This is a genomic window from Candidatus Methylomirabilota bacterium, assembly GCA_035764725.1.
Classification (GTDB): domain Bacteria; phylum Methylomirabilota; class Methylomirabilia; order Rokubacteriales; family CSP1-6; genus DASRWT01.
On sequence record DASTYT010000153.1, the window covers coordinates 1 to 56430 of the forward strand.

Genomic DNA, 56430 nt, shown 5'->3' on the forward strand with positions numbered 1-56430 from the left:
CAGCTGAAGGCGGTGTCGGCGTCGTTCCGGATGATCCTGCGCGAGGAGTCGGTGCTGGAGGTGTTCGACCCGACGCTGGTGGTGGCGGTGACCCTGGCCCTCTTCGGCATCCTGTTCGGGGCTCGCAACCTCGACTTCACCAAGCGGCAGACCGGGCTGATGACCGCGGTGGCGGTGGAGTCGGTGGTGAAGCTGGTGGCCTTTCTCGTAGTGGGCGTCTACGTGACCTGGGGCCTCTTCGGCGGGATCGGGGACCTCTTCGGCCGCGCCGCCGCGCACCCCGAGTGGTCGCGCCTCCTCACGCTCGATGGCCCCGGCACGGCTTCCTATTCACGGTGGACGGCCATGCTGGTGATCTCGATGGTTGCGGTGATGCTTCTGCCGCGGCAGTTCCACGTGCTCGTCGTGCAGAACGCGAGGGAGCGCGACGTCCACACCGTGTCCTGGTCCTTCCCCCTCTACCTCATGCTGATCAATCTTTTCGTGCTGCCCATCGCGCTCGCCGGCCTCGCGACCTTCCCGGAGGCGGGCGGGACCGCGGACAGCTTCATCCTGCGGCTACCCCTCTTCTTCGACAGCCAGCTCGCCTCGGTGATCGTCTTCCTCGGCGGTTTCTCCGCCGCCACCGCCATGATCGTGGTGGACTCCCTCGCGCTCTCGAAGATGATCACCAATGACGTGATCCTGCCCGCGCTGCTGCGCCGGCGGTCCATGGAAGATCTCTACTGGATCACCCTCTTCTACACGCGCCTGGCCATGCTGGGCGTGGTGGCGCTGGGCCTCCTGTGGGCGCGCATGGAGCGCGGCCAGCTCCTGCTCGTGGAGATGGGCCTCCTGTCCTTCGTGGCGGTGAGCCAGTGCGCGCCCGCCATCCTCGCCGGCCTCTACTGGAAGCGCGCGAACCGGCAGGGGGCCTTCGCGGGGATCTCCGCAGGGTTCGTCCTGTGGTTCTACACGCTGATCATCCCCGCGCTGGGCAAGGAAGGGGTCCTGCCGCCCTCGTTCCTCGCCGACGGCCCGTTCGGGCTCGGCATCTTCCGGCCCACCGCCTTCCTCGGTCTCGCCGGGATGGACCCGCTCGCCCACGGCGTGTTCTGGTCGCTCTTCCTCAACGCGGGTCTGCTCGTGCTCGTCTCGCTGTTCACCGAGCAGAAGGCGGACGATCGCGCCCAGGCCGCCGCCTTCGTGGGGGCCCGCGGCGAGGACAAGGCGGGCACGGGCGCGCCCGCCCTCCTGTCCCCGACGGAGATCGAGCGTCTCGTCCACCACTTCGTGGGCGAGGAGGAGGCGCGGGCGATCATCCGCGAGCTCTTCGGCGGCAAGGCCTCCGCCGAGCTGTCGGTGCCCGAGCTACTCGAGCTGCGCATTCGCTTCGAGCGGCTGCTCGCCGCGCCCCTGGGCTCCGCCGCCGCCCGCATCATCGTGGAGGACCGCTTCACGATCTCGAAGGACGAGGCGGAGCAGCTCGTGGCCTCCTTCCACCGCATGCAGGAGTCGCTGAAGGAGACGGAAGCGGAGGTGCGCCGGGGCGAGCGGCTGCTCGCCTCGGTGGTGCAGAGCGTGGACGACTGTATCTTCACCGCGGACGTGAACGGGCGCCTCGTCACCATGAACCCCGCGGGGCGCCGGCTCCTCGGTTACCGCGAGCGCGACTTCCCCGGCCGCACCGCCACCGACCTCCTCGACGCCGACGACCGCCGCCGGGTCGGGGCCGCGCTCGCGCGCGCGGTGGAGCAGGGCTCCGGCTGGAGCGGCCAGGTCACCGGCTGGACGCGGCGGGGCCAGGCCTTCCCCGCGCATCTGGCCGTGCGCTGCATCTTCGACGCCCGGGGCCAGCTCATGGGGACGGTGGGCGTGCTGCGCGACCTCAGCGAGCAGGTCGAAACGCAACGGCGGTTGATCCAGAGAGAGAAGCTGGCGTCGCTCGGCGAGATGGCGGCCGGCGTGGCGCACGAGATCCGCAACCCGCTCGGCGGCATCAAGATGGCCACAAACCTCTTGTCCTCGGGCGACCTCGACGGGCGGCCCCTGTCCCAGGAGATGGCGCGAGCCATCCTCGCGGGCATCGCCGAGATCGAAGGCATCATCAACAGCCTGCTCGACTACACGCGCGACACGCGGCTGGAGCGCGCGGAGTACGAGGTGCTGCGCATCCTCGATCCGGTGGTGGAGACCGCGGCGGCGGCCGGCCGCGCCAAGGGCGTCACCGTCGGCTACGGCCACGTCGAGCGCGACGCGGTCGCTCTCGTCGACGGCCAGAAGCTCCGCCAGGTGTTCGCCAACGTGCTCCAGAACGCGCTCGAGGCCATCGGCGCCGGCGCGGCGGGCGGCCGGGTGACGGTGGACCTGCGCGCGGACGGGGGGCGGGTGGTGGTCGAGGTCTCCGACACCGGCAGCGGCATCACGCCCGAGGACCGGGAGAAGATCTTCCTGCCGTTCTTCACCACCAAGCCCTCGGGCACCGGGCTCGGCATGTCCATCGTCAAGAAGATCGTCGATCTCCACGGCGGCGACATCAGCGTCGACAGCGCGCCCGGCCGCGGCACCCGCGTCCGCGTCGCGCTGCCCGCCGCGCCGGCCCCGCAGCCCGTGGTCACCGGAGGAGCGGCATGAAGCGAAAGATCCTGTTGGTCGAAGACGACGACGTTTTCCTGCGACCGCTGCACCGAGCGCTCGAGCTGGCCGGCTACGAGGTACTGCCGGTGTCCAGTGGGGAGGACGCCCTCGAGACCCTCAAGGCCGAGGACGTGGACATGGTGCTGACGGACCGCCGTCTGCCCGGCATGGACGGCGTGGAGCTTGTCCGGCGCATCCACGGCGAGCACACCGACCTCGCGGTGGTGGTGATGACCGCCTACGGCACCATCGAATCGGCGGTGGAGGCGATGCGGATGGGCGCCGAGGACTATCTCGTGAAGCCCTTCGAGATCGCCGAGCTGCTCCTCGTCATCCGGCGGGCCCTCGAGTTCCACGAGCTCAAGTCGGCGAGCCGGCTCACCCTCCGTCGAAACCAGGAGCGCTTCACCTTCAAGAATATCGTGGCGCGGAGCCCCCGGATGAAGGAGGTCTTCGAGCTGGTGCAGCCCCTCGTGGATCTCGAGACCACCGTGCTCATCCACGGCGAGACCGGGGTGGGGAAGGAGCTCCTCGCGCGGTCCATCCACTTCTCGGGAGCGCGGCGCGACCGGCCCTTCGTGGCGGTGAACTGCGCGGCCATTCCCGAGGAGCTGTTCGAATCCGAGCTGTTCGGGGCGCGGCGGGGCGCGTTCACGGGCGCCCACGAGCACCGCCGCGGCCACTTTCAGATGGCGCACGGGGGCACCCTGCTGCTGGACGAGATCGGGGAGATGCCGCTGCATCTGCAGTCCAAGCTCCTGCGAGCCATCGAGGAGAAGAAGGTGACGTCCGTCGGCTCGGACCGCCCGGTCGAGGTGGACGTTCGCTTCATCGCCACCACCAACAAGGATCTCCAGGCCGAAGCGGAGCGCGGCACGTTCCGGCGCGACCTCTACTATCGGCTCTCCGTGATGCCGGTGCTGATTCCGCCCCTGCGCGAGCGCCCCGAGGACGTGCCCGTGCTCGTCCAGCAATTTCTGGAAGCGGCGAGTCGCCGCTCGCGCAAGGGCGTGCGCGGCATCGCCCCCGAGAGCCTGCAGGCGCTCATGCGCTACCCCTGGCCGGGCAATGTGCGCGAGCTCGAGAACGTGATCGAGCGCGCGGTGATCGTGTCCAAGGACGAGGTGCTCACCGGCGTGGAGCGCTTCCTCTCGCCGAGCGGGGCCCATGCGCCCGTCGATCTGTCGCTGCCGTTCCGGGACGCCAAGGCCCGCGTGGTCGAGGAGTTCGAGCGCGCCTACGTGGCCGGGCTGCTGGACGCCCACGGGGGCAAGCTGACCGCGGCGGCGAAGCATGCGGACATGGATCCCAAGAACTTCTCGGACAAGATGGCGCGCTACGGCCTCCGGCGCGTGCCACCCACGGAGGGCGGCGAGTCGAGCCCGCGCCCGGCCTGAACGCGCTCCGGCCGAGGCGGGCCTTGCGGTGGCCCTTGCAGTCATCTGAGGTATGGTTTAGAAGATAGCCGCGCGACGACGCGACCACGTCCCACCCCACACGCGAGGTCTTCTCATGGCGAGCAAGAGCGCTGACACGGCCACCCCCATCACGGCCCTTCTGCGGGAGCGGCGGAAGTTTCCGCCCCCCAAGGCGTTCGCGAAGCAGGCCAATGCGCGGAGCGCCAGCGTCTATGCGCAGGCGGCGAAGAATCCCGTCCGGTTCTGGGAGGGCTGGGCGAAGCGGCTCGACTGGTTCACGCCGTGGAAGAAGACGCTCGAGTGGAAGGCGCCCAACGCCAAGTGGTTCATCGGCGGCAAGCTGAACGTCTCGTACAACTGCCTCGACCGACACATCACCACCGCGCGGCGCACCAAGGCCGCGCTGATCTGGGAAGGCGAGCCCGGCGACACGCGGACCCTGACCTACTGGGATCTCTATCGCGAGGTCAACCGCTTCGCCGCCGCCCTCAAGCAGCATGGGGTCAAGCGGGGCGATCGCGTGACGATCTACATGCCCATGGTGCCGGAGGCGGCGATCGCGATGCTCGCTTGCACCCGGATCGGCGCGCCCCACAGCGTGATCTTCGGCGGCTTTGCTCCCGATGCCGTGCGCGACCGCATCCACGACGCCGACTCCACCATCGTCATCACCGCCGACGGTGGCTATCGCCGCGGCTCGGTGGTGCCGCTCAAGCAGAACGTGGACACTGCCCTCAAAGAATGCCCGGATGTGCGCACGGTGGTCGTGCTCAAGCGCACCGGAGCGACGATCAACATGGAGACCGGCCGCGACATCTGGTGGTCGGACTTCGTCAAGGATGCGTCCGCTCACTGCCCGCCGGAGAAGATGGACGCGGAGGACATGCTCTACCTCCTCTACACCTCGGGCTCCACCGGCAAGCCCAAGGGCATCCAGCACACCACCGGCGGCTACCTCACCGGCGTTCTCGCGACCACCAACTGGGTGTTCGACCTCAAGGACACGGACGTCTACTGGTGCACCGCCGACATCGGTTGGGTCACCGGGCATTCCTACGTGGTGTACGGCCCTCTCGCCAACGGTGCCACCACCGTGATGTACGAGGGCACACCCGACTTTCCCGACAAGGACCGCTTCTGGCGCATCATAGAGCGCCACGGCATCACGATCTGCTACACCGCACCCACCGCGATCCGCACCTTCATGCGCTGGGGCGAGGAGTATCCGAACCGCTGCGATCTCTCATCGCTGCGCCTCCTCGGCTCGGTGGGCGAGCCGATCAATCCCGAGGCGTGGGTCTGGTACTGGAAGGTGATCGGTGGTGGCCGCTGCCCCGTGGTCGACACCTGGTGGCAGACCGAGACCGGGCACATCTTGATCACGCCACTGCCGGGCCTCACCACGCTCAAGCCGGGCTCGGCGACGAAGCCCTTCCCCGGCATCGAGGCCAAGGTGGTCAACGACAAGGGCGAGCCCGCCAAGGCGGGCTACCTGGTGCTCACCAAGCCGTGGCCGGGCATGCTGCGCGGCATCTACCGTGACCCGCAGCGCTTCGTGGCCCAGTACTGGAGCCGCTACCCAAACATCTACTTCACCGGCGATGGCGCCAAGATGGACGAGGACGGGTTCTTCTGGCTGCTGGGCCGGGTCGACGACGTCATGAACGTCTCCGGCCACCGCGTCTCCACCATGGAGGTGGAGTCCGCGCTGGTCGACCACGCCAAGGTCGCCGAGGCGGCGGTGATCGGCCGCCCGCATGAGATCAAAGGCCAGGCCATCGCGGCATTCGTCACGATCAAGGACGGCACCCAGGGCACGAAGGAGCTGATGGAGGAGATCAAGGCCCACGTGGTGAAGAAGATCGGCGCCCTCGCGCGACCGGACGATCTCATCTTCGCCTCCGATCTGCCCAAGACGCGATCGGGGAAGATCATGCGGCGGCTCCTGCGGGACATCGCCGAGGGCAAGGCGCTGGGTGACACCACCACGCTGGCCGACCCCAGCGTGGTGGCGCGGCTGAAGGATCAGTACGGCGAGGAGGAGTAGCGCGCGGCCGGCGCCGCCTCAGAAGAAGACGAGGGTCACGAGCACGAAGAGCGGAATCAGCACGGCTCCGCTGTAGAGCAGGTAGCCGAGGAAGCTCGGCATCTTGACGCCGGCTTCCTCGGCGATCGCCTTCACCATGAAGTTGGGCGCATTGCCGATGTAGGTGTTGGCCCCCATGGCCACTGCCCCCACGCTGATCGCGGCGAGCAGCGATGCGGGCACGCCGACCACCTCGCGGGCCAGCCCCAGCCCCTGCGCGAGGGCCAGGAACGTCACGTAGGTGGGCGCGTTGTCGAGGAACGACGACAGCAGACCCGTCGCCCAGAAGAACTGCCACGGCTCGCGCACCCCCAGCTCGCCGCCCCGTGTCCGCAGCAGCTCGATCGCCGGCAGCATCGTGAGGAAGATCCCGGCGAACAGGACGGCCACCTCCACCATGGGGTCGATGGTGAAGCGGTTGGCTCGGCGCACCGCGCCCGGCGTCTCCCAGAGGGAGAGTGCGGCCAGTGCCACGATCGCGACCTCGCGCAGCGGCGCATGCAGGAGCACGACCGCGGCCACGACGCCGAGCAGCCAGACGGCATTGAGCGTCCCCCGCACCCGCAGCGGCTCGATCTGCACGCGGTCCCGACGTAGCGCCTCGACGGACTCCCGGGCGTAGGCCATCGAATCCCAGAGGACGTAGACGACGAGGAGCGCCCCGACCATGAGCAGCCAGTGCGGCCAGAGGCGCAACGTCCACGTGAAGGGCACGCCGACGAGATAGCCGAGGAAGAGTGGGGGATCGCCCAGCGGCGTGAGCATGCCGCCCACGTTGGACACCAGAAAGATGAAGAAGACCACCGTGTGCACGGTGTGGCGGCGCTCCCGGTTTGTCTGGAGCAGTGGACGGATCAGCAGCATGGACGCGCCGGTGGTGCCCACGAGTGAGGCCAGCAGGGCGCCGCCCGCGAGGAAGGTCGCGTTCACGGCGGGGGTCGCCACAAGGTCGCCGCGCAACAGCACCCCGCCGGAGATCACGTAGAGCCCGGCAAGCAGGACGATGAAGGACACATAGTCCTCCGCCACATGGAGGAGGGCCGACGGTTGGCGGACCAGATAGAGGGCCAGTACCGGCAGCCCGAGCATCGCCGAGAGCAGGAGCTTGTTCCGGTTGTGCTCCCACCAGCCCGGAACCCAGAGGGGCAGCACCGCGATCGCCAGGAGCATGGCGACGAAGGGTAGCACCGTGTAGACGGGCAGGCCGATCGCGGGGTCGGTCACCGAGCCGTCATTCTAGCCGGAGGGGGTGCCGGTACCAAGACGGCAGGGTATCGACACCGGACTCGCGGACCCCATCGACTTATCGGGGCCAGCAAATCCGATGAGTTACCAGTTTGCCTCTGCTGGCATCGACCGTGCTGTGGGCCGTGGATCCGCCTGCGCGGATCGAGTCCCACAACTCAACGGGGAGGTTCGCATGGCCATAGCGGGCAAGGCGGCCTACGTCGCACCCGGCGAGCGGCTGGTGACCGTAGCAGAGGAACGCCGGGTCATCGTCGCATCGTCGGTGGGCACGGTCTTCGAGTGGTACGACTTCTACCTCTACGCGATCCTGGCCCCCTTCTTCGCCGCGCTGTTCTTCCCGCCCGGCAACGCCACCGCGGCGCTGCTGGGCGCGTTCGGCGCCTACGCGGCGGGCTTCCTGGTGCGCCCCTTCGGCGCACTGATCTTCGGCCGCATCGGCGACTTGGTCGGCCGCAAATACACCTTCCTCGTGACCATCGTCGTCATGGGAGTCTCGACCGTCCTCACGGGCTTCCTGCCGACCTACGCCACCATCGGCTTCGCCGCCCCCCTCATCCTCGTCCTCCTGCGCCTCGCCCAGGGCCTGGCGCTCGGCGGCGAGTACGGCGGGGCCGCCACCTACGTGGCCGAGCACGCGCCGGACACCAAGCGCGGCTATGCCACCGCGTGGATCCAGACCACGGCCACGCTCGGTATGTTCATGGCGCTCATCGTCATCGGCCTCTGCCGCGCCAGCATGGAAGGGACCTCGTTCCTTTCCTGGGGCTGGCGGATTCCCTTCTGGTTCTCCATCCCGCTGCTCCTGATCTCGATTTATATCCGACTCAAGCTGAACGAGTCGCCGATCTTCCAGCGCATGAAGTCGCAGGGCAAGGGCTCGAAGGCTCCGCTGGTCGACAGCTTCCTCAAGTACCCCAATAACAAGTACGTGTTCCTGGCCCTCTTCGGCGCCACCGCGGGGCAGGGCGTGGTGTGGTACACGGGCCAGTTCTACGCGCTGTTCTTCCTGTTGATCTATCTCAAGCTCGACTACATCCCGACCTACACCCTGATCGGGCTGTCGCTGGCCATCGGCACGCCGTTCTTCCTGGTCTTCGGCGCCCTGTCCGACCGGATCGGGCGGAAGAAGATCATCCTCGCCGGCTGCATCATCGCCGCCGTGACGTACTTCCCGCTGTTCAAGGGCTTGACCCATTACATCAACCCGGCGCTGGAGAAGTATCAGCAGACGGTGCCGATCAAGGTGGCGGCCAGCGACTGCAACTTCCACATCTTCATTGGCCCCTGGTCGAACCAGACCCCGTGTGACAAGGCCAAGGACTTCCTGGGCAAGCAGGGGCTGTCCTTCCAGTCCGTGCCCGCCGTGCCCGGCGAGGCCGTGGTCACGACCATCGGGACCACGGAGATCAAGGGCTGGGATCAGGCCAAGTTCGCGGCCGCGCTCAAGGAGACGGGGTTTCCGCCCAAAGCCGACCCGGCCCAGGTCAACTGGGTGATGGCCGAGCTGCTGCTGGTGATCATGGTCATCTACGTGACCATGGTCTATGGGCCCATCGCTGCCTTCCTGGTCGAACTGTTCCCTACCCGGATCCGCTACACGTCCATGTCGCTGCCCTATCACATTGGCAATGGCTGGTTCGGCGGCATGCTCCCGCTCCTGGCCACCGCCATGGTCGCCGCGGCGGGCGACATCTACTACGGGCTCTGGTACCCGATCGTCGTGGCACTCATGACCTTCGTCATCGGGCTCATCTTCGTGCGCGAGACCAAGGACAACCGGATCCACGACGAGCACTAGCGCGATGATTCTGACCAGGGACCGGCGTCAAGGAGCCCTGGCGCCGGTCCCCAGACCGTCATTTTGGACCCGGTGCCACGCATGAGTGCGTGGCATACTCCCCCCGTGCCACGCTCCCGTATGCCCGCGCGCCGACTTGCCACGGTTGTGCTGTTGCTGGTGTCTCTCGACTTCGGCAATCCCTTCGTCGGCGGCGCGTTCACCTTCGAGTCCTCGGCGGACGGGCTACAGTGCCGCCGGGAATCCGGCGACCGGCAGATCCCCTCGGCGCAGGCCCCTCAGCCGGTGCGGCTGGAGACCTCCGCCTCCCCTGCGTGGGTGTCGGAATCCCGATCGCGGACCCGGCATGCGCCGGCGCGCCTGACTGTGACCTCGGGATCCGTTCGCGCGCGCTCGGACCTCCCCGCCGCCTCCGAAGAACACTAGTCCCCGCTCCCGCGGTTCCTGGCGACCGCTGCCCCCGGACTCTGTCCGTCTGGCGGCGACTGCGCGCACACATCAACCCAAGGGAGGGCGCATGGCGGACCTTACTGATCGGCAGAAGGAGGCATACTGGCGGTACAACGTCCGGCTGACCACGATCCTGCTCGTGATCTGGTTCGTGGTGACGTACATCATCTCGGGCCTCATGGCGGGCTGGTTCAACCAGTTCACCATCCTCGGCTTTCCCCTGGGCTACTACATGGCGGCGCAGGGCTCGCTGGCGATCTTCGTCATCGAGATCGCCGTCTACGCCAAGCTCATGAATGCCAAGGATGAGCAGTACGGCATCCAGGAGGAGGCCTAGCCCATGAGCCTGGACAAGCTCTTCGGCATCTACACGATCTCCTTCCTCGCCGTGACGATTCTCATCGGCATCGGTGAGATCTTCTTCGGGCTGCCAAATCGGTGGATCGGCTGGATCTTCATGGCCCTGTCGCTCGCCATCTACGTGTTCATCGGTATCGTCACCCGCACGTCCAACCCCGATCAGTACTACGTGGCCGGCCGCGGCGTGCCCGCCTTCTACAACGGCATGGCCACCGGCTCGGACTGGATGTCGGCCGCGTCGTTCATCTCCATGGGCGGGGCGCTCTCCGCGCAGGGCTTCGCCGGGCTCGCTTACGTGATGGGCTGGACCGGCGGATATCTCCTCCTCGCCGTCTTCCTCGGCCCCTACCTCCGGCAGTTCGGCGCCTACACCATTCCCGACTTCCTCGGCGCCCGCTACGGCGGCAACGCCGCGCGCGTCATCGGTGTGATCGCGGCCATCGCCTGCTCGTTCACCTACCTCATTGCCCAGGTGACCGGGGTCGGCCTGATCGTCTCTCGCTTCATCGGCCTGGACTTCAACGTGGGCGTGTTCGTCGGGCTGCTGGGCGTGCTCTTCTGCTCGGTGCTGGGCGGGATGCGCTCCGTCACCTGGACGCAGGTCGCGCAGTACATCATCCTGATCATCTCGTACCTGGTGCCGGTGGTGTACCTCTCGTGGCAGGTATTCTCGATCCCCATCCCGGAGCTCACCTACGGCCAGCTCCTGCAGCGCAACAACTCCAGCGCGATCCAGATCACGCGGGACGCCAAGGAGAAGGAGACGCGGGCACTCTGGAAGAAGGACGCGGACGAGGCCTCCGAGAAGCTGAAGGACCCCGCGCTGTCCGAGGCCGACCGGGCCAAGCTCACCGCGGCGCGCACGACCGCGCTCGCCCAGGCGAGGCCGCCGGCGCCCGGCGAGGACGCGAAGTTCGGCTACTACCTGACCGTGCCCAGCGGAGTGGGCATGTGGAACTTCCTGGCTCTCACGTTCTGCCTCATGGTGGGGACGGCGGGCCTGCCCCACATCCTCACGCGGTACTACACCACGCCCTCGGTGCGGCAGGCGCGCACCTCGGTGGCGTGGTCATTGTTCTTCATCTTCCTCCTCTACTTCACCGCACCCGCCTACGCGGCGTTCGCCCGGTTCGCCATCTATGCCAAGCTGGTGGGCAGTAAGGTGGCTGAGCTGCCGCGCTGGGTCACGCTCTGGAAGCCTGCCGGCCTCTTCGACGTGATCGACAAGAACGGGGACGGCGTCATCCAGTGGGCGGACTTCGTGGTCAAGAGCACCGACTTCGTGGTGCTCGCCACCCCCGAGATTGCGGGGCTGCCCTTCGTCATCACCGGCCTAGTCATGGCAGGCGGGCTCGCTGCGGCACTCAGCACGGCGGACGGCCTCCTGCTCACCATCGCCAACGCCATCTCGCACGACCTCTACTACAACGTGATCGATCCCAGCGCCTCCCTGGCCAAGCGCCTCACCATTACCAAGGTGCTCCTCATCGTGACCGCGCTGGTCTCCGCCTGGGTGGCCACGTTCCGGCTCTCCCTCATCGTGGAGTTGGTGGCGTGGGCCTTCAGCCTCGCGGGCGCCTCGTTCTTCCCCGCGCTCGTCATGGGTATCTGGTGGAAGCGGGCCAACAAGGCGGGCGCCGTGGTGGGAATGATCGTGGGTCTCGGGGTCACGACCTTCTACATGATCGGGAGCCGATTCTACGGCCTCCAGTGGTTCGGCACCCTCACCATCGCCTCGGCGATCTTCGGGCTGCCGGCCGGCTTCCTCACCATCTGGATCGTCTCGCTCCTCACCGCGCCGCCGCCCAAGACCGTTCAGGACCTCGTGGTGTCGGTGCGGTACCCCAAGTCCGGACAGGCCACCGCGCGCTCCGCGCAGGGCATCGGACTCGGGCAGCATTGACCAACGCGTGATAGGCGGGGGCGGGGTGGAATCGCACCTCGTCCCCGCCGGGGCTGTCTCATGAACGAGCTGCTGTACCGTTTGGGCGTGCTCGTCTGGTTCGTCGCCTACATGGCGACGATCTACCTCGTGCTCCACATCCTCGTGGCGCGGTGGAGCCGCGCTCCAGACAGCCGCCTCTTATGGTTCTTCGGGGTGGTCACCGGGCCCCTGGTCGCGCCGATCCGGCGCGTCCTGCCGCCGGGGACCTCCCCGGCGCGCGTCCGCTGGGTGGCGATGGCGGCGTACGCGGGGCTCTGGGTGGGCATGCGGCTGCTGCTCGGGCAAATGAGCTTCTAGCGGGCTAGTCTAGGCGTATGCTCGCGCTGGCCGGCATCAACGCGCTCGGGCTGGCTCTCTTCTTGGCCCTCTACGTCGCCGCGGCCCTCCGGTGGCTCTCGCAGGGCGCCTTTCTCGCCGGAGTGGTCGTGTTACTGGGCGGCGTCACCGCTCTCTGGGTGCACGTGGAGGACCGTGGCGCTCGCGCCCGCAGCGTCCTGGAGCGGATCGGGCGTGCGGCTGTCGCCCTCGTCGTCGTCGTCGCCCTCGGGCCTATCGCGGTACTCACGCCGCTCTTCGCGCTCGACGCCCAGCTGCCGGCGGAGGCGGCCGTGGACCACGTCATCAGCCGGACCATGGTGCTTCTCCTCGTGTCGCTCGGCCTCGTGGTCGCCTGCAATCTCGGCGGTGCAATCGCGCAGACGGTGCGCGCGATCCGCGTGCGTATCATGCGGCGCCGCTCCGGCGTCCCATGACGGCCGCGCCGACGGGGGGCGGCGATTCGGCGCTGCTCGGCCGTCGAGCCCGCGACCTGGCGCGGCGCCCGGTGGTCTCCTGCGGGCCCGATGTGCCGGTATCCGAGGCTTCGCGTCTCATGTCTCGTCAGGGGGTCGGCTCGGTCGTGGTTACCGATGCCGGTGCGCCCGTGGGCATCGTCACCGATCGGGATCTCCGGAATCGCGTGCTCGCGGCTGGACTCCCCGAGACGACCACCGTGCGCACGATCATGTCGGCTCCCCTTCGCGTCGTCGCGGCGAGCAGCCTCGGGCTCGAGGCGCTGCTCGAGATGACCCGGCACGGCATCCATCACCTGGGCGTGGTCGAGGACGGACGCCTGCTCGGCATGATTTCGAGCCACGATTTCCTGAGCCTCCAGTCGGTGCATCCGGTAGGCCTCGCCCGCGACATCGAGCGCGTCACCAGGCTCGACGAGCTGACGCAGTCGGCGTCGCGCATGGTCGACGTCATCCGGGGGCTGGCCGACTCCGGCGCCGGCGCCGTCGAGATCGGCCGGGTCGTGGCGGAGCTGAACGACCGCATCGTGCGCCGGCTCCTTGCCCTCGTCGAGGAGTCGCTCGCCGTAGGATCGGGGCAGCGCCCGCCCGCGCCCTATTCTTGGCTGGCGGCGGGCAGCGAGGGCCGCCGTGAGCAGACGCTCAAGACGGATCAGGACAACGGGCTCGTCTACGCGGATCCGGACCCCGGGGATGCGGCCCCCTGCGAGGCGTACTTCGGGCGGCTGGGAGCCGCTGCGGCTGAGGGGCTCAGCCGGCTAGGTTATCCCCCGTGTCCCGGCGGGTTCATGGCCTCCAACCCGCGCTGGTGCCGGCCCCTGTCCGCGTGGCGGGCCGAGGTCGACTCGTGGCTCGAGGCCGCGGACCCGCAGCGGCTCCTCTTCGCGTCGGTGTTCTGCGACATGCGGCCGGTGGCTGGGGACGAGCGTCCCGGCCTGACCCTCTGGCAGTCGATCTGCGAGCGGGCGCCGCACTCCCCGCTGTTCCTCCGCTTCATGGCGCTCAGCGCCCTCGAGCGCGCGCCGGCGCTCGACCTGCTCGGTCGCCTCGCCGTACCCCGCCGGGGGCCGCATCGCGGCACGCTCGACCTCAAAGCTTCGGCATTGCTCCCTGTCAGCCAAGCCATGCGGGTGTACGCGCTCTCGCTCGGCATCCCCGAGACCAACACGATGGACCGGCTCCGGGCGAGCGAGGAGCGCGGCGCGCTGCCCGCCGTCGAGAGCCGTGATGTCCGGGAGGCCTACGCGGTGGTGGCGCGCCTTCGGCTGCGGCATCAGCTCGACAGTCTGGCCGCGGGACGAGCACCCGACAACCGCATCGACCCGGGGACCCTGGCTCGGACCGACCGAGCCCTGCTCAAGGAAGCGTTCAAGGCCATCGCTTGGCTTCAGCGGTTGCTCGAGGACCGCTTCCAGACAAACCTCGTGAGCTAGGCGTCGATGCCGCGCCGACGGTTCGAGCGGAGGCTAGTCACCGGGGTGCTGGCGCTCTTCGTCCCGCCCGCAGGGCTGGCCGTCGCCGCCGTGCTGGCCCTCCGCCAACACGGGGCGCTCGCCGACCCGGCGACCTTGGCCACCGTGCTGGTGATCGGCTCGCTCGCGTTGACGGCCTATCTGGCGCTCGCGGCGATGGCTCTCGGCCGCGTGCTCGGCCGTTCACTCCGCACGGTCGCGCACAGCGTCGAACTCATGGCCACCGTGAACCCCGATCACCGGATCGAGCTTCACACCGGCGACGAGATCGAGGACCTTGCGGAAGACGTCAATCGGCTCGCCGACCGTTGGGGCGCGGCGCGGCGAGCCCTCGGGGAAGAAGCGGCCCGGGCGAGCCGCTCGCTGGCGGCTGAGCGCGCCCGGCTGGCCGCGATGCTGGAACATCTCGACGAGGGCGTACTCGTGGTGACAGGCCAGGGGACGATCGCCCTTGCCAACCGCCCGGCCGTTGAGCTCCTCGGCGGCGCCGGGCCGCTGCTGGGGCGCAGCGTGCTGGAGCTCATGCCCGGGGAGCCTCTCACCACCTGCCTGGCCCGGGTGCGTGAGGGCCAGCCCGTGCGCGTATGGACATCGCTTCGGGGCCCGGAGGGCCCCTTCGAGGCCCGCATCAGCTCGCTGGCGCCGGACGCTCGCGGAGTCGACGGACTCATCCTGGCGCTGCGCGGGGCTGACGGGGCTCGTTCCCGCCGGCGCCTCCTCAAGGGCATGGGACTGGTATCTGGCGAGGCGATCGCCGAGCCGCGCCCCGAACGGTCGCTGCTCTACGACTTCTCCTATTTCGAGGCCGTATCCCGGACGCTCGACGCCGCTCTCCATGGTCGCCGGCTCGCCGAGACCACGTTCGGGGTGCTCGACACCGAGACCACGGGACTCGACCCGCGCGCCGGCCACCGCGTGGTGTCGGTGGCGGTGGTGCTCCTCGACCGAGGCCGCGTACGCGCCCAGGAATCCTTCGACGCTCTGGTGAATCCGGGCCGGCCCATTCCTGCCGCGAGCCAGCGCTTCCACGGCATCACGGACGCGATGGTCGCGAACGCACCGCCCATCGGGGAAGTGCTGAGCGCCGTCGGTCGCTTCCTCGCCGATGCCCCCCTCGCGGGCCACGAGATAGCCTTCGATCTGGAGTTCCTGGACGCGGAGGCGGGCCGCGCTGGGCTCCCTCGGCTTGGCGAGGGTCGGCCGATCCTGGACACCCGGCTGATCTCCTGTCTCATTCACGGTCCCGACATCCCGCACACGCTGGAAGCCGTCGCCGAGCGACTCGGCGTCACGATTCAGGCTCGCCACTCCGCGTTGGGCGATGCGCTAGCGACGGCTGAGATTCTTGCCCGCTTCATTGAGCTCGCCGGCCGCCGGGGCATCGTGACCCTCGGCGACCTTCTCGACGCGGTCAGAAGGGGCCGACCACTTCAGTAGGCAGCGCACGGCCCGTCCCAAGAACCCGGAAATTGGCAGTTTCAAGGGCTTTCTCCCCCAGGTGGGGAGGAATTTCGCCCGCCTGAATCCTTTTCGCCCCGACGTGAATCTTGAATATCAAGAGTTTGCGCGGTGCCGGGCCCCCGGGGGGGCGGGCACAGGGTTTGCAATCTGTTCTCCCCAACGCGGGAGCGGGTTAGCAACCCGGCGCCCTAGGAGGATAGAGCGATGGAAGAGATCAGAAAGAAGCTCGAACACGAGCTGTCGCATACGGTGCACCGCATCCGCCAGATGGGCGGCGCGGTGGTCATGGAGGAGTTTGCGGGGGCGCTTGGCGACAACTCGCCCTTCGCCGACGAAGTCGATCTGATCCAGGTGAACGAGAACCGCGAGATGAGCTTCGCCACGCGCAGCATGCTGGTGGAACGCGCGAACAAGCTGGCCGAGGCCCTCGAGCGCCTGCGCGGGGGTGAGTACGGGATCTGCCAGGAGTGCGAGGAGACCATCGCGCCCGCCCGGCTCCGGGCCATGCCGGAGGTCACCACCTGCGTGCGCTGCCAGGACCGCCTGGAGCGGATGAAGCGGCTTCAGCCGGTCGGCGCGTCCAAGGGCAACGAGGCCGAAGAGGAGTAGCTCGGCCCGAACGACTCCCGCATCAGCCGGCCCGACCAGAGCGCGCGAGGCAGGCGCGGAGCAGGTCGGGCCGGCCGGTGATGATGCCGTCCACGGTCCACCCGACGAGCCGCTCCATGAGGGCCGGCTCGTTCACTGTCCAGACATGGCAGGCGCGGCCCGCCGTCCGAATGGCCGCCGCGTCGTCCTCGCCCAGGATCGCCACCGAGGCGCAGACCGCGTCCAGTCCCGGGGTCAGGTCCGCCGCGCGATCGAGCGGCCGGTGACCGACCCGCAGGCCCAGCCGGACTTCTCGTGACAGGGCGCGCATGATCCCCAGCGCCGCCCGATCGAAGCACTGCACGAGGGCGGCGTCGAGGACGTCGTACACCTCCAGGAGCCCGACCACGCGCTCCTCGATGCCCGGATAGAGGGCGGAGCCGCCGCGCAGCTCGATCCAGAAGCGCGTCCGGCCGCGGAACCGCTCGAGCACCTCCTGGAGCGTCTGCAGGCGCTGGCCCGCGAACGTGGCGCCGAACCATCCTCCGGCGTCGAGCCGCTTGAGCTCGCGAACGGTATGCGCGCGCACCGGACCGGCGCCGCTGGTGCTGCGCTCGAGCGTGAAGTCATGGATCACCACGGGCTGGTCGTCCGCCGAGAGGTGCACGCTGATCGCGAGGGCGTCGGCGCCCAGCACGAGCGCCCGCTCCAGGGCGGCGATCGTGTGTTCCGGCGCTTCCGCGGACGCGCCGCGGTCGGCGATGACGAGGGGCGGGGGAGGGAGCGGCATTGGCGGCCTCAGGGCCTCCGTGGCACTATCGTGGCGTGCACACGCCCCTTCTCGACGTATTCCGCCCGGCGGTGTGGCTCAGCGCGCGGCTTTACTTCCGCATCCGCTTCGAAGGTGTCGCCAACATTCCCAAGCACGGCCCGCTCCTCATCACACCCAATCACGTGACGTTCGCCGATCCGCCGCTCGTGAGCATTCCCATCCGGCGGCCCGTCCACTACATGGCCTGGGACCGGCTCTTCGAGATCCGCGGCCTTGCCTGGCTCATCCGCCGGCTCCGCGCCTTCCCCGTCGACATCGAGTCGTCCGATCCCAAGGCCACGCGGGCGGCGGTGCGGCTGCTGGATGCGGGGCAGGTGGTGATGATCTTCCCCGAGGCGGGCCGCAGTCTCGACGGCCGGCTCCAGCGATTCAAGCTCGGCGCCTTCCGCCTGGCCTGCGCGCGAGGTGTGCCGGTGCTGCCCGTCACCATCCTCGGCGGGCACGAGTCCTGGCCGCCGGGCCGCGCCCTGCCGCGTCCCGGCCGGCTCACCATCGTCTACCATCCTGTCGCCGCGCCGCCTGCAAACGGCGGCGACTTGCGCCACGCGGCGCGACAACTCGCCGACCGCGTGCGCGAGGCGGTCGCCTCGCGGCTCCCGTCGAGCCTGATCCCGCCCGCTGCCGCCGACGGACGGGGCTGAGCGGGCGTGAGCGGCGGTGCCACCCGGCGCTGGCACTACCGTCGGGTCGTCGTGATGGAGCGCATGCTGACGGGCGACCTGCCGCTGCCGCCGGCCCGGCTCCCGGTGCGCGTGGCGCCTCTTGCGACCGACGAGCTCTCGAGCTTGGCGCTTCTGCGCCCCGAGCTCACGAACGACACATTTCGCCAGCGCCTTGCTCGGGGGCATCGATGCTTCGCCGCCTGGCACGAGGGCCGCATCGTGCACGCCGGCTGGGCCGCCCCGCGCGCGGCCTGGATCGAGTTCCTGGACTACGCCCTTCCGTTGGCCGAGGGGGAGGTGTATCAGTACGATTCCTACACGGCGCCGGCGGCGCGCGGGATGGGCGTGGCCGCGCTCCGGGTGGCCTGGATGGCCCGCCACTACCAAGGGGAAGGGGCGAAGCGCCTCATCGCGGTCGTCTGGCCGGGAAGCCCTGGCGCGTTCCGGCCGCTCGAGAAGGCCGGGTACCGGCGGCGGGGCAGCATCCACGTCCTGCGCCTGGGTCCCTGGCGCCGAGTCCTTCACACCCGCAGCCGCTCGCGCCAGTAGCCCGTCGCGGTCGCGAGCTGCGTCAGGGCGAGCAAGGCGGTGAGGGTGAGGCGGCGACTTCCCCGGGCGCGCGTGAGCGGAAACGTGATCAGGTTCGTGTAGAAGGTTGCCGGCTTGCCCGCGCCCCGGCTGCCAACCCGCCGGCGATGGAAGCGCTGCGCGCCGCGGCCGTAGTTGACGTGCTGTCGCCAGAAGGTCCGCAGCGTGAGGTGATGCGCGTGGCGCACGACCGCGCGCGCCGCATAGACCAGGCGTCCGCCCGATCGGACCCAGCGGTAGCAGAGCTCACGGTCCTCGCCGGCGGCGAGGGGGAAGCTCGTGTCGAAGCCCCCGCGCGCGCGGAAGAGCGCTGCCGGGGCGGCGAGATTGTTGGAGGCGAAGAAGCCCTCGTCGCTGTCGCGGCCGGCCTGCCACTCGTAGAGATAGTCGATCAGGAGCTGGGTGGCGGAGGAGTACGGGTTGTCCGCGAGCGCGTTCACCGTGTACCCCCCGATGAGCTGGTCCGCGCCCGCCGCTGCGTGCTCGGCGAGCCCGCGCAGCCAGTCCGCGTCGGGCGCGCAGTCGTCGTCGGTGAAGGCGAGGTACTCGCCGCGCGCCCGCGCCGCACCGGCATTGCGCGCGACGGCGGGTCCCGCGTGCGGCTGGGCGTGCAGCGTCACATCGAGCCCCGCCGGCCTCCCGTCGAGGCTCGCGCCGCCGCCGTCGTCCACCACGATGACCTCGAAGCGATCGCGCGGATAGTCGAGCGCCGCCAGCGCGCGGAGGCACGCCGCGAGGCGGTGGGGCCGCCGATACGTCGGCACGATCACGGAGAAGGCGGGGGCTGCGGTCACGGCTTCACCGCGCGCGCGGCCACGAAGGCGCCGGTCACGTAGCGGGTCGGCGCCGCCTCGAGGCGCTCGACCGCGGTGAGCAGAGCGCCGATGGCCGCGGGCAAGCGCGGGCCGCCGACGCGCGCGGCCAGCCGCATCGCCGCGGACGAGTGGTTCTCCAGCCCGTGCAGGATCGCCGTGGTGTCGGTGACGCGAAAGCCGACCCGCGTCAGGGTCGCCACCAGCGCATCCCGGGACAGGGTGTGGCCCAGGACATAGGGATCGGGACGGAGGCGACGCTTGAGCAGTCCGGCCAGGTAGGACAGGCTGCGTGGGTTGTCGAGCGTGATCAGGAGGACCCCGCCCGGCGTGAGCACGCGATGCAGCTCGGCGAGCGCCGCGGGGATTCCCGCCGCCTCGGCGAAGTGGTCGAGCGTGGAGTTCGAGACGATCACGTCGAAGGCCGCCGCCCGAAACGGGAGGGCGAGCACGTCGGCCGCGAGCGGGGCCGCCGGCGCGCCCGCCTCGGCGGCGCGGATCCGGGCCCGGCGCGCGATGAGCGGGGAGATGTCGATCCCGGCGCGGAGGCCGCCCCGCGGGAGGTCGAACAGAAACTGGTCCGGCCCGTGCGCTTCCTCGAAGAGGTCGGTCTTGAGCAGACGCCGGCCCGCGAGATCCGGACACCAGCGGGCGATCAGGCGCAGATGCGCGTCACGCTTGATGCGGCCGATCGTCGCGTCGTGGTAGTAGTGACCGGTCAGCCGATCGGAGATCCCGTCCCAGTATGCGGGGCCCGAGCCGTCGGCGCTCACGGGCTCAGGATGCGGGTCGCCGGCCCCACAGGTCAACCGTTCCGTGGCGCGCGCCTTGCCCGTGGCCGCGCGGACCGCTAGAGTACCGCCGTGATGGAGTCCACGCTCACGGGATGGCGCCGCCACGCGGCGGTCGCCTTCATCGTGGTCTGGCTCGCGGTGCAGATCGCCGTGCCGCTCGCCCAGAAGCTCGATCTGGGCGCCCCGAGCTCCCCCTATCGCTACGCACGGTACAGCTGGGCGATGTTCTCCCGGCTGGTGCCGCGCTACGAAGTGCGCCTGTACCGGACGCGGGCCGGCGGCGCTCCCGAGGCGATCCCGGACATCGACCGCTGGATGCACGGGTATCGCTCGCCCGAGCCGATGCCGATGTCCGCGATCTACACCTCGGAGGGCGAGGTGCTCGAGCGCTTCTCCGGGCTCGTCACGGCCATCGCGCACGAGCACCGCGACGGCTACACGTACGTCGCCGCGATCCGGTGGACGGCGAATCGTCCGTCGGGCGCGGCCACCGTGGAGGTCCGGGCCGATGCCACGCGGTGAGGGCGGCTGGCTCGATCCCGTCCCCGCGTACCGCCTGGCGACCCTGCGCGCATGCCTGGCCGTGGTCACCCTCGTGTTCCACGTGCCCAAGTTCAACGGCTTGCTCGACGCGTACACGCGCTCCGCGTTCCACGTCGCGCCCGCATTCGCGTGGATCCCGACGCCATCGCGCGGGGCCGGCATCGCCCTCATGGTGCTCCAGCACGCGGCGGCATGGTGCCTGCTCCTCGGGTGGGCGCCGCGCGTGGCGGGGTGGCTCCTGGCCGGAGCGGGCGCGTACATCATGGCGCTCGATCCCGAGTACTATTCGCACAACGCGCACTTCCACCTCACGCTCCTGGCGCTGATCGGGTGCGCCTCGGACCGGATCTCGCTCCGCCGCCTCATCCTGGACGGGGACGACGACGCGCGCACCCCTGGCTGGCCGGAGCGGCTGATTCGCGCGCAGCTCGCCATCGTGTTCTTCTACGCGGCGCTGGACAAGGTGCTGAGCCCGGGCTGGGGTCTCACCGGCGCCGTGCTCACCGGGCCCGGCTTCGCGCCGCACGCGCCGGGCCTGGCCGCACTCCAACAGCTCAACCAGACGGTACTGGGCGCGATTCCCGCCGTGCTCAGCGTCGCCACGATCGCCACGGAGCTCGCCCTCGCGATCGCCTTCGTCGTGCCGGGCCTCTCGGCTCTGGCCATCGCGCTGTCGGTGGGCTTCATGACGTATCTCGAGTTCATGGTGCGCCCCGGCGTGTTCACCTGGGACGTCCTGATCGCCCTGCTCGTGCTGTCGCCCGCGGCGGATCGCGGCTGGTCCATCGTCCACTCGTCGATCGGCGCCGCATCTCGCGTCTACGGGGCCGTCCTGCCGCGGCTGGACTGGCTGAGAAGGCTACGATGGGTGACACCCATCGGGCCTTCGCCGGGCGCCTCCTCCGCGTTCGTGGCACCCGGCGCGCTGCACCTCATGAGCCCGCGACATCGGGTGTTTTGCGGGCTGGGCGCCCTGTATGCCTTGTCTGCGGTCCTGCCCGGGCCCCTGCTCGTGACCCTCGTACTCGCCCGATTTGGCGGCGGGTTTCTGGCGGCCCGTGGCTTCGGCCGCTGGGACGATCTGCCGTTCTTGCTGCTCGGCGCGTATCTTGCGTGCGTGTGCATCGAGACGGTGCGCGCCGCCTTCCGGCAGCGCGATTCGTCGCTGGCGAACGGCTGCGCACATGCGGAAGCGGCTCAGATTCTTGACCGCTCTCGGGGGCAACGCTAGGATGGCACTGCCGTCGTTGCGCATCGCCTGGATGGCGACGTAGTCCGGTCCGATGCAGTGTTCCCGCTGCCAGACTGACAACAAGGACGACCGACGCTTCTGCGCTTCCTGCGGAGCGGCGTTGCTCTCCGTGTGCGCGGCGTGCGGCTTCTCCAATGAGGCGGGCGCGGCGTTCTGCGGGGGATGCGGGGTGGCGCTCTCGCGCGGCGCCGCCCCGTCGACGGGGCCCACGGCCCCCGCGCCGACGCCCGCCCCCCCGGCACCCCGGCCGCTGCCCAGCCGGCCCGCCTACCAGTCCCCCCGGGCCTACACGCCGGCGCATCTCGCGGAGCGCATCCTCGGCGGCCGGAGCGCCCTGGAGGGTGAGCGCAAGCAGGTGACGGTGATGTTCGCGGACCTCAAGGGCTCCATGGAGGTCCTCGCCGAACGCGATCCCGAGGAAGCGCGCCAGATCCTCGATCCCGTGCTCGAGGCCATGATGGACGCTGTCCACCGCTATCAAGGGACGGTCAACCAGGTGATGGGCGATGGGATCATGGCCCTCTTCGGCGCGCCGGTGGCCCACGAGGACCATGCGGTGCGCGCGGGCTACGCGGCGCTGCGCATGGCCGAGTCCATCGCCGCCCTCGCCGCCGAGCACGAGCGGCGCTTCGGCTTCCGCGCGCAGATCCGGGTGGGGATGAACTCCGGCGAGGTGGTGGTCCGGACCATCGGCAGCGATCTGCGCATGGACTACAGCGCCGTCGGGCAGACCACCCACCTCGCCGCGCGCATGGAGCAGCTCGCCGGGCCCGGATCCATCTTCGTCACCGAAGCATTCACACGCCTGACCGAGTCCTCGCTGCACTTCAAGCCACTCGGCCTCGTCACCGTCAAGGGGCTCGCGGAGCCCGTGGACGTGTTCGAGCTCGTCGGCGCCGAGCCGACGCGCACCCGCTTCCAGGCCGCGGCCTCCCGCGGCCTGACCCGGTTCGTCGGCCGCGCCGACGAGCTCAAGATGCTGCAGGACGCCCTCGAGCGCGCGGAGGCGCGCGCCGGTCAGGTCGTGGCCGTCATCGGCGAGCCCGGGGTGGGGAAGTCGCGCCTCTTCCACGAGCTGGTGCGCTCCTCGCAGACCCAGGGCTGGCTGGTGCTCGAGACGGGCTCGGTCTCGTACGGGCAGAAGACGGCGTGGATGCCGGTGGCCGAGCTGCTGCGGACGTATTTCCAGCTCGACGAGCGGGCGGATCCCGCCGACATGCGGGAGCAGGTGACGGCGCGACTCGTCGCCCTCGACCCCTCGCTCGCCGATACGCTCCCCGCCCTTCTGTGGCTGCTCGACCTTCCCGTGGACGATGCGGTGTGGGCCGGGCTCGATCCCGAGCAGCGCCGGCAGGTAACCATGGATGCCGTGCGGCGCGTCCTCGTGTGGCAGAGCCGCGTCCGCCCGCTCCTGCTCATCTTCGAGAACCTTCACTGGATCGACGCCGAGACCCAGACGTTCCTCAACCGGCTCGTCGACGGTCTCCGGGGCACGCGCATCCTTCTGCTCGTGAGCTATCGGCCGGAGTATCGGCACGGCTGGGCGAGCCGGACCTACTACAACCAGGTCCGCCTGGATCCTCTGACCCCGCAATCGGCGGAAGAGCTGCTGGAGACGCTGCTCGGGCCGGGCTCCGACCTGGTGCCGCTCAAGGCCCTCCTCATCGAGCGCACCCAGGGCAATCCGTTCTTCCTCGAAGAGAGCGTGCGGACGCTGGTCGAGACGAAGATCGTGGTCGGCCAGCGGGGCGCGTTCCACCTGGCCCGGCCGCTGTCGAGCATCCGGGTGCCCGCCACGGTGCAGACGATGCTGGCCGCCCGCATCGATCGCCTCAGCGCGGAAGAGAAGAAGCTGCTCCAGACCGCGGCGGTGATCGGACGCGAGTTCTCCCTGCCGCTCCTCGAGGCCAGCATGCGCCCCGAGGGCGGCGATCTCGGCACGGGGATCGCCCGGCTGCAGTCGGCGGAGTTCCTGTACGAGAGCAGCCTGTTCCCGGAGATCGAGTACACCTTCAAGCACGTCCTCACGCAGGAGGTCGCGTACGACAGCCTGCTCATCGATCGGCGGCGCGCCCTCCACGCGCGCATCCTCGAGACCATCGAGGGCTTCTCCGCCGACCGGCTCGCCAGCGAGACCGAGCACCTGGCCCATCATGCGTTCCGGGGCGAGGTGTGGGACAAGGCGGCGCGGTATATGCGCCAGGCTGGGACGCGTTCCCTCGCCCGTTCGGCGAGCCGCGAAGCCGCCGCCTTTTTCGAGCAGGCGCTGGTCGCGCTCGAGCACCTGCCCGCCGATCACCCACGCATGGAAGAGGCCATCGACGTGCGGCTCGACCTTCGGCAGGCGCTGGTGCCCCTGGCGGAGCGCAGCCGCATCCTCGACCAGATGCAGAAGGCCGAGGCGATGGCCCGGACACTGGGCGATCAGCGTCGCCTCAGCTGGATCGCCTACGCCCTCGCGCACTACCACTATCTCTCGAACGACCAGGAGGAGACGGTGAAGGCCGGTCACCGTGCCCTCGAGCTGAGCGGTGGTACCGACGTGGCCCACGGCGTCGCCGTCAACCTCCTGCTCGGCTACTCGTTCCACATGACGGGTGACTACCGGCAGGCCGTCGCGGTGCTGCGGCGCAATGTGGACGTCCTCAGCGGTGATCGGGTCCGCGAGCGCTTCGGGCTGCCCATCTTTCCCACGTACCCCTCGGTCACCAGCCGGGAGCGCCTCGTGCGCTGCCTGGGCGAGCTCGGCGAGTTCGACGAGGCCATGCGCCTCGGCGAGGAAGCGCTGCGCCTGGCCGAGGAGCTCGACCACGCGCCGAGCTTCACCGCGATCTGCCTCGGGCTGGGCATGCTGCTGATGCGCCGGGAGGCCCTGGACCGCGCGATGCCGATCCTCGAGCGCGGGATGGACGTGGGCCGCCGCGGGAGCATCTACCTCTATGTCTTCTCCCTGATCGGCGCGGTCGGGCGGGTGCGGGCGTTGACCGGGCGGCTCGAAGAGGGCATCGGCATGATGACCGAGGTCGTGGAGGAAGCCGCGTCCAAGAACTCGCCGCTCGGTCAGGCGGTGCGGCTGGGATGGCTCGCCGAGGGGCACCTCGTGGCGGGCGATCTCGCGCGTGCCTGGCAGCGGGCGCAAGAGTCGCTGGAGTTCGCCCGGCGCTTTCACGAGAAGGGACAGGAGGTCTGGGCGCTGCACCTCCTGGGCGATGTGGCCGCGCGGCGCGAGCCCGCCGACCTCGACACGCCCGCCCGCCTCTACGAGGAGGCGATGGCCCTCGGGGCGAAGCTCGAGATGCGTCCCGCCCTCGCCCACTGTCGGCTCGGGCTGGGCGAGCTCCACGGGCGGGCCGGACGACACGACCTCGCCGAGCCGCACCTCGCCGCCGCGGCGGCGCTGTTCGGCGAGATGGGGATACCGAGCCTCCGGGACCGGGCGGCGCGCCAGCGACTCCGACTCCGCCCGGAATGAGGACCGAGCCGCTCTACCGGTGGCTCGTGCCCCGGGTGATCGAGCCTCTGGGCGCGCGACTCGGACATCCTCGCTGGACCACCGCGCGCCGGCTCGACGCCCTGCAGTGGGAAGCGGCCGACGCGCTCGACCGGCGAGCCGCGGCCGGCCTTCGGCCGCTCCTCGAGCATGCCGGGCGGCACGTGCCCTACTACCGCGACCTCTTCGCGCGCGTCGGCTTCGGGGCCGGCGACGTCCGGGGGATCGCCGACCTGTCCCGGCTCCCCGTCACGGGCAAGGCCGATCTTCGCGACGCGTTTCCGGCGAGGGCCACCGCCGAGAACATCCCCGAGAGCCGCCGGCAGCCGATGATGACGTCGGGCTCCACGGGGCTGCCCTTCCAGTTCTTCTGGGATCGCGCGGCGGTGCCCGCCATGGGCGGCACGGACTGGTTCTGGCTCGGCTGGGCGGGCACGGCGCCCTGGCACACGCGTCTCGTCCTCGCCAGCCCCGCGTACTTCTACGAGCGTCTGACGCCGCGCGGGCGGTGGTCGGCGCTTCGCACCCGGCTGATGCTCGGTGAGCGCATCGAGCGTCTCGCCGCCGATCGGACGTCGGCCGACGGCCTGCGCGCTGTCGTCGCACGTATCCGCCGGCGTGGTCCGTACTACCTTCGGGCCTACGCGGGCGCGCTGGCGGGGCTCGCCGTGCGGATCGAAGCCGAGGCCCGGCCTCTCGAGGCAGCGCCACGGGCGATCATCAGCTTCGCCGAAACCTTGACGCCCGCCGCGGCGGCGGTGATCGGGCGGGCGTTCCGCGCGCCCATCGCCAATTACTACTCCTGCTGGGAGGTGCCGCAGATCGCGCAGAGCTGCCCGGACGTGCCCCACGTGCTGCACGTGAACGCCGAGCGCGTGATCGTCCGAGTGGTCCGCGCCGATGGGAAGGACGCGGCGCCCGGGGAATCCGGCCGCGTCGTCGTCACGGACCTCGCCAACCTCGTCATGCCCTTCATCAACTACGCCACCGGCGACCAGGCGGTGGCGGGAGACCCTTGCTCATGCGGACGAGGATTGCCGACGCTGGCCCGCATCGAGGGCCGTGCCAGCGAGGTGATCCGCACGCCGGACGGCCGCGAGATCAGTGGCGTCGCGCTGGGCCAGTTCCTCGCGTTCGTGGCGGGAATCATCCCGTACGTGCGCGAGTATCAGGCCGTTCAGGGCGCGCCGGACGCCGTCTCGCTTCGAGTAGTCCCCACCCCGCGCTTCGACGACGTCTTCCGCGTCACCCTCGAGCGGGAGCTTGGGCGCTTCCTCGGCCCCGACATGACGGTGACGGTGGAGCCGGTGACGGAGATCCCCCTCGAGCCGTCGGGCAAACGGCTCATCATCAAGCCGCTCGCGGCGCCCACGGCCGCTCTCGCCGGCCGGTGAGCACGGCCGCGGAGGTGGGGCGGCGCCGCCCCGCTCCCTCGCTGTCCATCATCGTCCCCGCCTACAACGCCGAGCGCGAGATCGCCGAGTGCCTGGGCGCGCTGCGGGCGGCCGCGCCGCCCGACGCGGAGCTGATCGTGGTGGACGATGCGTCCATCGACGAGACGCCGGACGTCGCCAAGGCGGCGGGCGCCACCGTGCTCCGCCTCGTCCGGAACAGCGGTCCGGGCGCCGCGCGGAATCATGGGGTCGCCCACGCCGACGGCGACGTGATCCTCTTCGTGGACGCCGACGTCGTCGTGGCCCCGGACGCGCTGGGACGCGTCGGGCGGACCTTCGCGGACGATCCGGGCCTCGCCGCTCTCTTCGGCTCCTACGACGACCGGCCCCGCGCACCCGGCCTCGTCTCGCGCTACCGGAACCTGCTGCACCACTTCGTCCACCACGCGGGACGCGCGGAGGCGTCGACGTTCTGGGCGGGCCTGGGCGCCGTGCGCCGCGCCGCGTTCCTCGCCGTGGGCGGCTTCGATGCCGTGCGGTTCCCGCGTCCGAGCATCGAGGACATCGAGCTCGGCGTACGGCTGCGTCGGGCCGGCCACCGCATCCGCCTCGACCCCATGGTGCAGGGGACGCATCTCAAGCGCTGGACGCTCGCGTCCATGGTCCGCGTGGACGTCACGCGCCGCGCGCTGCCGTGGGCTCGACTCATCCTCGAGACGGCGCAGACGCCCACGGACCTGAACCTCAGCCCCTCCCAGCGGGTGACAGCGGCGCTGGCCGGGGTTGCGGTCCTCGGCCTCGTGCTCGCACCACTCCGGCCCGCCCCCGCGCTGGCGGTCGCGCTGGGCGCGCTCGCCGGCGTGGCCGTCCTGAACCGGCGGTTCTACGTGCTCTTGTGGCATCGGGGCGGTTTCCCGCTCCTTGCCGCGGGCTTCCCCCTGCACGTGCTGTACTTCCTCTACAGCGCGGCCACCTTTGTCTATGCCGCCCTCGAGGCGCGCTTCGCCGGGCGCGGACGGCGGCCGTGAGCGCGGGGGCCGGCTCGCGGCACGTGGTGATCGGCGCCGGGCCCGCCGGCCTCACTGCGGCACGCGAGCTCGCCCGTCAGGGCCGGCCGGTCGTGGTGCTGGAGCAGGCGCCCATCGTGGGGGGGCTCGCTCGCACCGAGTCCTACAAGGGCTTTCACTTCGACATGGGTGGCCATCGCTTCTTCACCAAGGTCGACGAGGTGCAGAAGATCTGGCAGGAGGTGCTCGGCCCCGACTTCCGGCGTCGCCCGCGTCTATCGCGGATCTACTACGACGGACGGTTCTTCCACTATCCGCTCAGACCGCTCAATGCGCTGGCCGGCCTGGGCCTATGGCGGGCCCTGCTGGTCGTGCTGAGCTACCTCCGCTGGCAGCTCTTCCCGTACGAGGAGGAGCGGACCTTCGAGCAGTGGGTGACGAACCGTTTCGGCCGCCGTCTCTTCCTCACGTTCTTCAAGACCTACACCGAGAAGGTGTGGGGCATCCCGTGCTCGGAGCTGCGGGCGGAGTGGGCGGCCCAGCGGATCAAGGATCTCTCGCTACGCTCGGCGGTGGTGGCGATGTTCATCAAGCCCGGCAAGACGATCAAGACCCTCATCGAGGAGTTCGAGTATCCTCGCCTGGGCCCGGGCATGATGTGGCGGGCCGCGGCGGACGAGGTTCGGCGCCTGGGCGGTGCGGTGCGGCTGGAGGCCGAGGTGACGGCTGTCCGCCGCAACGGGCGGCGCGTGGACAGCGTGGTGCTCACGGGCCCGCAGGGTGAGGAGGTCGTGCCGGGCGATCAGTTCCTCTCCAGCATGCCGGTGACCCAGCTCGTGCTGCGCCTCGACCCGCCGGCCCCCGATGCGGTGCGCGAGGCGGCGCGCCGGCTCACCTACCGCGATTTCCTCACCGTGTGCCTGATCGTCGATCGGCCGGATCCGTTTCCCGACAACTGGATCTACGTGCACTCGCCCGAGGTGAAGGTCGGCCGCATCCAGAACTTCCGGAGCTGGAGCCCCGACATGGTGCCCGATCCCGCCAAAGCGAGCCTCGGGCTCGAGTACTTCTGCTCGGAGGGCGACGCGCTCTGGACCCTCCCCGACGAGGCGCTGATCCGCCTGGGCAAGGAGGAGCTCGAGCGCATCGGCCTCGCGCGGGCGTCGGAGATCTCCGACGGCTGCGTGTTTCGCGTGCCCAAGGCGTATCCCGTATACGACGCCGACTACCGGGAGCACCTGGATACCGTGCGCGCCTTCGTGGACGGCCTCGAGAACCTCCAGACCATCGGGCGCAATGGCCTCCACCGGTACAACAACCAGGATCACGCCATGCTCACCGGGCTCCTCGCCGTGCGAAATCTGGAGAGCGGAGTCCGCCACGATCTCTGGAGCGTGAATACCGAGCCCGAGTACCACGAGGAGGTCGGGGTCAGCGACGCGGAGGCGGCGGTGCTGGAGGGGCGCATCACCGAGATCTTCCCGCGGGTGGACGGCGTGGCCCTCGGCGCGGCGACGGGCGTGGTCGCCGGCGCGCTCCTGGGCCTCGCGACGCTCGTGCTCGTGTGGAAGGGCGGGCCCGTGGTGGGGCCGACACTCGGCCTGCTCGCGCAGTTCCTGCCCGGCTACTCCGTGACGGCCGCCGGCAGCCTCATCGGCCTCGCCTACGGGGCCCTCGGGGGGTTCGTGGCGGGCTGGGGTTTCGCGGTGATCCGGAACCTCACCCTGTTCCTCTCACTGTCCTTCCTGCGGCGCCGCGCCCAGCGGCACCTCTTGAAGCGGTTCCTCGAGTTCGTCTAGGAGTCAACGCATGGCGACCGACTCGAAGGATCTCGAGACCCTGGTGCTGGTCCGCGTGGTGCGTCTGAATGCGGCGATCGCCGGTGTGGTGACCGGGCTCCTCGCCGGACTCGCGCTGTTCGTGGCCACCAACTGGCTCGTGCTCAAGGGGGGGCCGGTGGTCGGCCCGCACCTGGCGCTGCTCGGGCAGTACTTCATCGGCTATCGCGTCTCGTTCGTGGGGAGCCTCATCGGCTTCGCCTGGGCGTTCGTCCTGGGCTTCCTCGTCGGCGCCGCGGTGGTCGCGATCTACAATCGCCTCGCCGATCTTCGCGATCCCCGCACGCGAGGCCGATGACCGACCGGGTCGCGCGGGGCCTCGCCCTCCTGGTGCTGGTGGGCGGCGTCGTCCTCCGCTTCGCGCGGCTCGGCGCGGATCCCTACTACTACGAGTGGAACGGCTACATCACCGACGAGGGCCGATGGATCGCGCATGCGCGCGCGCTGCGTCTCTTCGGCGAGATCGGCTCGGTGGGCTCTGCGCTGCATCTGCTCCTCGCCCCCCTGTTCCAGGCGGCCGCGTTCGTGGTCTTCTCGATCGCCGACGTGAGCCTCTGGTCGGCGCGCCTCGTGAGCGCCCTGGCCGGCAGCGCGCTGCTCGTGGGGTTCTGGGCCGCGTTCCGGCGGCTCGCCACCCCGCCGGCGCTGCTGCTGGCTCTGACCATGCTCGCCGTCGAGATGGACCTGGTGGTGCTGAGCCGCCTCGCGATCCCTGAGATGGCCGCGATGGCGCTGTCGTTCGCGGCGTTCCTCGTGCTCGTGCGGGTGCGGACAGGGTGGGGGATAGTCGCGGGCGGCCTCCTCTCCGCCGCCGCCATCGGCGCCAAGGCCACCGTGCTTCCCGTGGCCTTCATCTTCGGCGCGCTGGTGCTGGCGCGGACGCCGGTGGCGGCGCTGTCCCGGGGGCGCGCGCTCGCCGCCTACGCCGCTGGCGTGCTCGTGCCCGCCGTGCTGGCGGCCGGTGCCGTCGTGGTGGCGGGGGCCTCCGGCGCCATCTCGCTTCGCATCCTCCTGCGCGTGCTGAGGGGTTTCGTCGGCGTCAGCGATCTCTACAAGGTGGTAGGCTTTCCCTTCGAGGACTCTCTGGCTCCCACGCTCGCGCTCTGGTCACTCGCCGCCTGGCTGGGGTGCCTGGGCGGGCTCGCGGGGCGCGGAGTGTCGGAGCGCGGCGACGAGGCCGCGCACCTTCGCGCGGCATGCATCTGGGCGGGCGCCTTTGCGCCCCTCATGTTCGCCCTCGAGTACTTTCCCTCCCGGTACAAGGTCCACATTCTGGTGCCGATGGGCGTGATCATCGCCGTGGGACTCTCGTGGCTACAGCGCGAGGGCCTCACGGGCTTGGCCGCCGCGCTCGGGAGATGCACCGGGATACGTCGCATGGGTGCGGCGTTCCTGCTGTCCGCCCCCACCTCGCTCATCGTCACGACGGCGCTCTTGTCGCTGGGCGGATCGATCGGCCTGGATCCCGCGCGCCTGCGCCTGCGCTACGCCGTCTTCCTCCTGGCGCTCGTCGGGGCGGCCGCGCTCGTGTCACGCGCGCTCGCTCGCGTGCCCGCGGTGCGGTGCCTCGTGTGGCTCCCACCGCTGTGGGCCTCGGCATGGCTCGTCGTGGAGCGCCTCACGCTCGCCGGCGCGCCCTTCTGGCCCGACGCGGCGGGGATCGGGCAGGCGCCGCGCTGGGCGCTCCTCGTTCTTGCGATAGCGGGTGCCTTGCTGTTGGCCGCGACGTCCACCTGGCCGCGCGGCGCCGGCGGGCTCGCGGTGGTCACGGCGGCCCTGCTCGTCGGGGTGCTCGGCCTCGTGCGCCTCGCGCCCGGATATCTGGATCCGCACTACTCGATGCGGGACAGCTCCCGCGATCTCGGGACGCTCCTGAGCGGCGTGAACGGACCGATCCGCACCCTCGGCGCCGAAGCGCTCTTCAGCGACAACCGGCTCCGCTACCGCAGCGTGCTCGGGGGGCAGTGGCCGAGCGCGCCCCCCGACGTGCTGGTGCTCGCCGGCCGTATCGCGGATCCCCAGGACCGCCTGCACCACGAGTACCGGCTGGTCCGTCAGTACGCGATCTACGTGTCGCCGGAGTTCATCCTGGGCGAGCCCACGTGGTCGGCCGCGGTGGGACAGTTCCGGCGGACGACGGTCAGCGTCTACCGGCGGGCGAGCGAGGGCGGCTAGGAGCCTGGGGGCGAGGGCGCGGCGCGGCGCACGATCTCGTGGACGGCGTAGCCCGCCTCGGCGAGATGTCGCTTCACCGCGTCGATCTGGTCGCGTCCCGACGTCTCGAGCGTCACCTCCACCTCGGTCTGCCCGAGCCGCGCCCGTGAGAACGCGCGGTCGTGGAGGATGTGCAGCACGTTGGCGCGCATCTCCGCCACCAGCGCGGTGAGCCGCGCGAGCTCGCCGGGCCGGTCGCGCAGCATGACGGCCAGGCGCACGAGCCGGCCGTCCTTGACGAGGCCGCGCTCGATGATCCGCGAGATCAGGTTGACGTCGATGTTACCACCGGAGAGGACGAGCGCCACCGTCTTCCCCGTCAACGCGACTTTCTTGTTGACGAGGGCGGCCAGGGGCACCGCGCCCGCGCCCTCGACCACCGTCTTCTCGATCTCGAGCAGCAGCAGGATGGCGTTGGCGATCTCCTCCTCGCTCACCGTCACCACCTGGTCGAGCCACCGCCGGGCCAGCGACAGGGTCAGCTCCCCCACGCGCCGCACCGCGATGCCGTCGGCGATGGTGGCGGCGGCGGCGACGGTGACGCGGTCGTTCGAGGTCAGCGCCGCCTTCATCGCGGCGATCTCCTCGGCCTCCACGCCGATCACCTCGACGCCCGCGCGTCGGGACTTCAGCGCGATGGCCACCCCGGTGGAGAGCCCGCCGCCGCCGACGGGCACCAGGACGGCGTCCAGCTCCGGCACCTGGGCGGCCAGCTCGAGCCCGATCGTGCCCTGGCCGGCGATCACCCGCGCGTCGTCGAAGGGGTGCACGAACACGAGCCGCCGCGCCGCCTCGATCTCCCGCGCGCGGGCGTAGGCTGCGTCGTAGTTGTCGCCGTGGAGCACGACTTCCGCGCCCTGGCGCCGCGCCGACAGCACCTTGGTCAGCGGCGCCCACTCCGGCATCACGATGACGGCGGCGATGCCCAGGCGCGCCGCGTGGAAGGCCACCGCGAGGCCGTGATTGCCCGCGCTCGCCGTCACCACGCCGCGCTCGCGCTCCTCCGGGGTGAGCTGCAGCAGCACGTTGGCGGCTCCGCGCTCCTTGAAGGAGCCCGTCATCTGGAGGTTCTCCAGCTTGACGAAGACCCGCGCGCCCGTGAGCTCGCTCAGGCTCTGGGAGTACGCGCACGGCGTCACGTGGATCACTCCGGCCAGGCGGGCCTGCGCGGCCTCGATCTCGGCGGGCCCCACCGCCTCCGCGGGCAGGGCGCTCACGCGGCGTCCGCGCTCAAAACCCCACCACGATGCCCTGGGAGGGATTGGCCCAGCCCACCGGCATCAGCGGGGTGGAATGCGCCCAGCCGATGCGCCCCTTCCAGTCCACCGCGATCAGGCCGCCCCCGCCGCGCCCCTCTTCCACGAGCACGTCCAGCGCGACCTGGCAGGCGTGCTTGGGATCGCCCACCGACTTCATGATCTCGAGCGTGCGCCGGGCCAGCACCACGCGGATGATGGCCTCGCCGTCGCCGGTGCAGGACACGCCGCCCAGCGTGCTTTCCGCGTAGGTGCCGCACCCGATGAGGGGCGAATCGCCCACGCGTCCGGGGAGCTTGCCGCTCGTGCCGCCGGTGGAGGTCGCGGCGGCGATCACGCCCGCGCGATCGAGGGCAACCGCGCCCACCGTGCCCGCCTGGGTCTCCTGCAGCCGGCGCCGTTGATGCTCGAGGACGAGCTCGGCGGGATCGCAGAGCGGCACGCCCAGCGCCCGCGCCTGCGCGAGCGCGCCCTCGGCGACGAAGAGACAGTGGCGGCCGGCCTCGAGGACGCGGCGGGCGAGCGTGATGGGATGGCGGACGCCGCTCACGCAGGCCACCGCGCCGTTGGTGAGCCCGTCCCCCTCCATGATCGAGGCGTCCATCTCCACCGTGCCCGCGCTGGTGAGGACGGAGCCGCGTCCCGCGTTGAAGCGCGGATGGTCCTCCATCGCGCACACCGCCGCTTCCACCGCGTCGAGCGACGAGCCGCCGGCAGCCAGGCGCTCCCATCCCGCGTGCACCGCCTGCTCGATGCCCGCGCGCAGCTCCTCGCGGCCGCCCTTGGGATCGGCGCCCGCGCCGCCGTGCACGATCAGCGCGGGCACGCGGCTTGTCACCGCTCGCTCCCGTTCGGTATCATCGCTCCGTGATTGTCCCCGAAGTTGGCGGCGAGAACAACGTGTCGCTCGCCGATCTCGCCGCGAGCATCATCGCGTGCCGCCGCTGTCCCCGACTCGTCCGCCACCGCGAAGCGGTCGCCGCCGCGCCCCCACGCCGCTACCGCGGCGAGACCTACTGGGCGCGCCCGCTCCCCGGCTTCGGCGATCCTCGCGCGCGCGTGCTCGTGATGGGACTGGCGCCCGCCGCCCACGGCGGGAACCGCACCGGGCGCATGTTCACCGGCGACCGCAGCGGCGACTGGCTCTACCGCGCGCTGCACGCCGCGGGCTTCGCCAATCAGCCCACGTCGCGCCATGCCGGCGATGGCCTCCGTCTGCACGGCGCCTACATCACCGCGGCGGCGCGCTGCGCGCCGCCGGCCAACAAGCCCACGCCGGGGGAGCTGGCGCGGTGTCAGCCCTTCCTGCTGGAGGAGCTCCGGCGCCTCACGGAGGTGCGCGTGATCGTGGCCCTCGGCAAGATCGGCTGGGACACCTATCTCCGGGCGCGCCGCGCTCTTGCCGCTCCGCTGCCGCGGCCTCTGCCGCGGTTCGGCCACGGCGCCGAGGCGGCGATGCCCGACGGCGTGATCCTCCTCGGCTGCTTTCACCCGAGCCAGCAGAACACATTCACCGGCCGGCTCACGCGTCCCATGCTGCACGGCGTGTTCCGGCGCGCCCGCACGCTCGCCCGCCGCCGCTCGTGACCGGCGTCGCGCCGTACGGGCTCGTCTGGGCCATTCTCGTCTACGCGTGGATCGCCAACTATCTCATCCGCATGGCGCTGTCCGCGCTGCTCCCGCCCATCATGGCGGAGTTCGGCCTCACCTACGCCCAGGCCGGCCTCCTCTCGGCGGCGGTGTTCTACGCCTACACGAGCATGCAGCTCCCGGCGGGCGCCCTGGGGGACCGGCTGGGACGCCGGCGCATGGTCATCGCCGGCGTGTTGCTCAGCGCCGGCGCCTCGGTGTTCACGGGCCTGGCCGGCACGCTCACACTGCTCTTCGTCGCCCGCCTCGCCACCGGGCTCAGCCAGGGCTTCCTCTTCTCGAACGATCGCGTGATCATCGCCGCCACCACGCCGCCCGGCCGCATCGCGCTCGGGCAGGGGATCTCCTTCTCGGGGCCCGGGCTCGGCACCACGCTGGGGCTGGTGCTCGCCGGCTACCTCGGCACGCTCCTGCCGTGGCGGCATGTGTTCCTGCTCTTCGCGTTCCCCCCTCTCCTCGCCGCATTGATGATCTGGCGGTGGATCCCCGAGCCGCCCCGCGCGACGGCGGCCGCCGACCCCGCCTGGCCCTTCCAGCGCGTGCTGCGCACGCGCGACTTCTGGCTGCTCGCGATCAGCGGCATGGTGCCCATCTACGTGCAGTTCCTCCTCGCGACGTGGGGCCCCGCGCTCTTCGTGGAGGCGGGCGTCCGCGATCTCGCCCGCTCCGCCTCGCTGGCGAGCCTGCAGGGTCTCACCGCGCCGGCGGGGCTCCTCGTGTCCGGGCTCGCGACGGACCGGCTGCGCGCGCGGGGCTACCACGGTAAGCTCGTGATCGCGGCCGCGCTCTCGGGCAGCGTGCTCACCGTGCTCGCGATGGGCCTGATCATCCGCCAACACGGTCACGCGTGGCTGCTCACGCTGGCGCTCCTCGGCACGTCGTTCTTCATCTGGTGCTGCTGGGGCCCCGCGTACGCGATCCTCGGCGATCTCTTCCCGTCGTCGGTGCTGGGGCGCGCATTCGGCGCGTTCAACACCATCTGCTTCCTCGGCGCGGTGGCGAGCCCGTTCGTCACGGGCTGGCTGCGCGATCTCACCGGCTCGTTCGTGGCGGGGCTCCACGGCGCGGCGGCGCTGAGCGCGCTCGCGGTGGCGGGGATGATGTCGCTCGACCGGCCGTTTCGCGCCGCGGCGGGACCGGCGTCGGTTGCCGGTCGCGCCCGCTCGTAGGATAATTCCGCGCATGCGCTGGCGGTGTCCGGTCGCTCTCGTGCTGGTCGCCGCCCTCGTCGCCTCCGCGCCCGCCGCGCGCGCCGCCACCCCGGTGCTCGAGACGACGCTCGACAACGGCCTCCGCGTGCTCATCCTCGAGGACCGGCGCAATCCCATCGTGTCCGTGCAGGTGTCGTACCGAGTGGGCTCGCGCGACGAGAGGCCGGGCGCCACCGGGCTCGCCCACTTCCTCGAGCACATGATGTTCAAGGGCACGCCCACGCATCCCAAGGGCGAGTACTCCCGGGTCGTGGAGGGCAATGGCGGCCACGACAACGCCTTCACCACCCAGGACACAACGTCCTATTTCGTCAACATCGCCGCCGACAAGGTGGACGAGGTCCTCCAGCTCGAGGCCGACCGCATGCGCAACCTGCTGCTCGATCCCGCCGAGATCGATGCCGAGCGCCAGGTGGTGATGGAAGAGCGGCGCATGCGCACCGAGGACAGCCCCGACGGCCTCCTCGCCGAGGAAGTGATGGCCACGGCCTTCGCGGCTCATCCCTACCGGTGGCCGGTGATCGGGTGGATGGAGGACATCGGCCGCATCAACGCGGCCGAGCTGCGGGCGTTCTACGACCTCTACTACCGGCCAAACAACGCCGTGCTGGTGGTGGTCGGGGACGTGCACGCGCCCGAGCTGCTCGCGCGCATCCGCACGCTGTTCGGGCCCATCGCGCGGGGGCCGGCGCCGCCGCCGGTGACCGCGGTGGAGCCGCCGCCGCGCTCTGAGCGGCGGGTCACCCTGCGGAGCGCGGCCGCGCGTTTGCCTGCGCTGACGCTGACCTGGCTCGTGCCCAACTTCCGCTCCCCGGACGCGCCCGCGCTGGAGGTGCTCGAGAGCGTTCTCTCGGGCGGTCGCGCGTCGCGCCTCCATCGCCGGCTGGTCGTGGAGGCGGGCCTCGCGCTGGACGCCGACGCGGACTATAGCTACAGCTCGGTGGATCCGAACCTCTTCTGGCTCTCCGCGCGCCCCGCCGAAGGCGTCGGTCTCGATGTGCTCGAGGGCGGCCTCCTCGAGGAGCTCGAGCGGCTCAAGCGCGAGCCCATCGACCCCGAGGAGCTCGCGCGCGCGCAGAACCAGATCGAGGCGTCGTTCGTGTGGGGCCAGGACTCGATCTACTCGCGTGCGGCCACGCTCGCGCGGTTCGAGCGCATCGGCTCGTGGCGCCGCACCGACGAGTACGTGGCCGCGATCCGCGCCGTCACCGCCGCCGATGTCCAGCGGGCGGCCCGCACCTACTTCCCGGTCGACGTGAGGACGGTGGGCGTGCTCCTGCCGGAGGCGGCCGTGAACGCTCCGGGCGGCCCCGAGAAGATGGAGAAGGAGAAGTAGATGCGCGTGGGGGGCTGGCTGCTGCTGCTCTGCGTCGGGCTCACGGTCGTGAGTCCCATCCTGGTCACGATCGGGATCGTGCGCGGTTACCTGGGCGACTCGCCGCATTTCGACCAGTTCCCGCGCCTGCGCGTGGTGCTCCTCGTCGACACGGCGCTCCGGATCGCGCTCACCGCGTACGGGGTGTGGGTGGGGCTCCGTCTCATCAATGTGCGCCCGGGCGCCGTGCGGACTGCGAAGCGCTACTTCCAGGTCTCGCTGGCCTATCTGGTCGTCGCCGCGCTCCTGCCTTTCGTCGCGGGCTTACCGCCGGAGGCCAATCCCACCCTTGCGATCGCCGTCGTGCAGCAGACCGTCCCCGCGCTGATCGGCGTCGCCCTCTGGTACGCGTACCTCGTCCGCTCGAAGCGGGTGAGGGCCACCTATCCGGACGCGGCGTGATCGTGGCCGCCCTCGACATCCGCGACGCGCGCCCCAGCGAGGGCGACGCGATCCGCGCGCTCACGCTCGCCGCGTACGAGCAGTACGCCGCGGCGCTGGGGCCGCTCTGGCCCATGTACCGCGCCAACATCGTGGAGACCCTGGCGCGCGTGGCGCCTGCCGAGCAATCGTCGCCGACCGCGGAGGCGTCCTCGTGGGCGCGGTGCTGCTCTATCCCGCCGGCGCGCCCATGCCGGGCACCGCCCGCCGGACCAGCGGGTCGGAGGTGCGGCTGCTCGCCGTGCCGCCGGCGGAGCGCGGCCAGGGCGTCGCGGAGGGGCTCATGCGCGAGTGCGTGCGGCGTGCGCGGGCGGCTGGCGCGACCGCACTCCTCTTGCACACCACCGACATGATGCAGACCGCCATGCGCCTTTACGAACGATTGGGCTTCACGCGCGATCCCGCGCTCGATTTCCGCCCCGCGCCGGCCGTCCTCGTGAAGGGATTCCGTCTCGAGCTCGGAGCGGCCGCATGAGGCGGGCCGCCGCCGCGCTGCTGCTGATCGCCGCGCTGGCCGCGGGGGCGTCCGCCGCCCCGCTCGCCGACCGGGTGGTGCTTCCCAACGGCGTGGTGCTGCTCGTCAGCGAGCGGCGCGCGCTGCCCATCGTGGCAGTGAGCGTGTACGTGCGCGCGGGGTCCGTCCTCGATCCGCCCGCCGCCGGCGGTCTTGCCAATCTCACCGCGTCGCTGCTCACCCGGGGCACCGCGCACCGCAGCGCTGCCGAGATCGACCGCGCCATCGAGTCCGTGGGCGGGAGCCTGGCCAGCGGCGGCGGCCGCGACGGCGCCGCGCTCTCGCTGGGCGTGCTCTCGAAGGACCTTCCGCTCGGATTCGATCTCCTCGCGGAGGCGCTGACCCAGCCCTCGTTCCCCGACGACGAGCTGCGCCGGAAGGTCGGCGAAATCCAGGCCGCGCTCCGGAACGCGGAGAGCGAGCCCGAGACGGTGGCCGGGCGCGCGCTCGCGGAGCTGATCTATCCCGGACATCCCTACGCCCGGCCGGCCCTGGGGACGCCGACATCCGTGGCGACCCTCGACCGCGCCAAGGTGAGCGCCTTCCACCGCACGTACTACCGTCCTGATGCGACCACCGTGGTCGTGGTGGGCGACGTGTCGGCGCCGGAGGTTCGCGCTCGACTGCTGGCGCGGCTCGGCGGCTGGCGGGCGCCCGCCACGCCGCTCCCCCCCGTCCCGAGCGCGCCGGAGTCGGTGCCGCCGGCCGCGCGCACCATCGCGCGCGAGCTGACGCAGACGACCGTGTTCATGGGGCGTCCGGCGATACGCCAGAAAGATCCCGACTATCCAGCCCTGGCCGTCGCCACGTACATCCTGGGCGGGGGCTCCACCTCGCGCCTCTACACGCGCGTGCGCGAGGAGCGCGGACTCGCCTATGGGGTGGGCGCGAGCGTGGGGGTCGCCCGCCACGGCTCCTCGCTCACCGTGTCGCTCCAGACGCGGAACGAGAGCACCGAGGAGGCCATACGCTTGGTGCGGGAGGAGATGCGGGGCATCGGCGCCGCCGACGTCGCGCCCGCGGAGCTGGCGCTCGCCAAGGCCTATCTCATCGGCAGCTACGCGCTGCGCACCGACACCTCGTCCAAGGTCGCGGTGCTGATCGCCTCCCTGGAGGAGCTGGGTCTCGGGCTGGACTATCCCGAGCGCTATCGCGAGCGCATCGCCGCCGTCACCGCCGCCGACGTGCGACGGGTGGCCGCGCGCTTCCTCGACCCCGACACCTATTCCACCGTGATCGTGACGGGCCGTCGCGCGCCCTAGCGCCGACGCGTCGCGGCTACCAGTAGTAGGGCGAGTAGGGTCCTCCGATGTACGGGTATGGGTATCCCGCATAGGGATAGGGGTAGGGGGAGCCGTATGCCGCGGGGAGCGGCCAGAGGTAGATCTGGTCGGGCCGCGTGAGGACATACCGGTAGGGCTGCTCGCCCAGGGCGCGCTCCTCGCCGCCCAGGACCGTGCCCACCATGCTGACGCGCCGGCCGCGCGCGTACACCGCGGGATCGAGGAAGTCCGGCGCGACCATGACGAAGCGACCGTCGGTCTCGTCGGTGCGCCGGGGCGCGTCGCCGTCGCCGAGCGGCCGCGAGAGCACCTCGATCTCGGTGCTGCCCGCGCGGGGCCGCGTCTCGATGATCTCACCGGCGAGGACCACCCGCGCGTTCCGGTAGCGGTCCGGGTCGCTGCGCAGCACGCCCAGGGTGAGCGAACGATCCACGCCCTGGAGCAGCTGGCCCGGGAACACCGATGCGCAGCCCGACACGGCCGCGCAGACGAGGGCGAGCAGGAGCAGGCGGCGCATGCGTGTAGCCTAGCCCCCACCTCGAACGGGGGCAACCGGCGCCGACCCCCGGGGCAAGCGGGCGCGACCGCGCGTGCTACAATGACCGACGCCTGAGCGGTCCATGCGGCGCAACGGAATCTTCTCCCTCATCGTGATCGGTCTTGCCGCCCTCGCATGCTGGCCGGCCCCCGGCCAGTCGGCAGCGGCGGCCGCGTTCGTACTGTCCGAGCGCGAGCGCGACGACGCCATGCTCGTGGGCAAGCGCAGCGTGGTCAGCGAGGAGTTCGGCGGGGAGTGGCGGCAGAAGAACGCCGCCGGCGAGGTGGTCGAGGTAATGACGCCGTTCCATCGGCTCGCCCTTGCCGCCCGCAACGCCGCGTTCAAGAGCGACACGCTCAAGCCCAAGGACATCGACACCGTCCTCAAGGAAACCAGCAACAAGCTCACGCTGTGGGTGACGCTGCGGGGGGACCGGAGCGACTTCGCGCGCTTCTACGCGCCCCTGCTCCTCGACGGCAAGACCGAGATCAAGCCCTCGTTCGTGCAGAACGAGCGGACCGCGCTGCGCGCGGAGGGCGGCGGCTATGCCGCGCGCTGCCTCTACGTCTTTCCCGTCGAGGGCCTCACCGCCCGGGGCCGCTATACCCTGGTCGTTCGCAACTCCGACGAGAAGGACGTCTCGACGTTCACCGTGGACCTGTCGGCCATGCGCTGAGAGGGAAAGGAGCCGTAACGATGGTGACCAAGGAGCAGTTCAAGCAGGGGATGACGCTGGACCAGTACCTCGCGCAGATGGGGACGAACAAGGACAAGTTCGTCGAGTTCCTGCAGAGCATCAAGATCTCGCCCGAGGACAAGCAGGCCCTCGACAAATACGGCAAGAAGCTCAACGTGCTCGTGATCACCGAGGACTGGTGCGGCGACGCCCTCTACAACGTCCCCGTGCTCGCCAAGATGGTCGAGGGCAATCCCAACATCGACATGCGCATCTTCCTCCGTGACAAGAACAAGGAGCTGATGGACCAGTATCTCAACCAGGGCATGTACCGCTCCATCCCGGTGTTCGCGTTCTTCGACGAGAACATGAAGGAGGTCGCCCGCTTCATCGAGCGGCCCCCCGCCCAGACGGAGGAGATCGAGAAGAAGATGCTCGAGACCCGGCGGGCCCTGCGCGCCGAGCGCTACATGGACTGGCGGGGCGGCGTCGTGAAGGAGATCCGCTCGCTGCTGAAGGTGTAGCATCGCCACGCGCCCACGGGCGCCGGTCCGTCGCCGGGCCGGCGCCCATTGACCTGGCCACCCCTGACCGAGGAGAGAAGACGATGAAGGCGATTCGCGTCCACACGCCGGGCGGTCCCGAGGTGATGAAGCTCGAGGAGGTCCCGGAGCCCAAGGCGGGTCCCGGGCAGGCGGTGGTGAAGCTGGAGGCCGCCGGGCTCAACTATATCGACGTCTACTTCCGCACCGGCACGTACAAGGCCCCGCTCCCCCTCACCCCCGGCCTCGAGGGCGCGGGCACCGTCACCCAGGTGGGGGACGGGGTCAAGGACCTGAAGGTCGGCGATCGCGTGGCCTACACCGGCATTCCGGGCTCCTACGCCCAGATGAACGTGTGCCCGGCCGATCGGCTGGTGAAGCTGCCGGACAAGCTCTCGTTCCGCGACGGGGCCGCCTCCATGCTGCAGGGCATGACCGCGCACTACCTCACGCGCTCCACCTATCCGCTCAAGTCGGGCGACACCTGCCTCGTGCACGCGGCCGCCGGCGGCATGGGGCTCCTCCTCACCCAGATGGGCAAGATGTTGGGCGCCACCGTGATCGGCACGGTGTCCACCGACGAGAAGGCCGCGCTGGCCAAGCAGGCGGGCGCCGATCACGTGATCCTCTACAGCAAGCAGGACTTCGTCGCCGAGGTGAAGCGGATCACGGGGAATCGCGGCGTGGACGTGATCTACGACGGCGTGGGCGCCACCACGTTCGAGAAGGGGCTCACGTGCATCCGGCCCCGCGGCGTCATGGCTCTCTATGGCGCGGCGAGCGGGCCGGTGGCCCCGCTCGACCTTCAGCTCCTGAACGCCAACGGCTCGCTGTTCGTCACGCGCCCGAGCCTCAACCACCACATCGCCTCGCGCGAGGAGCTCGTGCAGCGCTCGGGCGACGTGCTCGGCTGGATCCGCGACGGCAAGCTCAAGCTGCGCGTGGAGACCACGTTCCCGCTCGACAAGGCCGGCGAAGCCCATCGCGCCCTCGAGGGCCGCAAGACCACGGGGAAGGTGCTCCTGATCCCGTGAGCGCGCGGCCGCCGTACCTCCGCCCTTGAAGTGGATCCTGATCGCGGCGGGCGCGCTCGTCCTGCTCCTGGCGGGCGCGCTCGTCGCGCTGCCCTGGCTCGTCGACGTCCCGCGCGTCCAGGCCTACATCGCCGCCGCGGCCTCGCAGGCGCTGGGACGCGCGGTGCGCTTCACGTCGCTGTCCGTGACCGCGCTCCCGACGCCCTCGGTGCGGCTCAAGGGCCTGCAGGTGGCCGAGGATCCGAAGTTCGGGGCCCGGCCCTTCCTGGTCGTCGAGGAGGGGCGCTTCCGCATCCGGATCCGCCCGCTCTTCTCTGGCCGCGTGGAGCTGACCGAGCTCATCCTCGAGAAGCCGCGGGTCGAGATCATCGATGACGGCACCGGCCGCCTGAACGTGGCGAGCCTGGGCCCTACGGCGGGCCCCGGACGCCCCGTGCCGCGTTCGCCTGCCGCGTCCGCCCCGGCCGGCACCACCGCGGCGACCATCAGCCGGGTGCGGCTCAAGGACGGCGTCGCGCATCTGGTGCGGCGCGGCGCGAAGCCGCTGAACCTCCGGCTCGAGGCCATCGACCTCGTGGTGCGGCCCGCGGGCGACACCTTCGCCCTCGAGGGCGCGGCCCGGCTCGAGCCCGGCGGGCTCACGCTCACCCTGTCCCAGACCACGCTGCAGCTCCCGCCAGGCCATGCCCTCGGCGACGCGCCCCTGCGCGCCACCGTGGCGGTCAAGGGCGCGGACGTGGCGGGGCTCGTGACGCCCTTCCTGGCCACCCCCGCGCTGCGCGGGCCGGTGCAGGGCACGCTGCGCGTTGCGGGCACCATCTCGCACCCCACCGCGCAGGGCGAGCTCGCCTTTTCCGGCCTCGCCGTGTCCGAGCGCCGCCCGTCCTGCCCGCCGCCACCCGACCGCCAGCTCAAGCTGGGCGACGTGCGCGTGCCCCTGGACTTCACGCTGGCCCGCCTGGAGGCGGCGCCACTGTCGGCGCGCGTGGCCGGCGGGACAGTGTCGGCTCGCGCGTCGGTCAATCTCACGGCCGGGGCGGTGAGCCTGAAGGACGTGGCCCTCAAGGGCGTGGAGCTGGGCCCGCTGCTCGTGGACTATCTCTGCCAGCCCTACGCGGTCACGGGACCGCTCGAGCATCAGGGCAATGTGGCATTCAGCTCGAGCACGCCGCTGACGACGGCCGAGGGCGCGGGGCGGCTGCGCATCGGTCGCGGCAAGGTGGTGGGGACGGCGGCGCTGGCCCTGCTCCGCGACGTGGTGACGGTGGCAGGGGTGGTCGCGCCGCTGGTCGAGGGACGGTCGATCACCGCGCCCACGAAGCCTCTCGACTTCGAGTCCATCACCGCGACGTACCGGGTGAGCCGCGGCGTCATCGCCACCGACGACCTGCTCTACCAGGGTGAGGGCCTCACGGGGAACGTGGCCGGCACCTACGCGCTGGCCGACGGGCGCGTGGACGCCGCGGTCACACTCACGCAGGGGCGCACCCAGGTGAAGGCGCGCGTCACCGGCGTTGGTCAATCGCTTCGAGTCATCCCGACGGGGGTCACCCAGGGCGGGCGCGACGCGGTCAAGCAGCTCCTCGAGCAGCTCCTGCGCTGAAGCGGGCGCCGCCCAGCTTGCCCTGCTCGACCAGCTCCACGAAGAACGCGTAGAGCTGGCGATACTCCTCGTAGCGGGCCTCACCCAGCCGCGCCACCGTGTCCTCGCGGAGACCCCGATACATGGCGAAGCGCCGCTGCAGGATGTCGATCCACTCGGCGGACAGGTCCTCGGCTTCGATCCCGCCGAAGCCCGCGCGCGCGAGCAGGGCTGCGTAGCCGGCGATACTCTGGAGGCTCACCGCCGCCATCCAAGTGGTGAGGCGGGCGCGCTCGTTGTCGGCGAGGCGCGGCGTGGCGATCCAGTCCGTGAAGGCGATGCGCCCGCCGGGCTCGAGCACCCGCGCGCACTCCGCGAGCACGCGGCCCTTGTCCGGCACGTGGAGCAGCCCCTCCTGGCTGATCACCGCGGAGAACACGCCCGGGCGCAGTGGCAGGACCTGGGCGTCGGCGCGCACCGGGCGCACCAGGGCCTCGAGCCCCGTCAGCCGCGTGAGGCGCGCGCCGCCCGCGCAGCGCCCCGCGTTCAGATCGAGGGCGAGCACGCGGACGCCGAAGCGGCCGGCGAGGAAGCGCGCGGGACCGGCCAGGCCCGCGCACACGTCGAGCACGCGCGCGCCGGGGCGGATGGCGGCGCGGCGCGCGAGCGCTTCGACGGCGGCGCGGCCGCCATAGTGATCGTGGTCCAGCTCGCCGAGATCGTCCAGGTCGAGGCGCGGGCCGGCCTTGCCCTGACGGCGTAGCGCTTCGAGGATCTGGGGCGCCGAGATCGGATGCCGGTCGTAGAAATCGACGACGTCGGCCAGCGGGGCGTGCGGCGGCATGCCGGCGATGCTAGCCTCGACGCGGCGCCGGGCCAAGCCTTGAAAGTGCCCGATCCATATGGTACAAGGAGGCGTTTTCGATCCGCCCCATCGACCCCCGAAAAGGAGTACCGAGGAAGCCATGACGAACGGAGCCAGCGCGGCGGTAGCCCCCATGAAAGCCGGCCTCGAGGACGTCGTCGTCTCGACCACGGAGATCTGCTTCATCGATGGTCACAAGGGACGGCTGGTCTACCGCGGCTACGACGTGGACGATCTCGTCGCGCACGCGAGCTTCGAGGAGGTCGTGTTCCTCCTCTTCCACGGGCGGCTCCCCAACCGGAAGGAGGCCGAGGCCAACCAGAAGGCGCTGTCCTCGACCGCGAATCGCAAGCTCCTCCCGAAGCTCATCGCGATGCTCCGCCAGCTCCCGAAGAAGACCACGCCGATGGAGGCTCTGCGCACGGGCGTCTCCGCGCTGTCCGCCTTCGATCCCGACGCCGCGGACAACTCCCATGACGCCACCCTCAGGAAATCCATCCGGTTGACCGCCCAGCTCCCGACCCTCGTGGCGGCCTGGGAGCGCATCCGGCGCGGCAAGGCTCCGGTGGCGCCGAACCCAAAGCTCTCCCTCGCGGCCAATTTCCTCTACATGATGAGCGGCAAGAAGCCCACCGAGCTCGCCGCCAAGACCTTCGACGTCGCCCTGATCCTTCACGCCGACCACGAGTTCAATGCGTCCACCTTCGCCGCGCGCGTCACCGCGGCGACGTTGTCCGACGTGCACTCGGCGGTGGTGTCGGGCATTGGCGCGCTCAAGGGGCCGCTCCACGGCGGGGCCAACGAGCAGGTCATGCTCATGGTCCAGAAGGTCAAGGACCCCGCCAAGGCCGAGGGCTGGATCCGCAAGGCCATTGCCGACAAGATGCGCATCATGGGCTTCGGCCACCGCGTCTACCGCGTGGAGGATCCGCGGGCCAAACACCTGCGCCGGCTCGCGCTCGAGCTGGGCAAGCAGGCCGGCAGCACCGCCAACGTCGAGATCCTGGAGACGGTCGCGCGCGTGGTCTCCAGCGAGAAGCACATCTTCCCCAACGTGGACCTCTTCTCCGGCGCCGCCTACGCCTCGATGGGCATCCCCACCGATCAGTTCACGCCGATCTTCGCGATGAGCCGCGTCGCCGGCTGGGCGGCCCATGTCCTCGAGCAGCACGGCAACAACCGGCTCATCCGGCCGCGCGGCGAATACACGGGCGCGATCGACCTGAAGTACGTGCCCCTCGCCAACCGGTAGGCGCGGCCGGCTCGGCGAGCGGCCCGGCACGGAGCAGCTGCCGTGCTCGTGAGCGTGGTGCTCGTCGTGTACAACCAGCTCGCGCTCACCCGCGCCTGCCTCGAGAGCCTGCGCCAGACCACGCTCCCGTTCGAGCTCTGCGTCGTGGACAATGGCTCCGCCGATGGCACCGAGCCCTACTTCCGCCGCCTCCCCACATTCGCCATGCCGCTCCGCTACGAGCGTAACGCGGAGAACGTGGGCTTGATCCGCGCGCTGAACGCGGGAGCCCGCCTGGCCACCGGCGAGTACCTGTGCTTCCTGCACAACGACACCGAGATGCGTGAGCCGGAGTGGCTCGCGCGCCTGCGGGCCGCGGTGGACGGCGACGGCGGCTTCGGCCTGGCCGGCCTCTACGGGGTGCGGCGGCTGCGCGCCGACGGGCGCTACGTGGGCCGCACGATCGTCTCGAGCCTGGAGGGCGCGCCGCCCCTGCCCACGCCCGTCACCGAGGTAGCGGCGGTGGATGGGGTCTGCCTCTTCCTGCGCCGCGCGCTCCTGGAGCAGGTGGGTGGCTTCGACGAGGGCTATGGCTTCTTTCACGGCTACGACCGCGACCTGTCCTTCGCGGTGCGCGAGGCCGGGCTGCGCTGCGCCGTCGTGGACGCCCGCTGCGTGCATCACGGCGGCGGCACGCGCACCGGCGCGGGCGCGCCGCGCCGGACCGCTCAGGATCTGGCCGATCGTCGTGCCGCCCTCGCGCGCTTCACCGCGAAGTGGCGCCACCGGCTGCCCAGCGACGTGCGCACGCTCGGCGAGCGCTTCGCCGACCGCGTGCGACGCGGGGCCCGGCGGTCCGATCCATGAGCATCCGCGCGGGCTCCGGCCTCTCCGTCAGCTGGGATCCGGTGGAGGCGACGCTCGAGGCGTCGCTCACCGCCATGGAGCGTCTGGGCGCTCATCGCGCCGATCTGGCCGTCGTGTTCACGTCGCCGTCGGCCTTCCCCTCCGCCCACGAGCTGCTGCACGCGGTGCGGCGGGTGACGGGCGCCCCCGCGGTGGTGGGCGCCAGTGGCGTGGGCGTGCTCACGGACCGGATGGAGGTGGAGTCCATCGAGGCGCCGGGGTCGCCCGATCCCCGCCAGGCCGCGGTCGCGGTGCTCGCAGTGCAGAGCGACGGGCACCACTTCGCCCCCTTCCTCGTGGACGAGACCGAGGGCCTGGGCACGGCGGCGGGACGCGTCGCCGCTGCCCGCCTCGCCGAGGCCGAGGCGAGCGTGCTCATCGCGCTGCCCGACCCCATGGGCCTCGATCCGGGACGGCTGCTCGCGGCGCTCACCGAGGGCGGCCGCAGCGTCCCCGTGCTGGGAGGTGTGGCCTCGGGCCTGCCGCTCTTCGAGCTGTGCAACGCCGACGTGGTGTCGGGCGCGCTCGTCGGGCTCGCGGTGGCGGGCGGGACGCCGGTGGTGGGCGTGGCGCAGGGCTGCGAGCCCATCGGCGAGCCTTTCGTCATCACGCGTGCCGAGGGCTCGACGGTGCAGGAGATCGCGGGCCGCCCCGCGCTGGCGGTGCTGGGCGAGGCGGTCGCCTCGGTGGAGGGCGGCACCGCTCGGGTGCGTGGGGCCGGGCTCTTCGCGGGGCTCGCCATGGATCCCGCCAAGAGCCCCCTGGTGCGCGGCGACTTCCTCGTGCGCAACCTCATCGGCGTGGATCGCGGCACGGGCAGCGTCGGCGTGGCGGAGCCCGTCCGCGTGGGCCAGACGATCCAGTTCCAGCTCCGCGACGCGCGCGCGGCCGCCGATGACCTGCGGGCGACCCTGGCGACGATGGCGGAGGCCCTCGGCGGCCGCTCGCCGGGCTTCGGGCTCTACTTCGACTGCGCGGGCCGGGGGCAGGGCCTCTTCGGCGTCGGCGATCACGACATCGGTCTCATCCGCGAGGCCCTCGGCGAATTTCCGCTCGCGGGCTTCTTCGGCAACGGCGAGCTCGCGCCGGTGGGCGGGCGCAATCACTTCCACACTTACACGGGGGTACTCGTGGTGTTTCCTCGATGATCCCGTTCGCAAAGGGCCACGGTCTCGGCAACGACTACATCGTGATCAACGGGACGGATCTCCCGGCGCCCCTCACACCGCGCCAGATCGAGAAGATCTGCGACCGCAACTGGGGCGTGGGGTCGGACGGCATCCTCTTGCGCGTGCCCGCGTGGGCCGGCGCGGACGTCGGCCTCCGGATCTTCAATCCCGACGGGAGCGAGGCGGAGAAGTCCGGCAACGGGCTGCGCATCTTCGCCAAGTACCTCCACGACCACGGGCACGCGCGGCGCCCGACCTTCACGGTGGACACGATGGGCGGCCGGGTGGAATGCCAGTGCCACGTCGTCAACGGACGCGTCAACGAGGTCACGGTGGAGATGGGGCGCTGCACCTTCGTCGCGCCCGAGATCCCGATGAACGGCCCCGAGCGCGAGGTGGTGAAGGTGCCGCTGCAGGTGGGCCCGGAGACCCTCCTCGTGACCGCGGTGTCGGTGGGGAACCCGCACTGCGTCGTCTTCACCGACGCGCTCGACGAGAAGGAGGTCCGGCGGCTCGGCCCCCTCATCGAGCATCACCCCGCGTTCCCGAACCGGACCAACGTGCAGTTCGCCAAGGTGGCGTCGCGCACCGCGGTCGACATCATGATCTGGGAGCGCGGTGCGGGCTGGACCCTCGCCTCCGGGTCCTCGTCGAGCGCGGTGGCCTGCGCGGCGGTCAAGAACGGGCTCTGCGATCACGGGCGGGTGACCGTCCGGATGCCGGGCGGCACGCTGCACATCGACGTGCGGCCCGACTGGTCGATTCGCCTCCAGGGCCCGGTCGAGGAGGTCTACACCGGCACGTTCTCCCGCGATCTCATGGACGCGCTGGCGCGCTAGCTCCTCGATGCCCTCGTCCGCGCCCGCGTGGCTCACTGCGGCGTTCACGCTGCTGGTGCTCGTGATGGCGGGGTTGGTGGTCGCGGCGGTAGGCGCTCTCCGCGGGCGCGGCGCGGCGGCGGGCATCGCCGCCGCCCTCGGCGCGTGGCTCGCGCTCACGGGCGCCCTCGCCGGCGCCGGCGTCTTTGCCGATTTCTCCCGCATGCCCCCGCGGCTCCTCCTCGCCATCGTGGCGCCGCTGATCACCCTGGTGATCCTGGGCCGCTCCGCCGCGGTGGGACGCTGGCTCGACGCCGCACCGCCAGCCTGGCTCGTGCACCCGCAGGCGTTCCGCGGGGTGATGGAGCTGATCCTCTGGCAGCTCTTCATGGCGGGCGTGCTGCCCGTGATCATGACGTTCGAGGGGCGGAACGTGGACATCGTGGTGGGGCTCAGCGCGCCGCTGATCGGCTGGCTCTGCTTCGGCCGTCGCCTCTGGTCGCCGCGGGTCGCCGTCTGGTGGAACGTCGCCGGCATCCTGATCCTGCTGAACGTGGTGCTGCACGCGCAGCTCTCGGCGCCCACGCCCTATCGGCGGATCATTGCGGACCCGCCGCCGACCTTGATCGCGCACCTGCCGTGGATCTGGCTGCCCGCGTTTCTCGTGCCGCTGGCATGGGGCCTGCACCTCCTGAGCATCCGGCAGCTGCGCCGCCGCGCTCGGTGAGACCCGCCGGGCTGCGGCTCGCGGCGTGGCTGTCGCTCGTCAACGCGTTCGCGTCCGTCCCTCTCGTGGCGCTGCTCGGCAGCCTGGCCGCCGGCGACAGCCTCACGCTCCGCGCGCTCCACGCGGCGGTCCTCGTGGCGGCGCTGATCATCTACGCGGTAACCCTGCTCACCCTGCGTGCCCTGCTCCACGGGCGGGGGATCTACGAGGCTGACGCCCTCATCAAGGGGCTGCTGCTGATCTCCGGGCTGGAAAGCGTGCTCGAGCTCCCCTGGCTCCCCGGTCTGACCGAGGTGGCCCGCGAGGGCGCGGCGCTCGCGCTATCCGCCGTGTACTGGCTCGGGCTCATTGCGCTCGCCCGGCGCCTGCGGGCGCTCGGCGACACGCTCCACGGTCTGCGTGACCGCCTGGCCGGCGCGCTGACGGTGGCCGGGGTGGGAGGGCTTGCCCTGACCGCCGCGACCATCCCTCTGATCGGCGCGTCCGAGCCCGTGGTGGCCGACAGCGCGCCGTGGATGCTGGTGACCCTGGTGGCCGCCTTCACCACGCTCTTCGGCTACGCGCGTGGGGCGATCGCGCTGGCGCGGATCTTCTGGCGCGAGGCACGCGCCTGAGACGGCGCGACCGTCAGGGCCGGTCGGGCAGGCGCAGGAAGCGCGTGAGCAGACGGTCTCGCGTACGGTCGGGCAGCCAGCGGGCGATCGCGGCCTGCATCTTCGCCCGCCTGCCGATCACATAGCGCGTCCGCGGCTTCTCGGCGGTGAGGGCGTGCACCACCGCCGCTACCACCGCGTCGGGCGGGATGGCGGTGCGCTCCGAGTAGGCCGCGCCCTTGCGAAGGGCTTCGAGGGCCTTCCCGTAGAGCCGCATCGCCTCCGGCGGCAGACCATCCTGCATCCGGTTCGCCTCCTGCGTGGACTTCTGCCAGATCGGCGTGGCGATGGCGCCCGGCTCGATGATCGACACGTGCATGCCCCACGGCCGCACTTCCACGCGCAGCGCGTCGGTCAGGGCCTCGAGGGCGAACTTCGAGGCGCCGTAGGCGCCGACGAAGGGCGCGGCCATGCGCCCGCCGATCGAGCCCATGTTCACGATGCGTCCGCGCGCGGCGCGCAGCAGCGGCAACATCGCCTGAGTCACCGCGACCTGGCCCACCACGTTGACCTCGAACTGGCGGCGGAGATCGGCGAGGGGGAGGAACTCCAGCGGTCCCGGCACCGCGATGCCGGCATTGTTCACGAGGCCGGCCAGTCCCCTGACCCCCACGACGGCGGAGACGGTGCGGGTGGCGCCCGCGATCGACGCGGCATCGGTGACGTCGAGGGCCACCGCGGTGAGCCGCCCCGAGGCGCGCTGCTGGAGCGCGGCCCCGTCGGTCGCGCGCCGCACGCCCGCGAAGACTTGAAAGCCGAGCGCGTCCAGCCCGAGCGCGCACGCGGCCCCGATGCCGGTGGAGGCGCCGGTGACGACGACGGCGCCGTCGCGGGTGGGCGGCTCGGTGGGCGCCATGGTCAGGGGTTTCCGGTTCCCGATCCGAGCGCGTCCGAGAGCCGTCGCCCTAGATGCCCGCCGATGGCGCCGGCCACCAGCACCAGCACGACGGCAGCAGCCGATTCGCCCGGGCCCGGCACCTGCGGCGCGAAGGCCGGGTTGCCGGCGAATGCGCGGCCCGAGGTGACGAGAAGGGCGGCGCCGTGAGCCATGGCGGCCAGCTCGGGGCGCTGGCGGGGGCCGACCAGGACCAGCGCGAGCACGGGGATCACGCTGATCAGGTGGAAGAGGCCGCCGATGGCGCCCGGCGTGCCGCCGCTCTTTCGCGCGATGGCATTGGCGAGCGCGATGGGCGAGGTGGGATCCTTGGCCATCTCCTCCTCGATCACCGACACCGGCTGCAGGCTCTCGAAGCCCACACGCGCGATCCACGTGCCGATGACGCCGGTGGCGATGACCAGGGTCAGCACCGCGAGCGGCATCCAGCGTCGCCCCGCGAGGCGCGCGGCCGGGATCAGCGCCAAGGGCAGGATCAGCGCGGAGAGAATGGCGAGGGTGAAGAACCGCACGCCGCCGTGCACGTAGGCGACGAGGCTCGACGGCTCCACGGTGAGGTGCAGTCCGCGGAAGAGCCCTGCGCCGGCCACCGCGATGCCGAGGAGGCGCGCGGCGCCGTCGGCGTAGAGCTCGCGCGCGATGAGGAGACACCCCCAGCTGTTGACGACCCCGCCCGCGATCCCGAGCAGATGCGGCGGGCTCCACAGCGTGACGTCGAGGCCGAAGAGACGGTGCCAGAGATCGTCGATGGGCGCGGCGAGCACGGTGAGCGCCATGCCCCACGCCGCGAGGTGAAAGCCCCGCGTGCCCTCGAGGCCGGCCACGCGCAGGCGCGCAACCGGCGCGCCCCCACGGAGGGTGTCGAAAGCCAGCATGCCGAACGACAGCAGCCCCGCCAGGGTCACGCCCGCGTAGGTCATGAGATGCGGCGCGATCCAGAACGTGTCGCGTCCGATGCGCACGTGCCACTGGATGTCCCACTGCACGCCCCAGCCGGTCACGAGCTTCGCGGCGCAGAGCATCCAGAAGACGGCGCGATGGAGCGCGAGCGAATCCGTGCGCGCGGCGGCGGCGCCCGTCGCGTACGGCGCACCCAGCGGGATTCCCACCGGCTCAGGCATGGCGGCGCCAGTTTACACTGGCCGGCGCGGCCTCACTCGATGACGAGGTCGGCCTGCACCAGCACCGAGGGCGGCACGGTCAGGCGGAGGGCCTTGGCCGTCCGCAGATTGACCGTGAAGTCGAACTTGGTCGGCATCTCGACGGGGAGATCGGCCGGGCGGGCGCCTTTGAGGATGCGGTCCACGTAGTCGGCGCCGCGTCGATAGGCGGTATCCAGGCTCGGCCCATACGCGATGAACCCGCCGGCCTCGGCGAAGTCCCGGTAGATCGACACCAGCGGCAGCGATTGTCGCGCGGCCAGCTCGGTGACCCGCTTGCGATGCTTGGTCATCGCGCCGTCGTCCATGACGAATACGGCTTCGGCGCGGGTCCGCGCCGCCGCCTGGAACACCGCGACGAAATCGGGGGGTTCCCCGACGGGCAGCCGCGCGAATTGGAGGCCGAGCTGCAGGCATCGCCGCTCGGTCTCCTTGACGACGACCAGGCCGCCCGGATTGTCCTCCTTGTAGAGCGCGGCGACCCGCGTGATGCTCGGCGCGACCTCGTGCAGGAGCTGTATCCCCTTGGCCGCCAGCTCGTCGGGCATGAAGGCCACGCCCGTGACGTTGCCGCCGGGCCGGGCGAGACTCCCGACCAGGCCTTGCCCGACCGGATCCGCGACGCGCATGATGACGATCGGGACGGTCGAGGTGGCCTTCTTCGCCGCCTGGACCGACGGCGTGTTCACGGCGAGGATGACGTCGACCTTGAGCCGGAGCAGCTCCTCGGCGAGCGCGGGGAGCCGGTCGCTGCGCCCCCCCGCGTTTCGCACGTCGATCGCGATGTTCCGGCCTTCGACCTGGCCGAGCCGACCGAGCTCCTCGCGCACGGTCTCGAGCAGACCCGGCTGGAGATCCTGCGCGAGGACCCCGAGCCGGTGTGTCTTCGCCACCTGCGCGTCGGCGGCGGCAGGGAAGGTGAAGAGCATGCAAGCCACGGCGATGGAAAGTGTGCGGAGCGAGGCGCGGGCCCCTGGGGACATGCCGCGGCCAGTCTACAACGGACCGGCGCGCGGCGGCGTGTTATCCTGCCTTCAATGGCCGAGGAAAGCACCCGCCACCTGCTCAAGCTCTTCGGCGTCGCGGTGACGACCTTCGAGGAAGCGGTCGAGGCCGGCACCGGTGACGGCGCGCGCAAGGCGGAAGCCGAGCTCCGCGCGCGCATGAAGGAGCTGATCGCGCTCGTCGAGCGCCTCTCGGAGCGCGCGGCCAAGCTCTAGTGCCGCCGAGCCGCATCGTCTCGCTCGTCCCCAGCATCACCGAGATCCTCTTCGCGCTCGGCGTGGGGGACGCGGTGGTCGGCTGCACCATCTACTGCACGCAGCCCCCCGAGGGCGTGGCCACCAAGACCCGCATCGGCGGCGAGAAGAATCCCAAGCTCGAGCTGATCCGCGACCTCGGCACCGACCTCGTGATCGCCAACGTCGAGGAGAACCTGCGCGAGCACGTGGAGACCCTGCGCGGCTGGGGCCTTGCCGTCCACGTGGTGTATCCCCGGACCGTGGTGGAGGGGATCGCGCTCGTGCGGGAGCTGGGCGAGGTGGTGGGCGCAGCCGCCCGCGGCGTCACCCTCGCGGCCGACCTCGCGGCGCGCCACGCGGCGGCCCGTGCGGCGCTCGCCCGCCGTGCGCCGGCGCGGGTGTTCTGTCCCATCTGGCGGAACCCCTACATGACGCTCAACCGGGACACCTACGTCCACGACATGCTCGCGACCTGCGGGGGCGCGAACGTGTTCGCGGACGCGTCGAAGCGCTATCCGGAGGTGAGCCTGGGCGAGGTCGCGGCGGCGGCGCCGGACGTCATCCTGCTGCCCGACGAGCCGTATCGCTTCCGCCGCGTGCACGCGGCCGACTTCGAGCCCTATCCCGCGCTGCGCGCCGCCCGGGTGCGCTTCGTGGACGGCAAGCTACTGTCCTGGTACGGTCCCCGCATCGGCGAGGCGCTGGAAACCCTGCCGGGCCTCCTCGCCGCCTGAGTCCCTCTACTCGACCTCCAGGATCATCTCGATCTCGACGGGGATGTTGAACGGCAGCTCCGCCATGCCCACCGCGGAGCGCGCGTGGCGGCCGTTCTCGCCGAAGACCTCGACCATGAGATCGGAGAAGCCGTTGATCACCTTCGGGGTGTCGGTGAAACCGGGCGCACAGTTCACCATGCCCAGCACCTTCACCACGCGCTTGACCTTGTCCAAGCTCCCGAGCAGCGCTCTGGCGGAGCCGAGGAGGTTGATCCCCACGCCGCGGGCGACCTTCTGCGCTTCATCGAGCGAGAGATCCTTGCCGACCTTGCCCGCTGCCCCCGGCTTGCCGTCGACCTGCAGCGGCCCGTGCCCCGACAGGTAGAGGACATTGCCCACGCGCACACCCGGCACGTAGTTGCCGCCGGGCTTGGGCGGCGATTGAAGGATGATGCCGAGCTCCTTGATGCGGGCTTCTGCGCCCATGGTGATCTCCTTGCGGGACGGTAGTGGAGAGGAGTGGACGGAGGCGGCGCGACGCGCCGGTCAGGCGCGCCCGCTCATCGAGTCGTCGTCGACGCTGACGAAGAAGAACGCGGGCCCGTCCGAGTCGGCGCGCCACACAATGGCATCGACGTCGAGCGGCTGACCCTGGGGCGGACGGAAGCGAAGTCGCGCGTTGCTGCCGACGGGAAGCTCTTCCTCCAGGCGCACCTTGGCGCCGATGGGGCTCAGGTTCACGGTGTGCCGCTCGAAGCTGCGACCGCCGGCCTCGACGGTGACGGGCCACGCCACCCTCGACCGGGGGTGTCTCCGAAGGTCGGCCATCCGATCGTCCATCGGCGATCTCCTCCGTTGTTCGGCGGGTCGAATCGCCCGTAGGTTCGCAGGATTCCCAAGACCTGTCAAGAAAGACGCCCCCCAAGGAGGACGGACGCCGTGGCAAAATGACGGCACGCCGTCGCGGCGCTCCCATGACCTACCCCGCCACCCCGTCCCCCGCCGCCACCCTGGTCCTCCTGCGCGATCGACCGACCGGTGTGCTCGAGACCCTGCTGATCCAGCGAAACCGCAAGAGCAAGTTCGCGGCGGGCGACTACGTCTTCGCGGGAGGGAAGGTTGAGGCGGACGACGTGCCCCCCGATGCCGAGCGCTTCTGCGTGGGCCTCTCCGCGACGACGGCGGCGGCGCGGCTGGGCGGCCTCGAGCCGCGGGACGCGCTCGGCTACTGGATCGGCGCCATCCGCGAGGCGTTCGAGGAGGTGGGCATGCTGCTTGCCTATGACGCCACGGGCAGCCCCGTGCGCATCGACGCCCCTCATCACGCACGCTTCGCCGGCTACCGCGCCGCCTGTCAGGCGTCCAACGCCGCCTTCTTCGACATGCTCCGGGCCGAGCGCCTCACGCTCGCCACCGATCAGCTCGCATACTTCGCCCACTGGATCACGCCCGAGGAACAGCCGATCCGCTTTGACACGCGCTTCTTCGCCGCGCCGGCGCCCGCGGGCCAGTCGCCCGAGGCGGACGGGCACGAGATCGTCAACCTGCGCTGGCTCTCGCCTGCCGAGGTGCTGGAGGCGCTCCGGCGGAAGGAGATTTCGCTGCGCACGCCCACGCTCAAGAACCTCGAGCTGGTCGGCGCCTACGCGACCGTCGCGGACGCCGTGGCGGGGCTGGGACGGCGCGAGGTGCCGACGATTCGCCCGCGCATCCTCCAGGTGGACGGCAAGCCCGTGCCGGTGCTGCCGGGCGATCCCCGCTGGTACTAGCGACGCTCGTCGAGCGGGTTCGATCGTCGACCGTGACGCCGGCGAGACCAGCCGAGCCAGAACGCCACCGCAATCAGCCCCGTGCCCAGCAGGATGAGGCTGCCCGGCTCGGGGAGCCGCGCGGTCCGGACGCTGGAGAGGATCTCGGCGCACGCGTGGAGGGGGAGGGTGAGGGTGATCAGCAGGGCCAGCGCTGTCTCGAGCATCGAGCGGTGAATCCTCCTCTGGCGGATCATGCAACGGTGCATGGTGGATGCCATAGGAATTCGTGCGCCGGCCCCCACACTTAGGGGCTGGTTCCTCCCGACCCCCCCTCCGGAATGTAAAATCTGTCAACACTTGGCCAGGCTCGACTTCGAGGGCGGTTGAGGCATAATGGCGGCCTGGAACGAGACCCCATGCCACGTACCCGGGACCTCCGAGTCGAAAACTTCCGCCCCCTCATCCCACCCGCCATCCTCCTCGAGGAGCTGCCGCTGGGGGAGCGCGGGTCGGCCACCGTGACCCGCGGGCGCGACG

55 protein-coding genes (1 of these 55 only partly in view) are annotated in these 56430 nt (G+C 71.0%); 41 read left to right on the forward strand and 14 right to left on the reverse strand.

The window, feature by feature from the left end; translation table 11 throughout:
* The 3 genes from VFX14_24800 to acs all read left to right on the forward strand — a co-directional run.
* Window positions 1–2613 (forward strand): ATP-binding protein (locus VFX14_24800; GenBank protein HEU5192915.1); only part of this gene is annotated, 2613 nt, incomplete at its 5' end.
* The gene (locus tag VFX14_24805) at window positions 2610–4013 is read left to right on the forward strand and encodes a sigma-54 dependent transcriptional regulator (protein ID HEU5192916.1); all 1404 of its coding nucleotides are present in this window, start codon (window positions 2610–2612) and stop codon (window positions 4011–4013) included. The genes VFX14_24800 and VFX14_24805, both read left to right, overlap by 4 nt.
* Before the next feature lie 115 nt (window positions 4014–4128).
* Window positions 4129–6081, forward strand: a complete 1953-nt coding sequence (gene acs / locus VFX14_24810) for an acetate--CoA ligase (GenBank protein HEU5192917.1) — start codon at window positions 4129–4131, stop codon at window positions 6079–6081.
* Window positions 6082–6099: 18 nt separating this feature from the next.
* Here the strand turns inward: acs and VFX14_24815 are convergent, their stop codons facing one another.
* Window positions 6100–7344 (reverse strand): sodium:proton antiporter, encoded by a 1245-nt coding sequence (locus VFX14_24815; protein HEU5192918.1) that lies wholly within the window; start codon window positions 7342–7344, stop codon window positions 6100–6102.
* A 196-nt stretch (window positions 7345–7540) separates the two neighbouring features.
* On the opposite strand from VFX14_24815, the gene VFX14_24820 reads away from it, so the two are divergent.
* From VFX14_24820 to VFX14_24855, 8 genes are all read left to right on the forward strand, one after another.
* Window positions 7541–9166: an MFS transporter gene (locus VFX14_24820; protein ID HEU5192919.1), complete on the forward strand. Its 1626-nt coding sequence runs from the start codon at window positions 7541–7543 to the stop codon at window positions 9164–9166.
* 517 nt (window positions 9167–9683) lie between these two features.
* Window positions 9684–9953 carry a DUF4212 domain-containing protein gene (locus VFX14_24825; protein HEU5192920.1) on the forward strand — a complete coding sequence of 90 codons (270 nt, stop codon included), beginning with the start codon at window positions 9684–9686 and terminating at the stop codon, window positions 9951–9953.
* Between the two features lie 3 nt (window positions 9954–9956).
* The gene (locus VFX14_24830; protein HEU5192921.1) at window positions 9957–11879 is read left to right on the forward strand and encodes a sodium:solute symporter family protein; all 1923 of its coding nucleotides are present in this window, start codon (window positions 9957–9959) and stop codon (window positions 11877–11879) included.
* 60 nt (window positions 11880–11939) lie between these two features.
* Entirely contained in the window at window positions 11940–12218 is a 279-nt protein-coding gene (locus tag VFX14_24835; protein HEU5192922.1) for a hypothetical protein, read from the forward strand.
* A 17-nt stretch (window positions 12219–12235) separates the two neighbouring features.
* Window positions 12236–12673, forward strand: coding sequence for a hypothetical protein (locus tag VFX14_24840; protein HEU5192923.1), 438 nt, complete (start codon window positions 12236–12238; stop codon window positions 12671–12673).
* Complete coding sequence (locus VFX14_24845) at window positions 12670–14145, forward strand: DUF294 nucleotidyltransferase-like domain-containing protein (protein ID HEU5192924.1); 1476 nt, start codon at window positions 12670–12672, stop codon at window positions 14143–14145. The genes VFX14_24840 and VFX14_24845 overlap by 4 nt, the downstream gene beginning before the upstream one ends.
* A gap of 6 nt (window positions 14146–14151) precedes the next feature.
* A complete protein-coding gene (locus VFX14_24850; protein HEU5192925.1) occupies window positions 14152–15621 on the forward strand; it encodes an exonuclease domain-containing protein in 1470 nt (489 codons plus the stop codon).
* A 228-nt stretch (window positions 15622–15849) separates the two neighbouring features.
* Complete coding sequence (locus VFX14_24855; GenBank protein HEU5192926.1) at window positions 15850–16254, forward strand: TraR/DksA family transcriptional regulator; 405 nt, start codon at window positions 15850–15852, stop codon at window positions 16252–16254.
* Window positions 16255–16276: 22 nt separating this feature from the next.
* On the opposite strand, the gene VFX14_24860 is transcribed toward VFX14_24855, so the two are convergent.
* On the reverse strand, window positions 16277–17023 hold the full coding sequence (locus VFX14_24860) for a glycerophosphodiester phosphodiesterase family protein (GenBank protein ID HEU5192927.1): 747 nt from the start codon (window positions 17021–17023) through the stop codon (window positions 16277–16279).
* Between the two features lie 35 nt (window positions 17024–17058).
* Here VFX14_24860 and VFX14_24865 point away from each other — a divergent pair, with 35 nt between their 5' ends.
* The gene (locus VFX14_24865; GenBank protein ID HEU5192928.1) at window positions 17059–17706 is read left to right on the forward strand and encodes a lysophospholipid acyltransferase family protein; all 648 of its coding nucleotides are present in this window, start codon (window positions 17059–17061) and stop codon (window positions 17704–17706) included.
* A 6-nt stretch (window positions 17707–17712) separates the two neighbouring features.
* Window positions 17713–18276, forward strand: coding sequence for a GNAT family N-acetyltransferase (locus VFX14_24870; protein ID HEU5192929.1), 564 nt, complete (start codon window positions 17713–17715; stop codon window positions 18274–18276).
* Here VFX14_24870 and VFX14_24875 read toward each other — a convergent pair.
* Both VFX14_24875 and VFX14_24880 read right to left on the reverse strand, forming a co-directional pair.
* The gene (locus VFX14_24875) at window positions 18249–19109 is read right to left on the reverse strand and encodes a glycosyltransferase (protein HEU5192930.1); all 861 of its coding nucleotides are present in this window, start codon (window positions 19107–19109) and stop codon (window positions 18249–18251) included. The two genes, VFX14_24870 and VFX14_24875, sit on opposite strands and share 28 nt — an antisense overlap.
* On the reverse strand, window positions 19106–19900 hold the full coding sequence (locus VFX14_24880; protein HEU5192931.1) for a class I SAM-dependent methyltransferase: 795 nt from the start codon (window positions 19898–19900) through the stop codon (window positions 19106–19108). Before VFX14_24880 ends, VFX14_24875 begins: the two co-directional genes overlap by 4 nt.
* 93 nt (window positions 19901–19993) lie before the next feature.
* On the opposite strand from VFX14_24880, the gene VFX14_24885 reads away from it, so the two are divergent.
* The 8 genes from VFX14_24885 (at window position 19994) to VFX14_24920 (ending at window position 31620) form a co-directional block, all read left to right on the forward strand.
* Entirely contained in the window at window positions 19994–20443 is a 450-nt protein-coding gene (locus VFX14_24885; protein HEU5192932.1) for a hypothetical protein, read from the forward strand.
* Window positions 20430–21695 (forward strand): HTTM domain-containing protein, encoded by a 1266-nt coding sequence (locus tag VFX14_24890; GenBank protein HEU5192933.1) that lies wholly within the window; start codon window positions 20430–20432, stop codon window positions 21693–21695. Before VFX14_24885 ends, VFX14_24890 begins: the two co-directional genes overlap by 14 nt.
* A gap of 190 nt (window positions 21696–21885) precedes the next feature.
* A complete protein-coding gene (locus VFX14_24895; protein HEU5192934.1) occupies window positions 21886–25188 on the forward strand; it encodes an adenylate/guanylate cyclase domain-containing protein in 3303 nt (1100 codons plus the stop codon).
* The gene (locus VFX14_24900) at window positions 25185–26600 is read left to right on the forward strand and encodes a hypothetical protein (GenBank protein HEU5192935.1); all 1416 of its coding nucleotides are present in this window, start codon (window positions 25185–25187) and stop codon (window positions 26598–26600) included. The genes VFX14_24895 and VFX14_24900 overlap by 4 nt, the downstream gene beginning before the upstream one ends.
* Window positions 26597–27628 carry a glycosyltransferase family A protein gene (locus VFX14_24905; GenBank protein ID HEU5192936.1) on the forward strand — a complete coding sequence of 344 codons (1032 nt, stop codon included), beginning with the start codon at window positions 26597–26599 and terminating at the stop codon, window positions 27626–27628. Before VFX14_24900 ends, VFX14_24905 begins: the two co-directional genes overlap by 4 nt.
* Window positions 27625–29406: an NAD(P)/FAD-dependent oxidoreductase gene (locus tag VFX14_24910; GenBank protein ID HEU5192937.1), complete on the forward strand. Its 1782-nt coding sequence runs from the start codon at window positions 27625–27627 to the stop codon at window positions 29404–29406. The genes VFX14_24905 and VFX14_24910 overlap by 4 nt, the downstream gene beginning before the upstream one ends.
* Before the next feature lie 10 nt (window positions 29407–29416).
* Window positions 29417–29743 (forward strand): hypothetical protein, encoded by a 327-nt coding sequence (locus VFX14_24915; protein ID HEU5192938.1) that lies wholly within the window; start codon window positions 29417–29419, stop codon window positions 29741–29743.
* Window positions 29740–31620 (forward strand): hypothetical protein, encoded by a 1881-nt coding sequence (locus VFX14_24920; GenBank protein HEU5192939.1) that lies wholly within the window; start codon window positions 29740–29742, stop codon window positions 31618–31620. The genes VFX14_24915 and VFX14_24920 overlap by 4 nt, the downstream gene beginning before the upstream one ends.
* Here the strand turns inward: VFX14_24920 and ilvA are convergent.
* Window positions 31617–32876 carry a threonine ammonia-lyase gene (gene ilvA, locus VFX14_24925; protein ID HEU5192940.1) on the reverse strand — a complete coding sequence of 420 codons (1260 nt, stop codon included), beginning with the start codon at window positions 32874–32876 and terminating at the stop codon, window positions 31617–31619. The genes VFX14_24920 and ilvA overlap by 4 nt on opposite strands.
* A gap of 13 nt (window positions 32877–32889) precedes the next feature.
* The gene (locus tag VFX14_24930; protein ID HEU5192941.1) at window positions 32890–33753 is read right to left on the reverse strand and encodes an isoaspartyl peptidase/L-asparaginase; all 864 of its coding nucleotides are present in this window, start codon (window positions 33751–33753) and stop codon (window positions 32890–32892) included.
* A gap of 29 nt (window positions 33754–33782) precedes the next feature.
* On the opposite strand from VFX14_24930, the gene VFX14_24935 reads away from it, so the two are divergent.
* The 6 genes from VFX14_24935 (at window position 33783) to VFX14_24960 (ending at window position 39368) form a co-directional block, all read left to right on the forward strand.
* Window positions 33783–34502, forward strand: a complete 720-nt coding sequence (locus tag VFX14_24935) for a uracil-DNA glycosylase (protein HEU5192942.1) — start codon at window positions 33783–33785, stop codon at window positions 34500–34502.
* On the forward strand, window positions 34499–35734 hold the full coding sequence (locus VFX14_24940) for an MFS transporter (protein ID HEU5192943.1): 1236 nt from the start codon (window positions 34499–34501) through the stop codon (window positions 35732–35734). Before VFX14_24935 ends, VFX14_24940 begins: the two co-directional genes overlap by 4 nt.
* A 13-nt stretch (window positions 35735–35747) precedes the next feature.
* Complete coding sequence (locus VFX14_24945) at window positions 35748–37112, forward strand: pitrilysin family protein (GenBank protein HEU5192944.1); 1365 nt, start codon at window positions 35748–35750, stop codon at window positions 37110–37112.
* Window positions 37113–37553 (forward strand): DUF2569 family protein, encoded by a 441-nt coding sequence (locus VFX14_24950; protein HEU5192945.1) that lies wholly within the window; start codon window positions 37113–37115, stop codon window positions 37551–37553.
* A 106-nt stretch (window positions 37554–37659) separates the two neighbouring features.
* Window positions 37660–38067: a GNAT family N-acetyltransferase gene (locus VFX14_24955; GenBank protein HEU5192946.1), complete on the forward strand. Its 408-nt coding sequence runs from the start codon at window positions 37660–37662 to the stop codon at window positions 38065–38067.
* Complete coding sequence (locus VFX14_24960) at window positions 38064–39368, forward strand: pitrilysin family protein (GenBank protein HEU5192947.1); 1305 nt, start codon at window positions 38064–38066, stop codon at window positions 39366–39368. Before VFX14_24955 ends, VFX14_24960 begins: the two co-directional genes overlap by 4 nt.
* 16 nt (window positions 39369–39384) lie before the next feature.
* On the opposite strand, the gene VFX14_24965 is transcribed toward VFX14_24960, so the two are convergent.
* Complete coding sequence (locus VFX14_24965) at window positions 39385–39906, reverse strand: Slp family lipoprotein (protein ID HEU5192948.1); 522 nt, start codon at window positions 39904–39906, stop codon at window positions 39385–39387.
* 103 nt (window positions 39907–40009) lie between these two features.
* Here VFX14_24965 and VFX14_24970 point away from each other — a divergent pair, with 103 nt between their 5' ends.
* The 4 genes from VFX14_24970 (at window position 40010) to VFX14_24985 (ending at window position 43782) form a co-directional block, all read left to right on the forward strand.
* Window positions 40010–40603: a hypothetical protein gene (locus tag VFX14_24970; GenBank protein ID HEU5192949.1), complete on the forward strand. Its 594-nt coding sequence runs from the start codon at window positions 40010–40012 to the stop codon at window positions 40601–40603.
* Between the two features lie 20 nt (window positions 40604–40623).
* Complete coding sequence (locus VFX14_24975; protein HEU5192950.1) at window positions 40624–41127, forward strand: thioredoxin family protein; 504 nt, start codon at window positions 40624–40626, stop codon at window positions 41125–41127.
* An 83-nt stretch (window positions 41128–41210) separates the two neighbouring features.
* Entirely contained in the window at window positions 41211–42179 is a 969-nt protein-coding gene (locus VFX14_24980; GenBank protein HEU5192951.1) for a quinone oxidoreductase, read from the forward strand.
* A gap of 25 nt (window positions 42180–42204) precedes the next feature.
* Window positions 42205–43782: an AsmA family protein gene (locus VFX14_24985; GenBank protein ID HEU5192952.1), complete on the forward strand. Its 1578-nt coding sequence runs from the start codon at window positions 42205–42207 to the stop codon at window positions 43780–43782.
* On the opposite strand, the gene VFX14_24990 is transcribed toward VFX14_24985, so the two are convergent.
* On the reverse strand, window positions 43751–44605 hold the full coding sequence (locus VFX14_24990; GenBank protein ID HEU5192953.1) for a methyltransferase domain-containing protein: 855 nt from the start codon (window positions 44603–44605) through the stop codon (window positions 43751–43753). The genes VFX14_24985 and VFX14_24990 overlap by 32 nt on opposite strands.
* A 154-nt stretch (window positions 44606–44759) precedes the next feature.
* On the opposite strand from VFX14_24990, the gene VFX14_24995 reads away from it, so the two are divergent.
* The 6 genes from VFX14_24995 to VFX14_25020 are packed head-to-tail and all read left to right on the forward strand — an operon-like array spanning window position 44760 to window position 50091.
* Entirely contained in the window at window positions 44760–45878 is a 1119-nt protein-coding gene (locus VFX14_24995; GenBank protein HEU5192954.1) for a citrate/2-methylcitrate synthase, read from the forward strand.
* 42 nt (window positions 45879–45920) lie between these two features.
* Window positions 45921–46724 (forward strand): glycosyltransferase family 2 protein, encoded by an 804-nt coding sequence (locus VFX14_25000; protein HEU5192955.1) that lies wholly within the window; start codon window positions 45921–45923, stop codon window positions 46722–46724.
* Window positions 46721–47911 (forward strand): FIST N-terminal domain-containing protein, encoded by a 1191-nt coding sequence (locus tag VFX14_25005; protein ID HEU5192956.1) that lies wholly within the window; start codon window positions 46721–46723, stop codon window positions 47909–47911. Before VFX14_25000 ends, VFX14_25005 begins: the two co-directional genes overlap by 4 nt.
* Complete coding sequence (gene dapF / locus VFX14_25010; GenBank protein HEU5192957.1) at window positions 47908–48771, forward strand: diaminopimelate epimerase; 864 nt, start codon at window positions 47908–47910, stop codon at window positions 48769–48771. Before VFX14_25005 ends, dapF begins: the two co-directional genes overlap by 4 nt.
* A gap of 7 nt (window positions 48772–48778) precedes the next feature.
* Complete coding sequence (locus VFX14_25015) at window positions 48779–49477, forward strand: hypothetical protein (protein HEU5192958.1); 699 nt, start codon at window positions 48779–48781, stop codon at window positions 49475–49477.
* Complete coding sequence (locus VFX14_25020) at window positions 49474–50091, forward strand: hypothetical protein (protein ID HEU5192959.1); 618 nt, start codon at window positions 49474–49476, stop codon at window positions 50089–50091. Before VFX14_25015 ends, VFX14_25020 begins: the two co-directional genes overlap by 4 nt.
* Window positions 50092–50104: 13 nt before the next feature.
* Here the strand turns inward: VFX14_25020 and VFX14_25025 are convergent, their stop codons facing one another.
* From VFX14_25025 to VFX14_25035, 3 genes are read right to left on the reverse strand one after another with little or no spacing between them, the layout of a single operon-like run.
* On the reverse strand, window positions 50105–50986 hold the full coding sequence (locus VFX14_25025; protein ID HEU5192960.1) for an SDR family NAD(P)-dependent oxidoreductase: 882 nt from the start codon (window positions 50984–50986) through the stop codon (window positions 50105–50107).
* Window positions 50987–50988: 2 nt separating this feature from the next.
* Complete coding sequence (locus VFX14_25030) at window positions 50989–52146, reverse strand: hypothetical protein (protein ID HEU5192961.1); 1158 nt, start codon at window positions 52144–52146, stop codon at window positions 50989–50991.
* Window positions 52147–52178: 32 nt separating this feature from the next.
* Window positions 52179–53114: an ABC transporter substrate-binding protein gene (locus VFX14_25035; GenBank protein ID HEU5192962.1), complete on the reverse strand. Its 936-nt coding sequence runs from the start codon at window positions 53112–53114 to the stop codon at window positions 52179–52181.
* 108 nt (window positions 53115–53222) lie between these two features.
* On the opposite strand from VFX14_25035, the gene VFX14_25040 reads away from it, so the two are divergent.
* A complete protein-coding gene (locus VFX14_25040; protein ID HEU5192963.1) occupies window positions 53223–53405 on the forward strand; it encodes a hypothetical protein in 183 nt (60 codons plus the stop codon).
* Window positions 53405–54160 (forward strand): helical backbone metal receptor, encoded by a 756-nt coding sequence (locus VFX14_25045; GenBank protein HEU5192964.1) that lies wholly within the window; start codon window positions 53405–53407, stop codon window positions 54158–54160. Before VFX14_25040 ends, VFX14_25045 begins: the two co-directional genes overlap by 1 nt.
* A 6-nt stretch (window positions 54161–54166) precedes the next feature.
* Here VFX14_25045 and VFX14_25050 read toward each other — a convergent pair whose 3' ends face one another.
* Together VFX14_25050 and VFX14_25055 are read right to left on the reverse strand one after the other, a co-directional pair.
* Entirely contained in the window at window positions 54167–54628 is a 462-nt protein-coding gene (locus tag VFX14_25050; GenBank protein ID HEU5192965.1) for a RidA family protein, read from the reverse strand.
* A gap of 60 nt (window positions 54629–54688) precedes the next feature.
* Entirely contained in the window at window positions 54689–54982 is a 294-nt protein-coding gene (locus VFX14_25055; protein HEU5192966.1) for a PilZ domain-containing protein, read from the reverse strand.
* A gap of 134 nt (window positions 54983–55116) precedes the next feature.
* Between VFX14_25055 and VFX14_25060 the strand changes: the two genes are divergently transcribed.
* Complete coding sequence (locus VFX14_25060; protein HEU5192967.1) at window positions 55117–55911, forward strand: hypothetical protein; 795 nt, start codon at window positions 55117–55119, stop codon at window positions 55909–55911.
* Here VFX14_25060 and VFX14_25065 read toward each other — a convergent pair.
* Window positions 55908–56117: a PEP-CTERM sorting domain-containing protein gene (locus VFX14_25065; GenBank protein ID HEU5192968.1), complete on the reverse strand. Its 210-nt coding sequence runs from the start codon at window positions 56115–56117 to the stop codon at window positions 55908–55910. The genes VFX14_25060 and VFX14_25065 overlap by 4 nt on opposite strands.
* Window positions 56118–56309: 192 nt before the next feature.
* Between VFX14_25065 and VFX14_25070 the strand changes: the two genes are divergently transcribed.
* Window positions 56310–56430 carry the 5' portion of a 3-deoxy-7-phosphoheptulonate synthase gene (locus tag VFX14_25070; GenBank protein ID HEU5192969.1) on the forward strand. 938 nt of this gene lie beyond the right edge of the window, so only the first 121 of its 1059 coding nucleotides appear in the window; the start codon lies at window positions 56310–56312; the stop codon falls past the right edge of the window.

Bases quoted from the DNA above. Each gene is read 5' to 3' on its own strand.
- VFX14_24805 (HEU5192916.1), top strand. From the start codon at position 2,610: ATGAAGCGAAAGATCCTGTTGGTCGAAGACGACGACGTTTTCCTGCGA.
- acs (HEU5192917.1), top strand. From the start codon at position 4,129: ATGGCGAGCAAGAGCGCTGACACGGCCACCCCCATCACGGCCCTTCTG.
- VFX14_24820 (HEU5192919.1), top strand. From the start codon at position 7,541: ATGGCCATAGCGGGCAAGGCGGCCTACGTCGCACCCGGCGAGCGGCTG.
- VFX14_24825 (HEU5192920.1), top strand. From the start codon at position 9,684: ATGGCGGACCTTACTGATCGGCAGAAGGAGGCATACTGGCGGTACAAC.
- VFX14_24830 (HEU5192921.1), top strand. From the start codon at position 9,957: ATGAGCCTGGACAAGCTCTTCGGCATCTACACGATCTCCTTCCTCGCC.
- VFX14_24835 (HEU5192922.1), top strand. From the start codon at position 11,940: ATGAACGAGCTGCTGTACCGTTTGGGCGTGCTCGTCTGGTTCGTCGCC.
- VFX14_24840 (HEU5192923.1), top strand. From the start codon at position 12,236: ATGCTCGCGCTGGCCGGCATCAACGCGCTCGGGCTGGCTCTCTTCTTG.
- VFX14_24845 (HEU5192924.1), top strand. From the start codon at position 12,670: ATGACGGCCGCGCCGACGGGGGGCGGCGATTCGGCGCTGCTCGGCCGT.
- VFX14_24850 (HEU5192925.1), top strand. From the start codon at position 14,152: ATGCCGCGCCGACGGTTCGAGCGGAGGCTAGTCACCGGGGTGCTGGCG.
- VFX14_24855 (HEU5192926.1), top strand. From the start codon at position 15,850: ATGGAAGAGATCAGAAAGAAGCTCGAACACGAGCTGTCGCATACGGTG.
- VFX14_24860 (HEU5192927.1), bottom strand. From the start codon at position 17,023: ATGCCGCTCCCTCCCCCGCCCCTCGTCATCGCCGACCGCGGCGCGTCC.
- VFX14_24885 (HEU5192932.1), top strand. From the start codon at position 19,994: ATGGAGTCCACGCTCACGGGATGGCGCCGCCACGCGGCGGTCGCCTTC.
- VFX14_24890 (HEU5192933.1), top strand. From the start codon at position 20,430: ATGCCACGCGGTGAGGGCGGCTGGCTCGATCCCGTCCCCGCGTACCGC.
- VFX14_24900 (HEU5192935.1), top strand. From the start codon at position 25,185: ATGAGGACCGAGCCGCTCTACCGGTGGCTCGTGCCCCGGGTGATCGAG.
- VFX14_24915 (HEU5192938.1), top strand. From the start codon at position 29,417: ATGGCGACCGACTCGAAGGATCTCGAGACCCTGGTGCTGGTCCGCGTG.
- VFX14_24920 (HEU5192939.1), top strand. From the start codon at position 29,740: ATGACCGACCGGGTCGCGCGGGGCCTCGCCCTCCTGGTGCTGGTGGGC.
- VFX14_24945 (HEU5192944.1), top strand. From the start codon at position 35,748: ATGCGCTGGCGGTGTCCGGTCGCTCTCGTGCTGGTCGCCGCCCTCGTC.
- VFX14_24950 (HEU5192945.1), top strand. From the start codon at position 37,113: ATGCGCGTGGGGGGCTGGCTGCTGCTGCTCTGCGTCGGGCTCACGGTC.
- VFX14_24960 (HEU5192947.1), top strand. From the start codon at position 38,064: ATGAGGCGGGCCGCCGCCGCGCTGCTGCTGATCGCCGCGCTGGCCGCG.
- VFX14_24965 (HEU5192948.1), bottom strand. From the start codon at position 39,906: ATGCGCCGCCTGCTCCTGCTCGCCCTCGTCTGCGCGGCCGTGTCGGGC.
- VFX14_24970 (HEU5192949.1), top strand. From the start codon at position 40,010: ATGCGGCGCAACGGAATCTTCTCCCTCATCGTGATCGGTCTTGCCGCC.
- VFX14_24975 (HEU5192950.1), top strand. From the start codon at position 40,624: ATGGTGACCAAGGAGCAGTTCAAGCAGGGGATGACGCTGGACCAGTAC.
- VFX14_24980 (HEU5192951.1), top strand. From the start codon at position 41,211: ATGAAGGCGATTCGCGTCCACACGCCGGGCGGTCCCGAGGTGATGAAG.
- VFX14_24990 (HEU5192953.1), bottom strand. From the start codon at position 44,605: ATGCCGCCGCACGCCCCGCTGGCCGACGTCGTCGATTTCTACGACCGG.
- VFX14_24995 (HEU5192954.1), top strand. From the start codon at position 44,760: ATGAAAGCCGGCCTCGAGGACGTCGTCGTCTCGACCACGGAGATCTGC.
- VFX14_25005 (HEU5192956.1), top strand. From the start codon at position 46,721: ATGAGCATCCGCGCGGGCTCCGGCCTCTCCGTCAGCTGGGATCCGGTG.
- dapF (HEU5192957.1), top strand. From the start codon at position 47,908: ATGATCCCGTTCGCAAAGGGCCACGGTCTCGGCAACGACTACATCGTG.
- VFX14_25015 (HEU5192958.1), top strand. From the start codon at position 48,779: ATGCCCTCGTCCGCGCCCGCGTGGCTCACTGCGGCGTTCACGCTGCTG.
- VFX14_25025 (HEU5192960.1), bottom strand. From the start codon at position 50,986: ATGGCGCCCACCGAGCCGCCCACCCGCGACGGCGCCGTCGTCGTCACC.
- VFX14_25030 (HEU5192961.1), bottom strand. From the start codon at position 52,146: ATGCCTGAGCCGGTGGGAATCCCGCTGGGTGCGCCGTACGCGACGGGC.
- VFX14_25035 (HEU5192962.1), bottom strand. From the start codon at position 53,114: ATGCTCTTCACCTTCCCTGCCGCCGCCGACGCGCAGGTGGCGAAGACA.
- VFX14_25040 (HEU5192963.1), top strand. From the start codon at position 53,223: ATGGCCGAGGAAAGCACCCGCCACCTGCTCAAGCTCTTCGGCGTCGCG.
- VFX14_25050 (HEU5192965.1), bottom strand. From the start codon at position 54,628: ATGGGCGCAGAAGCCCGCATCAAGGAGCTCGGCATCATCCTTCAATCG.
- VFX14_25055 (HEU5192966.1), bottom strand. From the start codon at position 54,982: ATGGACGATCGGATGGCCGACCTTCGGAGACACCCCCGGTCGAGGGTG.
- VFX14_25060 (HEU5192967.1), top strand. From the start codon at position 55,117: ATGACCTACCCCGCCACCCCGTCCCCCGCCGCCACCCTGGTCCTCCTG.
- VFX14_25065 (HEU5192968.1), bottom strand. From the start codon at position 56,117: ATGCTCGAGACAGCGCTGGCCCTGCTGATCACCCTCACCCTCCCCCTC.